Annotated in this window: 64 protein-coding genes and 1 tRNA gene (2 of these 65 running past the window's edge); 34 read left to right on the forward strand and 31 right to left on the reverse strand. The window is 68.9% G+C overall.

Going from position 1 to position 52929, the window contains the following annotated elements:
- Window positions 1-199 carry the 5' portion of a Fe-S cluster assembly sulfur transfer protein SufU gene (gene sufU / locus BM310_RS01105; protein WP_089803904.1) on the reverse strand. It extends 221 nt beyond the left edge of the window, so 199 of the gene's 420 nt are visible here — the first part of the coding sequence; it begins with the start codon at window positions 197-199; its stop codon lies off the left edge, out of view.
- 82 nt (window positions 200-281) lie between these two features.
- Window positions 282-875 carry a mechanosensitive ion channel domain-containing protein gene (locus BM310_RS01110; protein ID WP_089803905.1) on the reverse strand — a complete coding sequence of 198 codons (594 nt, stop codon included), beginning with the start codon at window positions 873-875 and terminating at the stop codon, window positions 282-284.
- A gap of 118 nt (window positions 876-993) precedes the next feature.
- On the opposite strand from BM310_RS01110, the gene BM310_RS01115 reads away from it, so the two are divergent.
- Window positions 994-1440 carry a universal stress protein gene (locus tag BM310_RS01115; protein ID WP_089803906.1) on the forward strand — a complete coding sequence of 149 codons (447 nt, stop codon included), beginning with the start codon at window positions 994-996 and terminating at the stop codon, window positions 1438-1440.
- A gap of 14 nt (window positions 1441-1454) precedes the next feature.
- Here BM310_RS01115 and BM310_RS01120 read toward each other — a convergent pair whose 3' ends face one another.
- Both BM310_RS01120 and sufS read right to left on the reverse strand, forming a co-directional pair.
- Entirely contained in the window at window positions 1455-2303 is an 849-nt protein-coding gene (locus BM310_RS01120) for a DUF7847 domain-containing protein (protein WP_089803907.1), read from the reverse strand.
- A 112-nt stretch (window positions 2304-2415) separates the two neighbouring features.
- Complete coding sequence (sufS, locus tag BM310_RS01125; RefSeq protein WP_245778455.1) at window positions 2416-3687, reverse strand: bifunctional cysteine desulfurase/selenocysteine lyase SufS; 1272 nt, start codon at window positions 3685-3687, stop codon at window positions 2416-2418.
- 276 nt (window positions 3688-3963) lie between these two features.
- Here sufS and BM310_RS01130 point away from each other — a divergent pair, with 276 nt between their 5' ends.
- On the forward strand, window positions 3964-4548 hold the full coding sequence (locus BM310_RS01130) for a YdeI/OmpD-associated family protein (protein ID WP_177232499.1): 585 nt from the start codon (window positions 3964-3966) through the stop codon (window positions 4546-4548).
- Between the two features lie 116 nt (window positions 4549-4664).
- On the opposite strand, the gene BM310_RS01135 is transcribed toward BM310_RS01130, so the two are convergent.
- The gene (locus BM310_RS01135; RefSeq protein WP_089803909.1) at window positions 4665-4967 is read right to left on the reverse strand and encodes a DUF424 domain-containing protein; all 303 of its coding nucleotides are present in this window, start codon (window positions 4965-4967) and stop codon (window positions 4665-4667) included.
- Window positions 4967-5713 (reverse strand): tetratricopeptide repeat protein, encoded by a 747-nt coding sequence (locus BM310_RS01140; protein WP_089803910.1) that lies wholly within the window; start codon window positions 5711-5713, stop codon window positions 4967-4969. The genes BM310_RS01135 and BM310_RS01140 overlap by 1 nt, the downstream gene beginning before the upstream one ends.
- Window positions 5714-5844: 131 nt before the next feature.
- On the opposite strand from BM310_RS01140, the gene thpR reads away from it, so the two are divergent.
- On the forward strand, window positions 5845-6405 hold the full coding sequence (gene thpR, locus BM310_RS01145) for an RNA 2',3'-cyclic phosphodiesterase (protein WP_089803911.1): 561 nt from the start codon (window positions 5845-5847) through the stop codon (window positions 6403-6405).
- Window positions 6406-6470: 65 nt separating this feature from the next.
- Here the strand turns inward: thpR and BM310_RS01150 are convergent, their stop codons facing one another.
- Complete coding sequence (locus BM310_RS01150) at window positions 6471-7409, reverse strand: DMT family transporter (protein WP_089803912.1); 939 nt, start codon at window positions 7407-7409, stop codon at window positions 6471-6473.
- A 190-nt stretch (window positions 7410-7599) separates the two neighbouring features.
- Here BM310_RS01150 and BM310_RS01155 point away from each other — a divergent pair, with 190 nt between their 5' ends.
- The 6 genes from BM310_RS01155 to ftsY all read left to right on the forward strand — a co-directional run bounded on the left by BM310_RS01155 (window position 7600) and on the right by ftsY (window position 10961).
- The gene (locus BM310_RS01155; protein WP_006055503.1) at window positions 7600-7752 is read left to right on the forward strand and encodes a 50S ribosomal protein L39e; all 153 of its coding nucleotides are present in this window, start codon (window positions 7600-7602) and stop codon (window positions 7750-7752) included.
- A gap of 3 nt (window positions 7753-7755) precedes the next feature.
- Window positions 7756-8034 (forward strand): 50S ribosomal protein L31e, encoded by a 279-nt coding sequence (locus tag BM310_RS01160; RefSeq protein WP_089803913.1) that lies wholly within the window; start codon window positions 7756-7758, stop codon window positions 8032-8034.
- 2 nt (window positions 8035-8036) lie between these two features.
- Window positions 8037-8702, forward strand: coding sequence for a translation initiation factor IF-6 (locus BM310_RS01165; RefSeq protein WP_089803914.1), 666 nt, complete (start codon window positions 8037-8039; stop codon window positions 8700-8702).
- A 133-nt stretch (window positions 8703-8835) separates the two neighbouring features.
- Window positions 8836-9012: a 50S ribosomal protein L18Ae gene (rpl18a, locus tag BM310_RS01170; RefSeq protein ID WP_089803915.1), complete on the forward strand. Its 177-nt coding sequence runs from the start codon at window positions 8836-8838 to the stop codon at window positions 9010-9012.
- The gene (gene pfdA / locus BM310_RS01175) at window positions 9012-9488 is read left to right on the forward strand and encodes a prefoldin subunit alpha (RefSeq protein WP_231751608.1); all 477 of its coding nucleotides are present in this window, start codon (window positions 9012-9014) and stop codon (window positions 9486-9488) included. The genes rpl18a and pfdA overlap by 1 nt, the downstream gene beginning before the upstream one ends.
- Window positions 9489-9518: 30 nt before the next feature.
- Window positions 9519-10961 (forward strand): signal recognition particle-docking protein FtsY, encoded by a 1443-nt coding sequence (ftsY, locus tag BM310_RS01180; protein ID WP_089803917.1) that lies wholly within the window; start codon window positions 9519-9521, stop codon window positions 10959-10961.
- Window positions 10962-11080: 119 nt separating this feature from the next.
- On the opposite strand, the gene BM310_RS01185 is transcribed toward ftsY, so the two are convergent.
- A complete protein-coding gene (locus BM310_RS01185; protein ID WP_089803918.1) occupies window positions 11081-11698 on the reverse strand; it encodes a LysE family translocator in 618 nt (205 codons plus the stop codon).
- Window positions 11699-11737: 39 nt separating this feature from the next.
- Complete coding sequence (locus BM310_RS01190; protein ID WP_089803919.1) at window positions 11738-12694, reverse strand: D-2-hydroxyacid dehydrogenase; 957 nt, start codon at window positions 12692-12694, stop codon at window positions 11738-11740.
- Between the two features lie 199 nt (window positions 12695-12893).
- Between BM310_RS01190 and BM310_RS01195 the strand changes: the two genes are divergently transcribed.
- Both BM310_RS01195 and BM310_RS01200 read left to right on the forward strand, forming a co-directional pair.
- Window positions 12894-14288: a signal recognition particle protein Srp54 gene (locus BM310_RS01195; protein WP_089803920.1), complete on the forward strand. Its 1395-nt coding sequence runs from the start codon at window positions 12894-12896 to the stop codon at window positions 14286-14288.
- Between the two features lie 245 nt (window positions 14289-14533).
- Window positions 14534-15502 (forward strand): AAA family ATPase, encoded by a 969-nt coding sequence (locus BM310_RS01200; protein WP_089803921.1) that lies wholly within the window; start codon window positions 14534-14536, stop codon window positions 15500-15502.
- A 45-nt stretch (window positions 15503-15547) separates the two neighbouring features.
- On the opposite strand, the gene BM310_RS01205 is transcribed toward BM310_RS01200, so the two are convergent.
- From BM310_RS01205 to BM310_RS01220, 4 genes are read right to left on the reverse strand one after another with little or no spacing between them, the layout of a single operon-like run.
- Window positions 15548-16267, reverse strand: coding sequence for a DUF7519 family protein (locus BM310_RS01205; RefSeq protein WP_143105086.1), 720 nt, complete (start codon window positions 16265-16267; stop codon window positions 15548-15550).
- Complete coding sequence (locus tag BM310_RS01210; RefSeq protein WP_089803923.1) at window positions 16264-17529, reverse strand: DUF58 domain-containing protein; 1266 nt, start codon at window positions 17527-17529, stop codon at window positions 16264-16266. Before BM310_RS01210 ends, BM310_RS01205 begins: the two co-directional genes overlap by 4 nt.
- Window positions 17526-18131 carry a DUF7269 family protein gene (locus tag BM310_RS01215; protein WP_089803924.1) on the reverse strand — a complete coding sequence of 202 codons (606 nt, stop codon included), beginning with the start codon at window positions 18129-18131 and terminating at the stop codon, window positions 17526-17528. The genes BM310_RS01210 and BM310_RS01215 overlap by 4 nt, the downstream gene beginning before the upstream one ends.
- Complete coding sequence (locus BM310_RS01220; protein WP_089803925.1) at window positions 18128-18964, reverse strand: DUF4129 domain-containing protein; 837 nt, start codon at window positions 18962-18964, stop codon at window positions 18128-18130. The genes BM310_RS01215 and BM310_RS01220 overlap by 4 nt, the downstream gene beginning before the upstream one ends.
- Before the next feature lie 296 nt (window positions 18965-19260).
- Between BM310_RS01220 and BM310_RS01225 the strand changes: the two genes are divergently transcribed.
- From BM310_RS01225 to BM310_RS01240, 4 genes are all read left to right on the forward strand, one after another.
- Window positions 19261-19842: a magnesium transporter gene (locus BM310_RS01225; RefSeq protein ID WP_089803926.1), complete on the forward strand. Its 582-nt coding sequence runs from the start codon at window positions 19261-19263 to the stop codon at window positions 19840-19842.
- On the forward strand, window positions 19843-20400 hold the full coding sequence (locus tag BM310_RS01230) for a magnesium transporter (protein WP_089803927.1): 558 nt from the start codon (window positions 19843-19845) through the stop codon (window positions 20398-20400).
- 61 nt (window positions 20401-20461) lie between these two features.
- A complete protein-coding gene (locus tag BM310_RS01235; protein ID WP_089803928.1) occupies window positions 20462-21538 on the forward strand; it encodes a nucleoside recognition protein in 1077 nt (358 codons plus the stop codon).
- Between the two features lie 117 nt (window positions 21539-21655).
- Window positions 21656-21871 (forward strand): hypothetical protein, encoded by a 216-nt coding sequence (locus tag BM310_RS01240; RefSeq protein WP_089803929.1) that lies wholly within the window; start codon window positions 21656-21658, stop codon window positions 21869-21871.
- Window positions 21872-21883: 12 nt separating this feature from the next.
- Here the strand turns inward: BM310_RS01240 and BM310_RS01245 are convergent, their stop codons facing one another.
- The 3 genes from BM310_RS01245 to BM310_RS01255 form a co-directional block, all read right to left on the reverse strand.
- The gene (locus tag BM310_RS01245) at window positions 21884-22303 is read right to left on the reverse strand and encodes an RNA-binding domain-containing protein (protein WP_089803930.1); all 420 of its coding nucleotides are present in this window, start codon (window positions 22301-22303) and stop codon (window positions 21884-21886) included.
- A complete protein-coding gene (locus BM310_RS01250) occupies window positions 22300-22899 on the reverse strand; it encodes an AAA family ATPase (protein WP_089803931.1) in 600 nt (199 codons plus the stop codon). The genes BM310_RS01245 and BM310_RS01250 overlap by 4 nt, the downstream gene beginning before the upstream one ends.
- Window positions 22900-23032: 133 nt before the next feature.
- Entirely contained in the window at window positions 23033-23482 is a 450-nt protein-coding gene (locus BM310_RS01255) for a universal stress protein (RefSeq protein ID WP_089803932.1), read from the reverse strand.
- Window positions 23483-23966: 484 nt separating this feature from the next.
- Between BM310_RS01255 and BM310_RS01260 the strand changes: the two genes are divergently transcribed.
- The 3 genes from BM310_RS01260 to BM310_RS01270 all read left to right on the forward strand — a co-directional run bounded on the left by BM310_RS01260 (window position 23967) and on the right by BM310_RS01270 (window position 25396).
- Window positions 23967-24344, forward strand: coding sequence for a YccF domain-containing protein (locus BM310_RS01260; protein ID WP_089803933.1), 378 nt, complete (start codon window positions 23967-23969; stop codon window positions 24342-24344).
- A gap of 50 nt (window positions 24345-24394) precedes the next feature.
- Window positions 24395-24468, forward strand: a tRNA-Arg gene (locus tag BM310_RS01265).
- A 604-nt stretch (window positions 24469-25072) separates the two neighbouring features.
- Window positions 25073-25396, forward strand: a complete 324-nt coding sequence (locus BM310_RS01270) for a hypothetical protein (RefSeq protein WP_143105087.1) — start codon at window positions 25073-25075, stop codon at window positions 25394-25396.
- 43 nt (window positions 25397-25439) lie between these two features.
- Here BM310_RS01270 and BM310_RS01275 read toward each other — a convergent pair whose 3' ends face one another.
- From BM310_RS01275 to rio1, 5 genes are all read right to left on the reverse strand, one after another.
- A complete protein-coding gene (locus BM310_RS01275; RefSeq protein ID WP_089803935.1) occupies window positions 25440-27134 on the reverse strand; it encodes a hypothetical protein in 1695 nt (564 codons plus the stop codon).
- A 352-nt stretch (window positions 27135-27486) separates the two neighbouring features.
- A complete protein-coding gene (locus BM310_RS01280; protein WP_089803936.1) occupies window positions 27487-27933 on the reverse strand; it encodes an ABC transporter ATP-binding protein/permease in 447 nt (148 codons plus the stop codon).
- A gap of 390 nt (window positions 27934-28323) precedes the next feature.
- On the reverse strand, window positions 28324-29973 hold the full coding sequence (thsA, locus tag BM310_RS01285) for a thermosome subunit alpha (RefSeq protein WP_089803937.1): 1650 nt from the start codon (window positions 29971-29973) through the stop codon (window positions 28324-28326).
- A gap of 237 nt (window positions 29974-30210) precedes the next feature.
- Window positions 30211-30753: a KH domain-containing protein gene (locus tag BM310_RS01290; RefSeq protein WP_089803938.1), complete on the reverse strand. Its 543-nt coding sequence runs from the start codon at window positions 30751-30753 to the stop codon at window positions 30211-30213.
- 86 nt (window positions 30754-30839) lie between these two features.
- Complete coding sequence (gene rio1 / locus BM310_RS01295; RefSeq protein ID WP_089803939.1) at window positions 30840-31763, reverse strand: serine/threonine-protein kinase Rio1; 924 nt, start codon at window positions 31761-31763, stop codon at window positions 30840-30842.
- Between the two features lie 144 nt (window positions 31764-31907).
- On the opposite strand from rio1, the gene BM310_RS01300 reads away from it, so the two are divergent.
- Window positions 31908-33551 (forward strand): ArnT family glycosyltransferase, encoded by a 1644-nt coding sequence (locus BM310_RS01300; protein WP_089803940.1) that lies wholly within the window; start codon window positions 31908-31910, stop codon window positions 33549-33551.
- Between the two features lie 37 nt (window positions 33552-33588).
- Here BM310_RS01300 and eif1A read toward each other — a convergent pair whose 3' ends face one another.
- On the reverse strand, window positions 33589-33879 hold the full coding sequence (gene eif1A, locus BM310_RS01305; protein WP_089803941.1) for a translation initiation factor eIF-1A: 291 nt from the start codon (window positions 33877-33879) through the stop codon (window positions 33589-33591).
- Between the two features lie 92 nt (window positions 33880-33971).
- Here eif1A and BM310_RS21625 point away from each other — a divergent pair, with 92 nt between their 5' ends.
- Window positions 33972-34151: a DUF7470 family protein gene (locus tag BM310_RS21625; RefSeq protein WP_089806920.1), complete on the forward strand. Its 180-nt coding sequence runs from the start codon at window positions 33972-33974 to the stop codon at window positions 34149-34151.
- 11 nt (window positions 34152-34162) lie between these two features.
- Here BM310_RS21625 and BM310_RS01315 read toward each other — a convergent pair whose 3' ends face one another.
- The 3 genes from BM310_RS01315 to BM310_RS01325 all read right to left on the reverse strand — a co-directional run bounded on the left by BM310_RS01315 (window position 34163) and on the right by BM310_RS01325 (window position 36566).
- A complete protein-coding gene (locus BM310_RS01315) occupies window positions 34163-34990 on the reverse strand; it encodes an alpha/beta hydrolase (protein ID WP_089803942.1) in 828 nt (275 codons plus the stop codon).
- A gap of 76 nt (window positions 34991-35066) precedes the next feature.
- The gene (locus BM310_RS01320; RefSeq protein WP_089803943.1) at window positions 35067-35498 is read right to left on the reverse strand and encodes a universal stress protein; all 432 of its coding nucleotides are present in this window, start codon (window positions 35496-35498) and stop codon (window positions 35067-35069) included.
- A 72-nt stretch (window positions 35499-35570) separates the two neighbouring features.
- Window positions 35571-36566, reverse strand: a complete 996-nt coding sequence (locus BM310_RS01325) for a tyrosine--tRNA ligase (RefSeq protein ID WP_089803944.1) — start codon at window positions 36564-36566, stop codon at window positions 35571-35573.
- 157 nt (window positions 36567-36723) lie between these two features.
- Between BM310_RS01325 and BM310_RS01330 the strand changes: the two genes are divergently transcribed.
- Window positions 36724-37023: a PLDc N-terminal domain-containing protein gene (locus tag BM310_RS01330; protein WP_089803945.1), complete on the forward strand. Its 300-nt coding sequence runs from the start codon at window positions 36724-36726 to the stop codon at window positions 37021-37023.
- Between the two features lie 2 nt (window positions 37024-37025).
- Here BM310_RS01330 and BM310_RS01335 read toward each other — a convergent pair whose 3' ends face one another.
- Complete coding sequence (locus BM310_RS01335) at window positions 37026-37478, reverse strand: hypothetical protein (protein ID WP_089803946.1); 453 nt, start codon at window positions 37476-37478, stop codon at window positions 37026-37028.
- Window positions 37479-37543: 65 nt separating this feature from the next.
- Window positions 37544-39523, reverse strand: a complete 1980-nt coding sequence (locus tag BM310_RS01340) for a DUF460 domain-containing protein (protein WP_089803947.1) — start codon at window positions 39521-39523, stop codon at window positions 37544-37546.
- A gap of 120 nt (window positions 39524-39643) precedes the next feature.
- Between BM310_RS01340 and BM310_RS01345 the strand changes: the two genes are divergently transcribed.
- Together BM310_RS01345 and BM310_RS01350 are read left to right on the forward strand one after the other, a co-directional pair.
- Window positions 39644-40630, forward strand: a complete 987-nt coding sequence (locus BM310_RS01345; protein WP_089803948.1) for a prohibitin family protein — start codon at window positions 39644-39646, stop codon at window positions 40628-40630.
- A 2-nt stretch (window positions 40631-40632) separates the two neighbouring features.
- A complete protein-coding gene (locus tag BM310_RS01350) occupies window positions 40633-41010 on the forward strand; it encodes a hypothetical protein (RefSeq protein WP_089803949.1) in 378 nt (125 codons plus the stop codon).
- A gap of 22 nt (window positions 41011-41032) precedes the next feature.
- Here the strand turns inward: BM310_RS01350 and BM310_RS01355 are convergent, their stop codons facing one another.
- Both BM310_RS01355 and rnz read right to left on the reverse strand, forming a co-directional pair.
- Window positions 41033-41905, reverse strand: a complete 873-nt coding sequence (locus tag BM310_RS01355; RefSeq protein ID WP_089803950.1) for a PhzF family phenazine biosynthesis protein — start codon at window positions 41903-41905, stop codon at window positions 41033-41035.
- Window positions 41906-42011: 106 nt separating this feature from the next.
- Entirely contained in the window at window positions 42012-42941 is a 930-nt protein-coding gene (gene rnz, locus BM310_RS01360) for a ribonuclease Z (protein WP_177232575.1), read from the reverse strand.
- Window positions 42942-43048: 107 nt separating this feature from the next.
- On the opposite strand from rnz, the gene BM310_RS01365 reads away from it, so the two are divergent.
- The 7 genes from BM310_RS01365 to BM310_RS01395 all read left to right on the forward strand — a co-directional run bounded on the left by BM310_RS01365 (window position 43049) and on the right by BM310_RS01395 (window position 48612).
- On the forward strand, window positions 43049-43534 hold the full coding sequence (locus BM310_RS01365) for an SHOCT domain-containing protein (protein WP_089803952.1): 486 nt from the start codon (window positions 43049-43051) through the stop codon (window positions 43532-43534).
- 33 nt (window positions 43535-43567) lie between these two features.
- Complete coding sequence (locus BM310_RS01370) at window positions 43568-44611, forward strand: AAA family ATPase (protein ID WP_089803953.1); 1044 nt, start codon at window positions 43568-43570, stop codon at window positions 44609-44611.
- Entirely contained in the window at window positions 44611-45216 is a 606-nt protein-coding gene (locus tag BM310_RS01375) for a protein sorting system archaetidylserine decarboxylase (RefSeq protein ID WP_089803954.1), read from the forward strand. Before BM310_RS01370 ends, BM310_RS01375 begins: the two co-directional genes overlap by 1 nt.
- A gap of 121 nt (window positions 45217-45337) precedes the next feature.
- Window positions 45338-46348: a hypothetical protein gene (locus tag BM310_RS01380; RefSeq protein ID WP_089803955.1), complete on the forward strand. Its 1011-nt coding sequence runs from the start codon at window positions 45338-45340 to the stop codon at window positions 46346-46348.
- Window positions 46345-47166: a mechanosensitive ion channel family protein gene (locus BM310_RS01385; RefSeq protein ID WP_245778412.1), complete on the forward strand. Its 822-nt coding sequence runs from the start codon at window positions 46345-46347 to the stop codon at window positions 47164-47166. Before BM310_RS01380 ends, BM310_RS01385 begins: the two co-directional genes overlap by 4 nt.
- A 214-nt stretch (window positions 47167-47380) precedes the next feature.
- Window positions 47381-47851 carry a hypothetical protein gene (locus BM310_RS01390; RefSeq protein WP_089803956.1) on the forward strand — a complete coding sequence of 157 codons (471 nt, stop codon included), beginning with the start codon at window positions 47381-47383 and terminating at the stop codon, window positions 47849-47851.
- 59 nt (window positions 47852-47910) lie between these two features.
- Entirely contained in the window at window positions 47911-48612 is a 702-nt protein-coding gene (locus BM310_RS01395; RefSeq protein WP_089803957.1) for a glycerophosphodiester phosphodiesterase, read from the forward strand.
- 30 nt (window positions 48613-48642) lie between these two features.
- Here the strand turns inward: BM310_RS01395 and BM310_RS01400 are convergent, their stop codons facing one another.
- Window positions 48643-49632: a methyltransferase domain-containing protein gene (locus BM310_RS01400; RefSeq protein ID WP_089803958.1), complete on the reverse strand. Its 990-nt coding sequence runs from the start codon at window positions 49630-49632 to the stop codon at window positions 48643-48645.
- A 153-nt stretch (window positions 49633-49785) separates the two neighbouring features.
- On the opposite strand from BM310_RS01400, the gene BM310_RS01405 reads away from it, so the two are divergent.
- The 4 genes from BM310_RS01405 (at window position 49786) to BM310_RS01420 (ending at window position 52325) form a co-directional block, all read left to right on the forward strand.
- Window positions 49786-50163 carry a hypothetical protein gene (locus tag BM310_RS01405; RefSeq protein ID WP_089803959.1) on the forward strand — a complete coding sequence of 126 codons (378 nt, stop codon included), beginning with the start codon at window positions 49786-49788 and terminating at the stop codon, window positions 50161-50163.
- A gap of 37 nt (window positions 50164-50200) precedes the next feature.
- A complete protein-coding gene (locus BM310_RS01410; RefSeq protein WP_089803960.1) occupies window positions 50201-50764 on the forward strand; it encodes a TATA-box-binding protein in 564 nt (187 codons plus the stop codon).
- 63 nt (window positions 50765-50827) lie between these two features.
- Window positions 50828-51211, forward strand: a complete 384-nt coding sequence (locus BM310_RS01415) for a DUF7473 family protein (RefSeq protein ID WP_089803961.1) — start codon at window positions 50828-50830, stop codon at window positions 51209-51211.
- 175 nt (window positions 51212-51386) lie between these two features.
- A complete protein-coding gene (locus tag BM310_RS01420; protein ID WP_089803962.1) occupies window positions 51387-52325 on the forward strand; it encodes a CPBP family intramembrane glutamic endopeptidase in 939 nt (312 codons plus the stop codon).
- Window positions 52326-52379: 54 nt separating this feature from the next.
- On the opposite strand, the gene hisG is transcribed toward BM310_RS01420, so the two are convergent.
- A protein-coding gene (gene hisG / locus BM310_RS01425) for an ATP phosphoribosyltransferase (RefSeq protein WP_089803963.1) crosses the window boundary here: on the reverse strand, window positions 52380-52929 show its 3' portion. 296 nt of this gene lie beyond the right edge of the window; only the last 550 of its 846 coding nucleotides appear in the window; its start codon lies beyond the right edge, outside the window; its stop codon occupies window positions 52380-52382.

The raw sequence follows: 52929 nt of genomic DNA on the forward strand, positions 1-52929 counted from the left end.
CGCAGCCGTCACCGGTGAAGGCGACGAACTCGATTGTCTCGCCGTCGTCGGCCAGTTTGACCTGCATCGTGATGGTGTCGCCGCAGGAGGGGTTCTCCCCGGTGTGGGCGAACGTGGGGTCCTCCATCTCGCCCTTGTTTCGGGGGTTCTTGTAGTGGTCCAGAATCTGCTGTCGATACATGTCCGAGCCCATACCCATAGTGGGCGTTGGTAGGCGAGTTCGTCCCATAAGGGTTCCGGGGCGTTCGAAAACCGCCGCGTCCCTCGGTTCCGGAACGGGGTCACGCGGCCGACGTCGACGCCGACTCCGCGCCGCCGTCGCCGTCCGCGCCAGCGCTCACCTGCCGCCACTTCTTCTCCACGTCGCGGTTCGCGACGACCACCACGTCGCCCGACTCGTCGCGGAAGCGGCTCTTCCGCAGGCCGATGGACTCGACGACGCCCGTCACGGGGTCGGCGACCACCCGGTCGCCCGGGTTGAAGTCCGGGTCGCGGAGCAGGTAGACGCCCGCCACCGTGTCGGCTATCATGTTCGACAGCGCGTAGGAGACGCCGAGGGCGACGAACCCCGTCGCGGTGCCGAGACTCGCCGCCACGTCACCCATGCCGACTATCTTGAAGAACGCCAGCGCGGCACCGAACCAGAGGAACACGCCCGCGGCGGTGACGCCGAGGTCGACGACGAGGTCCTGTTCGTCGGGGTACAGCGCGTCGAGCGACCCGCGGAGGACCCACAGCGCGACTCTGATGAGGACGTACGCGAGGGCGAGGAAGACGAGGCCCCCGAGCACGTTCGGGACCGCCTCCTGCAGGCCGCCGAGGAACTCCGCCGTCGTCTCGCGAACGACTCCGGCGATACCAGTCGTCTGGAGCATACCACCGACCGACGTATCAGCGGTGAATAACGATTGGGGTGGCGTGGAGGCGGTCCGACGAGTCGACCGCTATTTTCACACAGATGACATTAATAGCCGCCGGGACGTACCCGTCGGTATGCCTTCACACGTTCTGGTTCCGTACGACGGCTCGATGCTCGCGGAACAGGCGCTGCGGTACGTCTGCTCGGAGTTTCCGACGAGCGAGGTCACGGTCCTGTTCGTCGTGGACAGAGGGACCGACGAGACGGCGGCGGCCGGGTGGGGCGACCACCCCAGCGAGTGGGACCAGTGGCTCGAGGAACGGCGAGAGCACGCCGAGGAGTTGTTCGAGGAGGCGACGACGATAGCCGACGAGTACGACGTCACCGTCGAGACGGGCGTCGGCGTCGGCCCCCTCGTCGACACCATCGTCGGGGCGACCGACGAGTACGGCGCCGACCTGATCGTCGTCGGCGCACACGGTCGACCGTCGCTGGAAGCGCGCATCTTCGGGAGCGTCGCCAGCGGACTGGTCCGACGCTCGCCGGTCCCCGTCACCACGATTCGCAAACCGGTGACGTGAGTCCGCGCGGTCGACTACGCGACCGCACTCTGCAAGGACTCGGGTCCGTCCGCGTCACCCGGTCGGTCGAGCGACCGGTAGAACGCGACCGAGAACACCAGAAAGAGGCTCCCGAACAACGCCATGAGGACGTTGCCGGCGACTGCGAGTCCCGCCAGGAGCGACAGCGGGAGGTCCGGGAACGTCGCGGCGGGGAGGCGCTGTGCGGAGATGAGCGTCGAGGGGATGCTCGTGAGCAGTCCGAGGACGAGACCGACGATGAACACGACGACGGAGTACCCGAACACCGACAGCAGGTTCCGCCGGACGACGCCGACGCTCCGCTTGAAGCCGCCGAGCGCGCCCGCCCCGTCGAGGACGATGGCCTGCCCGTAGAACTGCACGAAGAACAGCGGCAGGAACCACAGCAGGACGAACGCGACGAGGACGACGGGCGCGACGATGCCGAACGTCGAGGGGTTCAGCGCCCCGCCGGACGCCAACGGCGCGAACACGCCCACGGAGACGACGGCGAACAGTATCGACGAGACGATGCCGAAGACGACCGCGCCGACCAACAGCAGGCCGTACGCGCCCAGCATCGACGTGTAGTGTCGCTTGCCCGCCGCGACGAACGTGCCGAGACTCGTCGTGCCGTCGAGCGCTTCGGCGGCCATCCCGAGCATGCCGGCGAAGACGAACGGGACGAGCACCAGCGACAGGACGACGGTGACGCCGCTTGCCGCGACGGCCGCCGTCGGGCCGAGGAGTTGCGCGAACTGTACCGGAAGTTGTGCCAACATGAAGGCGAGCACGACGCCGACGATGCTCGGATTTCGTCGGAGCGCGCCGCCTGCTGCCTGGAGGGCTCTGGCGACTGCCATACGACGCGGTTGTCCTGCCCCATAAAAATACGCGACACCCGTTGTCTGGGACAGTGACTCGCCCCCCAGATTTTTAACTGGGTTCGACGCGGCAGTCGAGGGACGGCCGGTCCTACGCGAACAACTGGCGGGCGTCGTCGACGGCGTCGACGAGTTCGTCTATCTCGTCGTACGTGTTGTAGATGTAGAACGACGCGCGAGTGGACGCGGAGACGCCGAGTTTGTCGTGCAGGGGTTGCGTGCAGTGGTCGCCGGCGCGGACGGCGACGGCGCGGTCGTTGAGGATGCTGGAGAGGTCGTGCGCGTGGACGCCGTCGAGGTTGAACGCGACCAGTCCGCCCCTGTCGTCGCCCGGCGGGCCGTAGATTTCGATGTCGTCGAACTCGGTCAGTCGGTCGTAGGCGTACTCGGCGAGGCGTTCCTCGTGTTCCTGGACGTTCTCCATCCCGACGTCGTCGAGGTAGTCGATGGCCGCGTGGAGGGCGATGCCCTGTTCGATGACGGGCGTGCCCGCCTCGAACTTCCACGGCAGGTCTTCCCACGTCGAGTCCTCGTAGGTGACGCGGCGAATCATCTCGCCGCCGTAGAGGTACGGCGACATCTCGTCGAGAATCTCTTCCTTCCCGTAGAGGACGCCGATGCCCGTCGGGCCGAGCATCTTGTGCCCCGAGAAGGCGAAGAAGTCGGCGTCGATGTCCTTCACGTCCACCGGGCGCGTCGGGACGGACTGCGCGCCGTCGACGAAGACGTACGCGCCCACCTCGTGGGCCATGTCGGCGAGTTCGGCGACGGGGTTGACGGTGCCGAGCGTGTTCGAGACGTGGACGACGGACACCATCTTCGCGTCCTCGTCTATCAGTTCCTTCGCGTGCTCCATGTCGAGGCGGCCCTCGTCGTCCACTCGGACGTACTCCACGGACGCGCCCGTCTTCTTGGCTATCTGCTGCCACGTGACAAGCGAGGCGTGGTGTTCCATCTCCGTGAGGACCACCGTGTCGCCGGGTTCGAGTTCCTCCAGACCCCACGCGTAGGCGACGAGGTTCATCGCCTCGGTGGTGTTCTTCGTGAACACGACCTCCTCGCGGCCGGCCGCCCCGACGAACTCCGCCACCCGGTCGTGGGCGTTCTCGTAGGCGACGGACGCCTCCTGACTCAGGTGGTGGATGCCGCGGTGGACGTTCGAGTTGTAGCCGTAGTAGTAGTCCACGATGGCGTCGACTACCTGTTTCGGCGTCTGACTGGTCGCCGCGTTGTCGAGGTAGACAAGCGGTAAGTCGTCGTCCTCGCCCTCGCCGGGTACCGTGAAGTCGCCGCCCACCTTCCGGTCGAGGATGGGGAAGTCCTCGCGGATGGCCGCGACGTCTATCGGGTACGATTCCTGCACTCCCATTGGGGGAACGTAGCAGTCCCAGCACTAACACGGCTTCGGTCTGTGCGACCCGGCGAAACCGAATTCGGTAACGTCCCGTCCGAATATTCACGAGAATCGGCGACGGTCACGGTCGGTGCTGGGCGGGAGAGCCTAAAAAAGCCCGTTGGGCTTCGTCGAACCAGCAGTCCGTGACCGGTTTGGGAGTTCGCGCCGAGTTCGGAGCGTGTATCGCTCGATTCCGTTCGAGCGTTCGGTCAGGGTTATCTCTTCTCGTGGCGAACTCCTACCGTGCACCCGATTTTCTTCGACTCGCGTGAGGAGTTTCGCGAGTGGGTAGCGGAGCACCACGACACGGCCGAGGAACTATGGGTCGGCTACTACAAGGTCGACGCCGAGCGGTCAGGAATCAGCTACGATGCGTCTGTCGAGGAGGCTCTCTGCTACGGTTGGATCGACGGCCTGATCAACGGCATCGACAGCACACGGTACAAACGGCGATTCACGCCGCGGAAGCCCGACAGCAAGTGGTCGAAGAAGAATACCGAGCGCGTCCAGAAGATGCTCGACGCCGGGAAGATGACGCCGGCCGGGATGGAACTCGTCGAGGCGGCCAAGGAGTCGGGTGAGTGGGCGAACGCCTACTGCCTATCCGACGACCACGAGATTCCCGACGCGTTGGCGACGGCGTTGAGAGCGAACGAGGCGGCTTGGAAGAACTTCCGGGCCCTCTCGAACACCGACCAGTACGCCTTCATATCGCTCGTCGAAGCAGCGAAGACCGAGGCGACGAAACGGAAGCGGATCGACCGAGCCGTCCAACTGGCGGAGCGAAACCTGCGGGCGTACGATGGAGATAACAAACGTCGCCTGTAGCCGAGTCCAACCGAACGCGGTTCCGGGGGAGGTCCGCGCTCTCTGTTCGATACGGTGTTCCGGTCGCTCGCTGAGCGTTCGACCGAGCCGTCTGTTAGTAGATTCAGAACCGCCCGCTACCGCATCCAGAGCAGTTGCGCGTGGCGCGTCTCGCCCACGTCGAGGACCGTCTCCTCGTCCACGATGCCGGCGTCCACGGCGACTTCGACCGCACGTTCGCCGACGATGTTCGCCACCGACGCGCGCGTGAGACTGTCGACGACGGCCTGCGGGCCCACGTCGTCGGCCTCCTCGCCGCCGTAGAACTCCTCGGTCACTTCGAGCGACACCGGACCGTCCTCGTACGTCTTCCCGAGGCAGTCGCGGTCACAGACGGAGACCAAGAGCCCCTCCGGCGTCTCTCGCTCTCGCAGTAGCATCACCGGTCCTCGACGAGTTCCTGTTCCTGCTGCTGCCGGAGTTCGTTGGCCTGCTGTTGGACCTGTTCGGCCTCGTCCTCGCGGCCGAGGTCCTCCAGCGCGCGCGCCTTCTCTTCGAGCACGTCCGCGCTGCGCATCCCGAGGCGGATGGCGTTGTCGAACGCGTTGACGGCGTCCTCGCTCAGGCCGCGTTCCTGCAGGAAGAAGCCGCGGTTGTACCACGCCTGCGCGAAGCGCGGGTCTATCTCGACGGCGCGTTCGGCGTGGTGAAGTGCCTCCTCGGTCTCGCCGAACTGCCAGAGGGCGTAGGCGAGGTTCGTCTCCGCCGAGGCGGCGTGTTCGGAGTCGTCGTCGATGCGGAGGGCCTCCTGATACGCGCCGATGGCCTCGTCGTACTCCTCCAGTTGGGCGTGCGCGGCGCCCTTGTTCACCCACGCCTCCTGCGCCGCCAACGAGTCCTCGTCGGCGAACTGCGCGGCGCGTTCGAACGTCTCGGTCGCCTCCTCGAACCGGTTTATCTGCATGTACGAGAGGCCGACGTCGACGAGTTGTTCGACGTCGACTTCGTCGGACGCGACGTTCCGTTCGTCGAGTTCGTCGGCGATGACCCGCGTGTCGACGGGGTCCACCTTCGCCGGGTCGACGTTCAGTTCCGGCGGGTCGAGCGAGAACTCGTCGTAGTCCTCGCTGAACCCCTGTCCCTCGGAGAAGCGGTGGGGCTTGTCTCGCTCGCCGTCTTCTGCCATGCGGACGGATTCGGTGTCGAGACGGTTAAGAACTGCGTCACGCGGCCGTCGTGCGGGCGAACTGCGCCCGGCGCGAACGAGTGACGGACGGCGACCGAACGTTGAATTCGCTGGGAAACCGACGTTCCGCCATGCGACTGTTCGTGAGCATCGACCTCCCCGACTCGCTCACCGACGCCGTCCGGTCGGCCCAAGAGCGCTTCGCCGACGCCGACGGCCTCCGGTTCACCGATCCCGCACAGGCGCACGTGACGATGAAGTTCCTCGGCGACACCGACGAGTCGCGCGTCCCCGACGTGCGAGACGCGGTGCGGGCGGCGATAGCCGACGCCGACGCGGCACCGTACGACGCCACCGTCGGCGGATTCGGCGTCTTCCCGTCGCCGGACTACATCAGCGTCGTCTGGGCGGGCGTCCGCGACGGCGCGGGCGCGGCGGAGACGACGGCCCTCGCCGAGGCCATCGAACGCGAGGCGGTCGAACGCGGCTTCGACGCGGAGTCGCACTCGTTCACGCCGCACGTGACCATCGCGCGGATGGACGACGCGCGCGGCAAGGACCTGGTGCGGCGCGTCGTCAGCGAGGCGGACCCGGACATCGGGACGTTCCGCGTCGAGGAGGTTCGCCTGAAGGAGAGCAGACTGACCGACGACGGCCCCCGGTACGAGACGGTCGAGCGGTATCCGCTGTAGAGCGACAGCGGCGTCCGCTGTAGACCGATAGCGGCGTCCGCCGCCGCGACGGCTGTCTGCCGCGCTCAGTCCGCGTCGCGCGCGGCGGCCCGCCCGCGGTCCTGCAACCGGACGAACTCCCGGCGCACGTCCTCGCGCTTGACGAGGAGGAAGCCGACGAAGATGACGCCGAACCCGCCGACGGTGGTGGCGTCGACGGCCGTCCCGCGGACCAGCCACCCGGCGACGGCGGCGAAGACGGGGATGACGTACTCCAGCAGGCTCGCCTCCATCGGCCCGACGTGGTCGAGCAGCCAGAAGTACATCCCGAACCCGCCCGCGCCGGCGACGACGGCGAGGTAGAAGAGCGCGGCGACGGCCTCGGGCGTCCACTCGGCGGCCGCGAACGACTCCCACGGGAGGGCGACGCTCGTGCCGTGGAGGACGAGAGCGCCGACGAGCATCATCCACGCCTGCGTCGAGAAGAAGGGGAGGTCCGACTCCGCGCCGTGCGTCAGCACCGCCCCGAGGGCGAACGCGACGGCGGAGGCGAGGACGAGGCCGACGCCCAGCAGGTCCGAACCGAGGAGGTTCGACGGATCCGGGTCGGCGATGACGACGACGCCGACGAAGCCGAGGAGGACGCCGACGGCGCCGACGGGCGAGAGGCGGTCCGCCGAGGCGGTCATGCGGGTGAGCGCCGGCGTGATGACCGGGATGAGGCCGAGGAGGACGGCGGCGACGGCGCTCCCGACGTACACCTGCCCGGAGAACAGGAAGGCGTGGTGGACCCCGATGTTGAGCGCGCCGCCGGTGAGGATGGGAAACCACTCGGCTCGGGAGGCGGGTCTGAGTCGGTCGCTCCGCAGGAGAGCGACGCCGAACAGGACGGCGGCGGCCACGTCGAATCGAACCGCGGCGAACAGCGCGGGCGGCAACGAGTCGAGCCCCACCTTCGTGACGACGAAAGCGGTGCCCCATATCGCAGAGAGAACGAGGAAGACGACGGTGGTCCGGTGACGCATCGCTCGCCTCGAAGCGACGAACCGCCCTGAATGGCTCGGTTCGCCCCCGCGTCGCGTCGGGCGTTCGAGCTCGGGTCCCACGCCGCCTTCGACGGCGTCAGGCCGCCGATATCGGGGGCGTGAGCGTCCGTGTCACCGGCGGAACCGAAGGAACAAGATTTTATGCCGGCCGAGGGTAGTTCCGGACACCATGAGCAAGAAGTCGAAGGCCAAGAAGAAGCGTCTGGCCAAACTGGAGCGTCAGAACAGTCGCGTCCCCGCGTGGGTCATGATGAAGACCGACATGGAAGTCACGCGAAACCCCAAGCGTCGCAACTGGCGGCGGAGTGACACGGACGAGTAAGCGATGAGTGCAAGCGACTTCGAGGAGCGCGTCATCACGGTGCCGCTCCGCGACGTGAAGGCCGTCCCCTCGTACGAGCGTGCGGGTCGCGCGATGAAGCTCATCCGCGAACACCTCGCACAGCACTTCTCGGTCGACGCCGAGGACGTCCGTCTCGACCCCGCCATCAACGAGGAAATCGGCGGCCGCGGCCGGCAGAACCCGCCGAGCAAGTTCCGCGTTCGCGCCGCTCGATTCGACGAAGAGGGCGAACAGGTCGTCGAAGCCGAACCGGCCGAATAACGGTGCTTCGCGCCTCCTTCGCTGGCTCGGCCTACGTCGGCGTCTTCGCCTGCGTGACCGACGACGTGCTCGTCGTCCGTCCGGACGCCGAGGACGACGTCGTCGACGCGATGACCGCGGAACTCGACGTGCCCGCGGTGAAGACAACCGTCGGCGGGTCCGGAACCGTCGGTGCCCTAGCGATGGGTAACGGCCACGGCATCCTCGTCTCCGCCCGCGCGACCGAGCGAGAGAAGGAGACCATCGAGGACGCCGCCGGCGTCCCCGTGAGCGAACTCCCCGGCCGCATCAACGCCGCCGGAAACGTCGTCCTCGCCAACGACACGGGCGCGTACGTCCACCCGGACCTCTCCGAGGACGCCCTCGCCGTCGTCGAGGACGCCCTCGGCGTCCCCGCCGAACGCGGTGACCTCGCGGACGTTCGGACCGTCGGCACCGCCGCCGTCGCGTCGAACGACGGGGTGCTCTGTCACCCCAAGTCCCGCGAACCCGAACTGGAAGCGCTCGAGGAACTGCTCGACGTGCGAGCCGACATCGGGACGGTCAACTACGGCGCACCGCTCGTCGGCTCCGGGCTGGTCGCCAACGAAGCCGGCTACGTCGTCGGCGAGGAGACGACCGGGCCGGAACTCGGCCGCGTCGAGGACACGCTGGGCTATCTCGACTGACGCCCGCCCGTCCTCACTCTCTTCCTCCACGCTCTCGTCTCCGAGTCGTCACCCCGGGCGTTCGATTCGTCGCTCCTGCGAACGCTACTCCGAGTAGGAAGATACTTCCCGCTCGCGGGCCGAGGATGCGGGTATGAGTCAATTTACGGTGAGCGGCCAGTTCCAGAGCCGCGACGGTTACAGCAAGTTCCAGACCGCCGTCGAGGCGCCGAACGAGAACGTCGCCCGCGAGCACGTCCTCTCGAACATCGGGAGCCAGCACGGGCTCAAGCGCACGCAGATCGAGATTTCGGAGGTGACGGCCGCATGATGGGCGGTATGGGCGGTGGCGGCGGCCAGCAGCAACTCCAGCAGCTCTCGCAGGAACTGCAGGCGATCGACGAGGAGATAACGGAGCTCGAAGGCGACGTCGATGACCTCGAGCAGGAGAAGAACGAGATAGACGAGGCCGTCGAAGCCATCGAGACGCTCGAGACGGGCTCGACCGTGCAGGTGCCCCTCGGCGGCGGCGCGTACCTCCGCGCCGAAGTCCAGGACATCGACGAGGTCATCGTCGACCTCGGCGGCAACTACGCCGCAGAGCAGGAGTCCGGCGACGCCATCGACGCCCTCCGCACGAAGCAGGACGCGCTCGACGAGCGCATCGCGGAGGTCGAGGGCGAGATTTCCGACCTCGAAGACGAGAGCTCGGAACTCGAACAGCAGGCACAGCAGATGCAGCAGCAGATGCAGCAACAGCAGATGCAGCAGATGCAGCAGATGCAGGGCGACGAAGACGGCGAGTAACGTCGGCGACCCACCTTTCCACGCTTTCACATGTTCGACGGACTGAAAAAGAAGCTCAACAGTTTCCGCGAAGACGTCGAGGACACCGCCGAGGAGAAGGCCGAAGCGCAGGCCGAGGCCGAGGAGGCCGCAGCGGACGAGGCTGCGGCCGACGCTCCCGAGAACGCCGAGGAGGCCGACGCGCCCACGGGGTCCGAGACGCACGACGCGGACGCCGAGACGGTGGCGACCGACGAACCGGCCGCCGGCACCCCGGACGCCGCCCACGGCGAGACCGAATCCGGTGAGACGACCGCCCAGATGCCGGGCGAAGACCCCGGCGGCGTCTCCCTCTCCGAGAGCGCAGACGAGACGCCCGCACGGACGGGCGACGCCGACACCGACGCGCGGACGCCGCCGGAGTCGGAGCCGGCGACGACGCCCGAACCGGAGTCGACGGACGCCGACGCGGTCGAACCCGCCGACGACGTCGTCGACGACGCCGCGACCGACGCCGACGACGAGGAGGAACCGCCGCGCGAGCGACTCGCCTCCGACGCCGCGAGCGAGGCCCTCGAAGCCGACGAGAAGCGGTCCGCCGGCGCGGGCCGACTCAAGCGCGCCGCGGCGTTCGCCACGGGGAAGATAATCATCGAGGAGGAGGACCTCGAAGACCCCCTGTGGGAACTGGAGATGGCGCTGCTCGAGAGCGACGTGGAGATGCACGTCGCAGAAGAGATTCTGGACACCATCCGCGAGAAGATGATCGGCGAGTCGCGCCGACAGGTCGAGACGATGGGCCAACTCGTTCAGGAGGCGCTTCACGACGCGCTCTACGACGTCATCAGCGTCGGCCAGTTCGACTTCGACCAGCGAATCGCGGAGGCTGACAAGCCCGTCACGCTCATCTTCACCGGCGTCAACGGCGTCGGGAAGACGACGAGCATCGCCAAGATGGCCCGTTACTTCGAGAAGCAGGGGCTCTCGGTCGTCCTCGCCAACGGCGACACCTACCGGGCGGGGGCGAACGAGCAGATTCGCAAGCACGCGGAGAACCTCGACACGAAGCTCATCTCGCACGAACAGGGCGGCGACCCGGCGGCGGTGCTCTACGACGGCGTCGAGTACGCCGAGGCGCACGACATCGACGTCGTCCTCGGCGACACCGCCGGCCGCCTACACACCTCCAACGACCTGATGGCGCAGTTGGAGAAGATAGACCGCGTGGTCGACCCGGACATGACGCTGTTCGTGGACGAGGCCGTCGCCGGACAGGACGCCGTCGAACGCGCGAAGAAGTTCAACGACGCCGCCGAGATAGACGGCGCCGTCCTCACGAAGGCGGACGCCGACTCCAACGGCGGTGCGGCCATCTCCATCGCCTACGTCACGGGCAAGCCCATCCTGTTCCTCGGCGTGGGGCAGGGCTACGACGACATCGAGAAGTTCGACCCCGAGCGAATGGTCGACCGCCTCCTCGGCGACGAGGAGTGACGGTCGCGCGACTGTTCTCGAACTCCCGACGACGACGGTTTCGCGCCCGCGACGCCGACGTTTTCGGACCGCGTTTATCGCTTCGCTGACCCCTTCGTTTCCACTCCAGCACCGGCTCCTCAGTCGACGGCGACGCCGACGCCGAGCGCGACCATCACGCTCCCGCCGAGCCAGCTCAACCCCGACGAGAAGCGCGAAGACGACAGTATTCGGCCGACTCGCCCGGACGCCACCGCGACGACGGTGAGGTACAGGGCGGTGAGCGCGGCGTACGTCGCGCCGAGGAGCAACATCCGCGCGTCCGCACCGGAACCGCTCCCCGCGAACCCCGGCAGGAAGGCGAGGAAGAACAGCGCGACTTTCGGATTGAGGGCGTTGACGAGGACGCCGCGGCGGAAACTCGCCTCGGCGTCCGTCTCTATCGCGGGGTCGAACTCGTCGTCGCGAACGGCGGAGACGCCGAGGTAGACGAGGTAGGCGGCGCCGGCGTACTTCACGAGGCGGTAGGCCGTCGGCGCGGCGCGCAGGAGGGCCGCGAGTCCCAGTGCCGCGGCGGCGGTGTGGACGAGGACGCCCGTCGAGATGCCCAGCGCCGACCGGACGCCCGCGCCGCGGCCCTGCATCCCGCGGGCGAGGACGTACATCGTGTCCGGCCCGGGGGTGAGGATGAGTGCGACGGCGGCCCCGCAGAACGCGAGGAACGTCGTCGTCGTCAGTCCGGCGAGTGCGCCCGTCATCGTCTCCGGTTCGCGCCCCGGCGGACTAAAAGGCCGCGCTCAGGGCGACACCTGATTCTCCAGTCCCGTCCACTCGCCCGTCTCCGCGACCCGTTCGACGTTGCGCGCGAGGACGTCCGCCCGTCGCGTCCAGTAGTGCGGCGTGTAGCCCGAGACGTGGGGCGTGATGAGGACGTTCTCGAAGTCCCACAGCGGGTGGTCGCGCGGGAGGGGTTCGGGGTCGGTCACGTCGAGTGCGGCGGCGCGGACGTAGCCGCGGCGAATCGCGCCGACGAGAGCGTCCGTGTCGACGACGCCGCCGCGGCCGACGTTCACCACCGCCGCGTCCGTCGGCAGCGAGTCCAACGCGTCGGCGTCTATCAGTTCCCTCGTCGTCTCGGTCAGGGGGCAGGCGAGGACGAGGTAGTCGGTCCGCACCAGCGCGGACTCTATCTCGTCGAACCCCACCACCTCGTCCGTCGGGCCGCCCTTCGACGGCGTGTAGCGCACGCCGACGGTGTCGACGCCGAACGGTTCCAAGCGCTCGACGACGGCCCGTCCGATGGCCCCGAGACCGACCACCGTGACGGTCGACCCCCGGAGTTCGCCGAACGCCTGGAACTGTCGCCACTCCCGCCGTTCCTGCCGGCGGATGCCTTCGTCGAGACTGCGCGCGAGGGTGAGCAGCCACCCCAGGACGTGTTCGGCGATGTTCGGCCCGTGGACGCCCGAGGCGTTCGTCACGGTGACCCCGCGTTCGCGGAGTCGGTCCAGCGGCAGGTGGTCGGTGCCGGCCGACCCGGCGGCGAACAGGCGCATCTCCGTGGCCGCCGCCAGCACGTCGTCCGGGAGGCGGATGCCCGTCACCACGTCGGCGTCGCCGGCGGCCGCTACCGTGCCGTCGGCCGTCCGTTCGTGGCGGACCGTGGCGTCCGGGAGACGCTCTCGCAGTGCGTCGGCGTACTCGGAGGCGGGGATGCCGTGCGCCGGGTCGTCGAGGACGAGGAGTTCGGTCATCGTCGGTATCCTCGGCCGGTCTCGGGATAGTGCTTTGCCCGCCGGCGGTTCTCGGCCGGTGCGTCCGGCGTTCTCGTTCGTTCGACACTCGGGCACGACACCCCCTCCTCGCTCGCGGGCGGACACGCGGCTTCGACGGTCCGGACTCGGAATAGCGACGGATAAAGCCTTTACACCGGCGGCGGCGTAGGGAGAGACAATGGTACTCGACAATCTCGGGAGTTCCCTCCGCGGCAGTCTCGACAAACTGCAGGGGAAGTCCCGCCTCGACGAGGAAGACGTCGAGGAGATCGTCCGCGAGATTCAACGCTCGCTCCTCTCTGCGGACGTGGACGTGAACCTCGTGATGGACCTCTCCTCGTCCATCGAGGAGCGCGCGCTGAACGAAGAACCGCCCGGCGGCACGTCCGCCCGCGACCACGTCCTCAAAATCGTCTACGAGGAACTGGTCGGCCTCATCGGCGAGTCGACGGAGATTCCGCTGGAACCGCAGACCATCCTGCTGGCCGGCCTGCAGGGGTCGGGCAAGACCACCACCGCCGCGAAGATGGCGTGGTGGTTCTCCACGAAGGGCCTGCGCGCGGCCGTCATCCAGACGGACACGTTCCGTCCGGGCGCGTACGATCAGGCCAAGCAGATGTGCGAACGCGCGGAGGTGGAGTTCTACGGCGACCCCGAGGAGGAGGACCCCGTCAAAATCGCTCGCGACGGACTGGAGGCCACCGAGGACGCCGACGTCCACATCGTCGACACCGCGGGTCGGCACGCCCTCGAAGACGCCCTCATCGACGAGATAGAGCAGATAGAGGGGGCGGTGAACCCCGACCGCTCGTTGCTCGTCCTCGACGCCGCCATCGGGCAGGGCGCGAAGGACCAGGCGCGCCAGTTCGACGACTCCATCGGCATCGACGGCGTCGTCATCACGAAGTTGGACGGGACGGCGAAGGGCGGCGGCGCCCTGACCGCGGTGAACGAGACGGACTCGTCCATCGGCTTCCTCGGCACCGGCGAGACGGTGCAGGACATCGAGCGCTTCGAACCCAACGGCTTCATCTCCCGCTTGCTGGGGATGGGCGACTTGAAGCAGTTGTCCGAACGGGTCGAACGCGCGATGGCCGAGACCCAAGAGGAGGACGACGACTGGGACCCCGAGGACATCATGAAGGGGTCGTTCACCCTCAAGGACATGCAGAAGCAGATGGAGGCGATGAACCGCATGGGTCCGCTGGATCAGGTTCTCGACATGATTCCGGGTCTCGGCGGCGGGTTCAAGGACCAACTGCCGGACGACGCGATGGACGTCACGCAGGACCGGATGCGGTCGTTCGACGTCATCATGGACTCGATGACAGAGGAGGAACTGGAGAACCCCCGCACCGTCGGCGCCTCGCGCGTCCGACGCATCGCCCGCGGGTCCGGCAAAGACGAGGAGACGGTGCAGGAACTCCTCGAACAGCACAAGATGATGGAGCGGACCATCAAGCAGTTCCAGGGGATGGGCGACGGCGACATGCAGCGGATGATGAAGAAGTTGCAGAATCAGGGCGGCGGTGGCGGCGGCGGACTCGGCGGCATGGGTCCGTTCGGCGACTGACTGCGCCGTCCGACCCGCTCGACCCGTCTCCCGCGTTTGACCCCGCTCGACCCGTCTCCCGCGTTTGACCCCGCTCGACCCGTCTCCCTCGACATTCTCACCGCGCTGACACGCCGCTCCGGGTAGGAGGACCTTAACCGGTCCTCGACGCCCGCTCAGGCCGGAAGCCGACCGAACCCGCGCTGGGGACACCTGTCAGTCTTACCCGCTCTCTACTAATCCGCGTCCCCGCGCACAGTCCGCACATGCACGTCGGAGACTGCGCCAGTCACTGTCGGGACGTTCTGGACGAAGTGGGCGACGCCGTCGTCGCCGACCGGTCGGTGTTGCGGACGATTCTCCTCGGCTACCTCTCCCGCGGGCACGTCCTCCTCGAGGACGTCCCCGGGACGGGCAAGACGCTCACCGCGCGGTCGTTCGCCACCGCACTCGGCCTCTCGGCCTCGCGCGTGCAGTTCACGCCGGACCTGCTCCCGGCGGACGTGACGGGCACGCACGTGTTCGACGAACGCTCGCGGGAGTTCGAGTTCCAGTCCGGTCCCATCTTCGCCAACGTCGTCCTCGCCGACGAGATAAACCGCGCCTCGCCGAAGACGCAGGCCGCGTTGCTGGAGGCGATGGAGGAGGGGCAGGTGACGGTGGACGGCGACACGTACCCGCTCCCGGACCCGTTCTTCGTCATCGCCACCCAGAACCCCGTCGAACAGGAGGGGACCTTCGAGTTGCCCGAGGCGCAGAAGGACCGCTTCGTCGTCAAGACGAGTCTCGGCTTCCCCGACGAGGCGGGCGAACTCGAACTCATCGACCGGCGCGCCGAACGCCACGAACAGTCGCCGACGGCGAGTCGGGTCTGCGACGACCGGACGGCGACGGACGTCCGCACCGCGCCCGAACGGGTCCACGTCGAACGCGACGTGCGGAAGTACGTCGTCAGCGTGGCCCGCGCGACGCGCGAGGACCACCGCGTCCGGGAGGGAGTCTCCCCGCGGGCGACGCAGCGACTGTTCGAGGCGGCGCGCGCACTCGCGGCCATCCAGGGGCGGGAGTTCGTGACGCCCGACGACGTGAACGCCGTCGCCAAGCCCGTCCTCGCGCACCGTCTCACGCTCACGCCCGACGCCCGCGTCGGACAGGTCGACCAGCGAGGCGTCCTCGAAGACGTCCTCGACGGACTCACGGTCCCGTCGGTGAACGCGCGCCGACGGGCGCAGTAGCGGTAGTAGTAGTGAACTGTTTTCGACGGCTCCGCGCCGTCAGGCTCAGCGGTTCGAGAGGGCGACCAGCACCGCGACGGTGCCGCAGAGCAACAGCAGCAGTCCGACGAGGGGCACGTCGGTGACGTTCAACTCCCGGACGGCGAGCGTCGCGCCGACGATTGCGCCGCCATAGAGCGCCGTCGCCGCCGTCCGCGTCACCTCGACGGGCCACGTCCGGCCGCGCACGCCGACCTGTTCGCCGAGCGAGACGGCCCGTTCCCCGGCGTCCCACGCCACGACGGCGGCGACCATCGCGCCGAGGAGGGGGAGCGCGCCGACGTCGGTCAGCACGCCGCCGAGGACGACGGCGACGGTGAGGACGGCCGCTCCCGCGGTGACGAGGCCGCGGGCGCGGTCCGACCGGACGGGGGCGACGCCCGCGCCGAGGACGCCGACGCCCGCGACGCCGGTGCCGGCGACGAGTCGCGTCGGGAGCGTCCCCGGCCCCGTGGCGACGACGAGGACGCCGCCCACGACGCCGCCGACGCCCGCGAGGAGGAGGAGTCCGGCGACGACGGCGTGTCCCCGTCGGCGGACGGCGGCCGCCGCGACGAGGAGGGCCACGCCGCCCAGTTCGGCCGCGAGAGCGAGTTCGAGCGACGCGGCGTCGGCGAGACTCCCCGGTCCCGCCCCGCCGGCGGTGGCGGCCGCGACGACGCCGACGGCCGCGAGGAGAGCGAGGACGCCACCCGGACGGGTCGGCTGTGCCACGTGTCGAGTCACGCGACCCCCTCCCGCGCGCGGAGGAGTTCGGGTCCGAGCGGGTCCGACGGCGACCAGTCCACGACGCGGACGCCCGCGCTCCGGAGGCGGCGGATTCGCGCCGTCCGTTCCACCGTCGCCAGTCGTCCGCCCCGCGTCGCCGTCGTCGTCACGTCCGGGCAGACGACGGTGACGGCCGTCCCCGAGCCCTCCAGTCGGAGCGCGAACGAGGTCACCGCCTCGTCCGAGAGCGGCGAGAACAGGACCACCTGCGTCCCGGGCGAGAGCCGTCGCCGCAACTGCTCCAGTTGGCCGTCCGCCTCCCAGTCGGTCCCGGGCGACGGCGGGAGCGTCGAGAACGCGGGGTGACTCCCCACGCGCCGGCGCGCCCGGGCGAGGTGGTCGTCGCCGGCCCCCGGCGGGAGCCAACACGGCTCCCGTCCGACCGCCGCGAGGCCGACCGGATTCCGGCTGTCGGCCAGCGAAGTCAGGAGTTGCGACAGACCCTCGCGCCCGCAGGCGACGGCGTTCGGTTCGTCCTCGCCGGCCGCGCGGTAGGCCGACGCCCGGGCGTCGAGGCAGAGCACCACCGAGGCGAGACGCTCCTCGCGGAACTCGACGGTGGTCAGTTCGCCCGTCTTCGCGCGCCGCTTCCAGTCGATGCGGGAGAGTGGGTCGCCCGTTCGGTACTCGCGGGTCTGGTGGAACTCGGTTCCGCTCCCGCCCTCGTCCGTCGGGACGGTTCCGCTCCCGCGCCGGGTCTGCCGACGCAGGGGCACCTCGGGAACCGACGCGGCGCACTCGACGGCGGTGTCGGCCCGGACCGTCGTCTCAACCTCCGTCGCGCCGGTCACGTCGCGCGCGAGGACCGTCGCCGGGTCGAACTGGTGGCGGCCGTGTTCGGCGCGGACGGCGTACGTGAACGCCGTCGTCCCGCCGGGCCGGAGGACCGCGGCGTGTCGCGGCGTCCCCGAACTCACGGTGAGCATCGGCGGGACGCCGTCCACGAGGCGAACGTCGGTCAGCGTCTCGTCGCCGACGTTGCGGACGCGGACGGTCACGTCGACGTCGTCGCCGGCCGCGGGGTCGGTTGGTTCGACCGACCGCTCCAGTTCCAGTTCGACCGACGGCGCGGACGACAGCCACGGATAGGCCGCGTAGCCGACGCCGACGGAACCGAGGAGGAGGACGAGCGAATCCTGCACGAGGAGACCGGCCGCGCAGGCGAACAGGGCGACGGCGACGACGCCGCGCCACCGCCGCGTCCGGCGAACGGTCGTCATCGCTCGCCCCCGTCGACGCCCTCGCGCCGGCAGAGTTCGTCCACCGCGCGCTTCGCGCCGCGTTCGAACCGCGACCCCGCGGAGAGCGTCCCGAGGACCCGTCTCGTGGCCGGGACGCGGACGCCGTCGGAGAGGAAGGCGGCCGCCGCCGCGTCGTCGGTCCACGACCCGGCGGTCACGCGCGCCTGCGCCTCCTCGCGGGAACAGCCGTCACGGTGCATCACCGACCGGACGGCCGCCCGGCGGACCCGTTCTCGGACGGCGTCTCGCTCTTCGGCGTCGCCGCGGAACGGGAGTCGCGACTCGCCTTCGACCGTCCGGTCGAACGCGACGCCGGGGTGCGGCGCGTCCTGCACCGTCTCGGGGTTCGGCGGCGTCGCCTGGTCGACGCCCCCGACGCCGCGCAGGCCGAGGACGGCGACGACGACGAGGAGGGAGACGGCGGCGACGCCCGCCGCGAGGAAGTAGTCGTTGCCGGCGGCCGCGACGAGTGCGGCGGCGTCGGGTCCGCTGCCGGGTTCGCCGCCCGCGACGAGGACGATGGCGGCGGCGAGGCCGAGGACGCCGACGACCGCGACGGCGACACGTCCGTGCCGGCTCATCGGTCGCCCCTCCCCGGGTCGACGCCCGCGAGGTCCAACTGCGACAGTCCGCGCTCCATCCGGCGTCGACGCGCCGCCGTCACCTCGCCGCCGCCGTATCTGACCTCCTCGAACACGCGCCGGAGGCGTTCGACGCCGTCGGGGTCGAGGCCGCTCTCCACCGCCGCCGCGGCGCACTCCGCGGTCGTCCGCCGCCACGGGTCGTCCACGTCGGCGGCCGCGAGTACCGACACCCACGCGCGTTCGACGGCGTTCCGCGGTTCGGGTTCGCGCGGCGCGGCCGCCCCCTCGCGCTCTGTGGCCGGCGTGGCGAGGAGTCGGACGATTCGGTCGCGGTGGCGGAAGAGAAGCACGGCCGCCGCGGCGAGGACGCCGAGGACGACGAGGGAGGGGAGCCACGTCGCGAGGAGGTCGAGTAGCTCGTCCAGCAGGCTCTCGTCCGTCGAGGTGCCGCCGCTCCCGTCGTCGGACGAGGACTCGCTCGCGCCCGACGACCGGTCGCCGTCCGACGGGTCCGCCCGCTGGTCGCGTCGCTCTCCGTCGGCCGGCCTCGACCGCCGACGGTCCTCCTCGCCCGCACCGGGGTTCGCGCGTGGCTCGCCGCCACCCTCGCCGGCGGCGGGCCGATTGCGCTCCGCTCCCTCGTCCGACCGGGTCATCGCGCGCTTCAGTTTCCCGGCGTCGTCGGGGCTGATGGGGACGGTTTCGTAGTCGAGGTCGACCGCTTCGTCGGGCGTCGTCTCGAACGTCGTTTCGAGCGTCGTCGAGGCGACGCCGACCGCAGCGATACAGGAGCAGACGACGAGGACAGTGGTGACTGTGTGCAGTTTCATCGTTCGGGGTGCCGGCCGGCCGGCCGACTGTACCGCGGCGGCGGACAGTCGCCGTGGCCCGGAGCCCGCCCCGCGGTTCGCGTCTGCCGTTCCCGACGCGCGGCCCGGATAAGGCGCTTGTGACGTTTGCAGCTGAAACGCGGCGGTTAGTGAGCCGTTAGGCGTGAAACCGTCTGAAACGGTGCGGGACGCGCCGAGGGGAGTGTCCGCCGTCGCTCGAACCACGGCGAACGGCGGCGCGGTTCGCCCCGAACTGACACGTCCGACTTTTTATCCCCGCGCTCGTCGCCCCGTGTATGAGTGTCCGCGACGCGGCCGTCGAGGCGTACCGAGAGGCGCTCCCGGCGCTCGTCGCCAGCCTCGTCGGCGGGCTTGTCGCGGGTGTCATCCTCGGCGGCATGCGCGCGGAACTGCGCGACGTGCCGGGTCTGCTCGTCCTCGTCCCCGCCCTCCTCGCCACCCGCGGGAACGTCTACGGCTCCCTCGGCGCGCGCATCGCCACCGCGCTCCATCAGGGGCTCATCGAACCCCGCGTCACGGCCGGTGACCGACGCCTGCGCGCCGCCGCCGCGGCCGCCCTCGGTAACGGGCTCCTCGCGTCCACGTTCGCCGCCGTCGCCGTCTTCGTCGTCCTCTCGGCCCTCGGGAGCCGGGTCGCGCCGCTCCCGGTCCTCGTCGGCGTCGCCGTCCTCGCGGGACTGCTCTCGGGCGTCGTCCTCGTCGCCGTCGTCGTCACCGTCGTCTTCGCGGGCTACCGCCGCGGGCGCAACCCCGACACGCTGGTCGGCCCCATCGTGACGACGACGGGCGACGTGTTCGGCGTGCTCTTCCTCCTCGTCGCCGTCCGCACCGTGCTCGCCATCCGGGGGGTGCTCTGAGTGCCCACCGAGTGGACCGTCCGCGCCATCACGCGGGCGATGCTCCCCATCCTCCTCCTCCTCACCCTCGTGGAACTCGGCAGCGGACTCGTCCTCGGCAGTTTCGAGGCGGAACTGCTGGAGTATCCGACGCTGCTCGCACTCGTCCCGGTCACCATCGGGACGGCCGGCAACCTCGGGAGCATCCTCGCCGCCCGCCTCTCCACCGCGTTCCACCTCGGGACGCTGTCGTTCGACCCGACCGACGAGGAACTCGTGGGGAACGCCGCCGCCACCGTCGCCCTCTCGGTCACCGTCTTCCCCGTCGTCGGCGCGGGCGCGTGGGGGCTCACCGGCCTCCTCGGCGGGACGAGACTACCGCTGCGGACCGTCCTCGCGGTGTCGCTCGCCTCCGGCGTCGTCCTCGCCGTCCTCGCCGTCGCCGTCACGCTGGCGGCGACGTACGCCGCCTACCGGTTCGAACTCGACCCCGACGACGTGGTCATCCCGCTCGTGACGAACTCCTGCGACGTGCTCGGCGTGGTGGTGCTGTTCGCGTCGGTGCAGGTGTTCGTCTGACCCCGCGCCGTTCGACGCGTCAACCGACGCCGATTAGGTCCGTCAGTCCTCACCCTCACTCGTGCAGTCGGTCGACTCTCTCGCCACGCTGTGGCCCGTCTTCGTCGAGGTGCTCCCCCGCGTCGCCCGCATCGCCGCCCTCGTCGCCGTCGGCGTCTTCGTCGCCAACCTCGCCGTCGGGTTCGGTCTCGTCGAGTACGTCGCCGGCCTCTCGAAGTACCTCACCCGGCCGGCGAACCTCCCGGACGAGGTGGGGACGGCCATCCTCACCACCGCCGCCTCCACGACGGCGGGATACGGCATGCTCGCGGAGTTCCGCGAGTCGGGGCGACTGGACGACGCCGCCACCCTCGTCGCCGTCACCATCAACACGTTCTTCGGCTTCGTCCAGCACATCTTCACGTTCTACGCGCCCGTCCTCATCCCCATCCTCGGCCTCCGCGTCGGCCTCATGTACGTCGGCGCGCGGGCGGCCATCTCGCTGGGCATCACGCTCACCGGCGTCCTCGCGGGCGCTGTGTTGCTCTCCGATGCGAACGTGAGTGGGCGAAGCGCCCCCGACGCCGCGGGCGACGCGGAGAACACGGTCGAAGCCGACGGCGGCGAGACGGACGACGGCACCGCGACCGGTTCCGCGGCGTTCGACGACGGCCCGGAGACGACGCGCGGCGTCGTCCGCGAGGCGGGCGAGAAGACGTGGCCGAAACTGAAGCGCCTCGTCCCCCGCCTCGCCGTCGTCTACTTCCTCGTCACCGCCCTCGTGGAGACGAACGCGGCCGTGTGGCTGCTCGAACGGACGACGGGCGTCCAGACGGTCACGGAGGTGACCGGGTCGATGACGGCCCTGCTCGGACTCCCGGGTGCGGCCGTCCCCGTCGTCGCGGTGTTCGCCTTCGACACCACCGTCGGCGCGGCGACCATCGCACCTCTCATTGGCGAGACGTTCACGCCGCGGACGGCGGTGGCGACGATGCTCGTCGGCGGCATCGTCTCGTTCGCCGTCTCGACGTTCAAGCGCTCCATCCCGTTCCAGTACGGCATCTGGGGGGCGCGCTTCGGGTCGAAAGTCGTCGCCGTCAACACCGCGCTGAAGGTGCTGTTCATCTCGCTCGCGTTGGTCGTGTTGCTCGCGCCGTGAGACGGCCCGCACCGTGAGACTGCCGCCGCGTCACTCCGCGTCGGCTGCCGCTCGCGACGCCGCGTACGCCCCGAAGCCGGGGGCGGCTCTTTGTCCGCCCCGACCGTATCGGGGCCTATGACGGACCAGCGACGGTGCCCCGATTGCGGTGTCGACATGGAGCGGATGGACGTACAGACGACGGACGGCTTCAAACTCCACCTCGTGACGAACGAACCGAAGCGGGGGCTACTCGGCGGCATCGGGATGAAAGAGACGCTCGCGCCGTCGGTGTACGTCTGCCCGGAGTGCGGACTCGTCCGCCTCTACGCGGACCGCGACGAGGCGGACTGAGACTCCGCCGCGCTACTCCCGTTCGTCGGGCTGAACCGGTTTCCCGTCCTCCGTCGGCGGCGCGACGTGGTCGACGAACGCCTCGACGCCCGGGCTGTCGACGGTGACGTGCACTTCGATGTCGCCGAGTTCGTCGGGGTTGCCGACGGCGAAGTTGACGACGCCCTTGAACGCCGCCTGCTTCTTCAGCGCGAACGAGAAGCCGTCCTCGTCGGCGCGCTTGGTGAACTCCCGGCGGGCGGTGTCGAGGATGGCCTGCTCGTGGAGTTTCTCGGAGAACTGTTCGAGCGAGTGCGTCTCGCCGACGATTCGGCCCGCCTCGCGCTCGAACTCCACGTTCGGGAAGATGTTGCGCACGGCGTCTTCGACCCTGTCCGTCACCTCCGTGTCGCGCACCGGGACGACGATGCGCGCTTCGGCGCTGTATATCATGCGTTGCCCTCCGCTTCGCGTTCGGTTTCCGGGTCGTCGGACTCGACGGCGTCGGGACCCTCCCGCAGGAGCGTCCGGATTCGCTCGCGGAACCGTTCGAGCGACTCCGTGTTCTCGACGACGACGTCCGCGCGGTCCATCACCTCGCCCATGCCGAAGCCGAGTTCGCGCTCCTCCCGTTCGCGCAACGCCTCGCGGTCCACGTCGCTGTCGTCGCGGCCGCGGTCCGACAGGCGTTCCGCGCGCAGGTCGAACGGGGCTTCGATGCTGACGAGGACGAACTCGTCGCCGTAGGCCTCCTCGAAGCGGTCGAGTTCGTACTCCGAGCGGAGGCCGTCCACCAGCACCACGTCGCTCGTCTCCAACTCCGTCTCGATGAGGGGGAGCGACCGCGCGGCGATGGCGTCCAGTCCCTCCTCATCGCGGAGCGCTTTGGCTATCTCGCCGTGGTGCTCCGCGGGGTCGAGGCCGCGCGACCGACACTCGGCGCGAATCACGTCGCCCATGGTCACGACCGGGACCCCCGCGTCCCGCGCGACGTCCGCGGCTTCGCCCTTCCCGCTTCCGGGGAGCCCGACGGTTCCGATGACCTTCATCGTCGCTCGCTTCTCGTCTGCCGGACTTAGGAGTGCCGTTCCACCTCTTTACTTCGTCCGGCGCGCCGAAAGCGCACCACTCCTCGTAACAATCTGGACCACAGGCGGTGAATCGAGAGCGATGGTTGCGAGGCTACTCGCTGACGTCGGTCTTTATCACCGTCGCTGCCCGCGTGGTCAACCGGAGGACCCGATCGGTGACGCTCCCGAGAAGGGCCCGGTACTCTGCGGGTCGGCGCTTCGTCCCGAGCACCAACAGGTCGACGTCGCTCTCGTCAGCGTACGTCACGATCTGTTCGGCGGGCTGGCCGTGCCGTAGAGCCTCGACGACTTCGACGCCGTGCTCGGCTGCTCTGGTACGGATATCCTCTATCGTGTCTTCACCCAGTTCTTCCAAGCCGTGCTCCGGACCTTCGGCTTCGTCGACGTACTCATCACCACTATACGACGTCACCACGTCCTCGTCGACGACGTAGAGCACGTGCAGTACGGCGTCGTGAGCTGCAGCTAATTCGATCGCGTGCGATTCGGCCTCCGCAGAGGCAATCGTTCCGTCGGTCGAGAGCAAGATTCGGTCGTACATTCGGCGGCATTTCGACGACGAAGGAGATAAAACCAGTTCTGGCTCTTACCGTCTGAGGAATGCATCCAGAAGACGGGCACGTCATCGGACCTGCTCGTCCGGGTTTCGTTCGTTTGGCTGGTTTCAAACGGAGGGGAACCGGGGCTCGGACGGATGTGAGCGCATCCTCTCGGAGCGTTCGAGCAGGGCCTGACCGACCGCCGGGCCCCCGGTGGCTTCGACCCGACCCGGCGCGTTCGTTGCCGCACCGACATCCCAACCACTGGGACCGACTCGCGCCCCGCCTCTTGCAAGACGGCGAAACCGTCGTCTCCGTCTGGTAGGACTCGTAGCGGTCGGTTCTCCACCTGCACGTAGCGAATCTCGCCGTCTCGTTCCAGTTCTTTTCGACGAGGAGAAATGGTGCTCCTGACTGCCGGAACTCTCTTCTCTACTCGCCGCTCCGTCCGACGACGCTTTACTCTCCGAGCGACTCGTTCCGCGTATGAGCGACCGTTCCCTCCTGGTCCGTGCGCTGTGGTTCGTGTTCGTCGGCTGGTGGGCGACGCCCATCGTCGTCAACGCCGCGTGGGCGCTGAACGCCACTATCGTTCTCCTCCCACTCGGTATCAAACTCATCAACCTCGTCCCGACGGTACTCTCGCTGAAGGAACCGCGCTCGCTGTCGGCGCCCGACTCCGGCCGCGGTCAGCGTTCTCTGCTCGTCCGCGCCGTCTACTTCGTGTTCGTCGGCTGGTGGCTCAGTTTCCTGTGGGCGAACGCCGCCGCGATACTGGCCGTCACCGTCGTCGGCCTGCCCGTCGCCTACTGGATGTTCAACCGTCTGCCGTTCGTCACGTCGCTGTACCGATTCGACGGCTGACGGGCCGAACCCACATCGCTTTTGAACTGCCGGGAAGTGAGTGCAATCGAGGGCGCGTAGCTCAGTTGGACAGAGCGTCGGACTTCTAATCCGATGGTCGCGGGTTCGAATCCCGTCGCGCTCGTTTTTCGCCGAGCGAAGCGAGGCGTGAAAACGATTACCGGCGGGATTCGAATCAGAGAGCGAACGGAGTGAGTGACCGTGGTTCGAATCCCGTCGCGCTCGCTTCGTTCGCGGGGGTCCCGTCGCGTTCTTATCTGTTTCCGCCGCCGAGCGAAGCGAGGCGTGAAAACGACTACCGGCGGGACTCGAATCAGAGAGCGAACGGAGTGAGCGACCGTGGTTCGAATCCCGTCCCGCTCGTTCGGCCTTCGGGAGAACTTCGTTCTTCCGTGCTCCCGTTCGCTCCGCTCACGGGAACTTCGGCCTCACTCGCGCGACGACCCCCCGCTCGCTTCGCTCGCGGGGGTCCGTCACTTCTCCTGCCGACGCCCACCATTCCATCGACGCGAGCAGCAGAACCGCGCTCCGCTTCGAGAGTCGTTGCATGGAACGGTCGACGACCAACTAGTGCAATTTTTGGTATTTCACAACTTCTTTACTATCTCTGCTCGTAACAGTTCGATATGGTAAATATCGATCATCAAGCGATAACTCATCTGACGAGTGGCTCGGTCGGTCGTCCCGTTATCGCGAGTGCGACGCTCTCTTTGGAGGACGGACGCCAGGTGCGAGGATTCGGAAAGTCGTATCTCACGTGGGGCCGCGCGGAGTCGAAGGCGCTCCAACAGGCGAAGTGGGCCGCCGAGGAAACGGGGTTATCGTACGAGGTGACGGAACTTTCGGTCGGAAATGGCCTCTCGATAACGTTCCTCGACACCGAGTACCGCGTCCGTGAGTCGAACTTCGACTTCCCGCCGTACAAGGTCGGACTGCGCGTCCACGCACCCAACCAGTCGTTCGACGTCGCCGGTACCTCCTTCTTCCGCCTCGGTCGAGCCTTCGGGGACGCCATCTCGACGGCCCAGTCTCGCCTATCGTCCCAGCCCTAGCGGCGGCATTGCGCCCTTCTCGAACCGTTCGCCGACCGCGTTCTCACTTTCGGAGTTCGTCGAGGACGCTCCGTTTGGCGATCCACTCGCCGACCTGCGAGAGCAACCAGACGGGTGTGAACACGATGGCCGTCCCGACGACCAAGAGTAACCGCGCCGCGGCTTTCGCCAGGTCGTAGAGCACCAACGCCGTGTTGACGGCCACCGCGAACGCGGAGACGAGTAAGGCGATTCCGAGCACGCCCCCGACCGGTTCGGGTAGCGACTCGGGCGACCCGACGGCGATGAAGACGCCCACGCTGACGAGGAAACAGACGGTGAACGCGCCCCAACTGATGGCGAGTCGTCTCATACCGCCGTCGGTACCGTACTGCGGGTCGTCTCGCCACGCGCTGAATCCCGTGACGACGACGTACGGCGACATGAGCACGAACGCGACGACGGCGGCGACGCCGACCGTCTCCACTTCGTTCGGACCACCGGTGAGGGGACCGTTCACTGCGGCGAACCCGACGCCGGTCGCGAGCGTCGACACGCCGACGGCCCACGGGAGAGCGTGGAAGTCGGAGAGTTCGACAGCGACGGGGAACGTTCCGAACGCGAACAACAGCGTCGACGCGGCGGCGACGACAGCGACGGCCCAGAACGCGGTTTCGCCGAGCGGGATGGCCGCGGTCTGTTCCGTGAGCGACGCCAGCAGAACCAGACAGACCGGGGGGAGCAGGAATCCGGGTGCACGCGTCCGTATCTCGTCGGGCGTCTCGACCCCGTGCATCGACGTGCGCATCTGTCCGGGGATTCGTTCGAGTATTCGCACGCCGTACTGTACCGCGTAGACGATGGAGGGGACGACGAGAATCAGCCCGAGTCCGACGTTCTCGGGGGAGTCGATGACGGACTGCGGGAGGCTCCATTGCGAGAAGACGTACAGGCCGAACACGACGGCGACGAAGATGACGAAGGTGACGTACAGGAGGACGAGCAACTCTCGGATTCCGCCCCACGCGGCGACCGTTCCGGTCGATATCTTCTCGGCGAGGTCCCGCCCTGCCGGCAGATAGCTCGGCGTACCGATAGACCCGCCGACGCTGTCGTAGGCCGCGAACCCGACGACGAGCAGTTCCGGTATCGGATACAGCAGCGACACCTCCGCCAGCAACACGCCGAGAGCGACAGCGACGAACGCGCCGCGGAACGTGAACTCGAAGAACGACAGTTCCGTCCGCATCCTCTTCGGGAGCACTACCATCGACTCGTCGTCGTAAGAGAGGACCCTCGTCGAGGACCCGACGTTCGGGAGAACGGTCGCCACGCCGAACAACGGGACCGTCATCCCGACGACGACGACGGCCGACTGCACGGAGAGGGGAAACGGGGTCGTTCCGACCGAGGGGATAAGCGAGACGATCGCCTTCTCCGTCACGATACCGACGAGGATGGCGGACACCGAGAGCGCGGTTCGTACGGGGAGGCCGGCGGCCCAGTCGCTGATTCGCGTCGGAAACAGATGTGGCGCGAAGTAGAACACGAGCGAGAACAGGAACAGCCACCCGATTCCCCACCCGATCGTTGCGAGGTCTAGCACGTGGCGGCTGACGATCAACATTCCCAGCGGAACGACGAGACTGTCGCCGATACCGACCAACTCAGCCACACCCCGAAAGAGGAGGTCCGTCACCGCGAGTCCGCCGATGCCACCGAGGAACAGCAATCGACTCTGTCCGGAACCTACTACCATGGCGTACTTTCTGTACATCTGTCTTGTTATATTTTAGTCGATACCGCTCCGGCCGACCGAGTGCTCCTGAGCGGCCCCGATGGCCGTGACCGCTCCTCGCCGTCACTGTCGTTGAATTCCCGCAAAGAGAGCGAGTCGATCGGCTACGGACGGGTGCTACACGGCGTCTGACGACCGTACAGTCGCGGTTTCAGAGCAGTTCGAGCGTCCGTCCGCAGTCCGGGCACTCCTCGTCCACGATGCTCACCGGCGTGTCGCAGTCCGGACAGAACTCTCGGTAGCAGGCGGGGTCGCCCATGTCGCCGTCTACGCGCCCCCGCCTGTTGTACGTTGTCGCCGGTGAGCCTCCGGCTCACTCGTCGGCCACGTCGGCCGTCTCGCGGAGCCAGTCCTGACCGAACTGCGCGCCGTAGAGGCGGGCGTACGTCCCGCGCCGCCGGACCAACGCCGCGTGCGTCCCCGCCTCGACGACGCCCCCGTCGGCGACGACGTAGATTCGGTCCGCGTCGTCGACGGTGGACGGCCGGTCCGTGACGACGACGAGTCGGCGGCGGCGCGCGAGGGCGGCGTACCGTTCCCGTTCGTCCTCCTGTCGCCCGTCGCTCCCGAGAGCGTTCCGGAGGACGCCGTCGGCGTCGAGGAGGCGGTGCGCGACGGCGGTCAGGGCGGCACCGTCCGTCGCGGTTCCGACGACGGCGACGAACGATTCGTCCGCGGCGGGCGGTTCGAGGCGGCGGGCCGTCGGTACCGCGCCGGACTTCCTCGCGTCCGTCGCCGACTCGCCGGCGTGCGGGTTCATGGCACGGCGGTACGCCGCGTCTGGTGATAAGTAGTCACGCCGATACCCGGCGCGGCGTTCGTTTCGGTGGGACTAACCCCGCGTTTCGGGTGGAACAGTCATCCTCCCGCCGTCGATGCGGACGAACATCCGATTCGGCAGTCGGGGAGTCAGGTCCGCCGTCGGCGCGGGCGTCCGGTAGTCGGTGCGTACCGCGAGACGCGTCGCTGTCGGGCGCGGCGTCGAAAGAATGTCGGGTTCGGCGTGAAGCCGACGGTTGCGCGACGATTCAGACGGGGGTCGTGGGGGCGTACGGGTCCGGCGTCCGAAGGGGCTCGCGGGTCACGTTCGTTCCCCGCTCGCCTGTCGAGGCGGGTTTCCGCTCCCGTCGGTCGCGTTTTCCCGCCTCGCTTACATCGCGCCGCCCATACCGCCCATGCCGCCCATGCCGCCCATGCCGCCGCCGCCCGGGGGCATGTCGTCGCCTTCGTCGTCGTCGCCCGTCTGGCCACCGGAGAGGTCGCCAGCGGCGATGACGTCGTCGATGCGGAGAATCATGACGGCCGCTTCCGTCGCGCTCTCGATAGCCTGCGTCTTCACGCGGAGGGGTTCGACGACGCCCTCCTCTTCCATGTCGATGACCTCGCCCGTGTAGGCGTCGAGGCCGGCACCGAACTCGCCGCCGTCGTGGCGGGCGCGGAGGTCGACCAGCGAGTCGATGGGGTCGAGACCGGCGTTCTCGGCGAGGGTGCGCGGGATGACGTCGAGTGCCTCGGCGAACGCCTCGACGGCGAGCTGCTCGCGGCCGCCGACGGAGTCGGCGAACTCGCGGAGCTGCAGGGAGAGTTCGGTCTCGGGCGCGCCGCCGCCGGGGAGGACCTTCCCGTCTTCGAGCGTCGTGCGGACGACGCCGAGGGAGTCCTCGATGGCGCGTTCGACCTCGTCGACGACGTGGTCGGTACCGCCGCGGAGGATGAGCGTGACGGACTTGGCGTCCTCGACGTCCTCGACGAAGATGCGCTGGTCGCCGCCGATGTCCTTCTCGGCGACGGAGCCGGCAAAGCCGAGGTCGGACTCCTCGATGTCGTCGAGCGAGCCGACGACGCTGCCGCCCGTCGCGCGGGCGAGGCGCTTGAGGTCCGACGACTTCGCGCGGCGGACCGCGAGGATGCCTTCCTTGGCGAGGTAGTGCTGGGCCATGTCGTCGATGCCGTCACCGACGAACACGACGTCGGCGCCGACGTCGGCGAGCTGGTCGACCATCTCCTTCAGCTGCTTCTCCTCCTGGTCGAGGAACTGCTGAAGCTGGTCGGGGTCGGTGACGTTGACTTCGGCGTCGATTTCGGTCTCGCGAACTTCGAGGGCGCCGTCGAACAGGGCGACGTTGGCGTCCTCGACCATGTAGGGCATGTTCTCGTGGACGCGCTCTTTGTCCACGATGACGCCCTCGACGAGTTCGGAGTTGTCGATGGAACCGCCGACGACCTTCTCGACGGAGACGTTGTCCGTGTCGATGCCCTCGTCGTCCGCGACGGCCAGCACGGCGTCGACGACGAGTTCCGCGAGGAGGTCCTTCGCGGACTCGGCGCCCTTGCCCGTCATCGCCGTCGAGGCGATCTTCACGAGCGTCTCGCGGTCGTCGGGGGAGACGTCGATGGCGTCGTCTTCGAGGACCTCTTTGGCCTTCTCGGCGGCCTGACGGAAGCCCTGTGCGATGGTGGTGGCGTGGACGTCCTGCTCGATGAGTTCCTCGGCCTGGTCGAGGAGTTCACCGGCGATGACGACGGCCGTCGTCGTTCCGTCTCCGACCTCGTCCTCCTGTGTCTCGGAGACTTCGACGATCATGTTGGCCGCGGGGTGGTCGATGTCCATCTCCTTGAGGATCGTTACGCCGTCGTTGGTGACGACGACCTCGCCGGAGTTGTCGACCAGCATCTTGTCCATGCCCTTCGGACCCAGCGTGGTCCGGACGGCTTCGGCCACGGCCTTCCCGGCCGTGATGTTCATCGACTGCGCGTCCTTCCCCTGCGTGCGCTGGGAATCTTCACCCAGAATAATCATGGGCTGACCCTGCTGCATTCGCTGAGACATATTCGCTCCGATGGTTGTTTGCGATTCTATAAAAAAGTTTCCCATGCGGTTGGCCAAACCGGCACACGGGGCGGCTCTACGCGTGTTAGACGTTGGCATGAAACCGCCCCTATATATACGTAACCGGTCGTCCCGACGCCGACTCGGTCCGTCCGCCGAACCAGTCGCTCCCGGTCGTTCGGAGCGGTCAGAGAGAGAAGAATCCGTTCAGTCGGAGGGCTGGACGTCGAAGTCTCGCGTCAGTTCGTTGTGCTTGCGTTCGAGGAACGAGTAGACCGCACCGTGGGGGGCGCCGTCGAGAATCATCCCGACGGCGCGACGGACGGCCTCGACTTCCTCCGGTTGGCCGATGATGCCGAGCGTCGTCCCGCGGATGACGACTTCGGCGCCCGACAGTTCCTCCATCAGTTCCCGCGTCCGGCCGTTCTCGCCGATGAGTCGGCCCTTCTGTCGCTGGAGGTCGTTCTTGTTCCGCGTGTGCTCTTGCAGGTCGACGAGTTCGAACGTCCGCATGTCGTCGTCGAGAAGCGAGAGCGCGGCTTCGGGCGTGAAACCGCGGCCGACGGCGCGGACGATGTCGGGGGCGAGCATCCCGGTCACCGGGTCGCCCACCTCGTCGATGGCGACGGCGCCCGTCTCGGAGTCGATGTCCAGGCGAACTTCGGCCCGACGCTCTATCTCGCGCATCGTCTCGCCGCCCTCGCCGATGAGGACGCCGATACGGTCCTGCGGGACCTTCACGTGTTGCATATACCACTCGCTATCCGGCGGAACGGTTTAAGAGTTTGTCCGGCGGTTCGGGGAGTGTGGACGCGTCTCGTGGCGGTCTGGGTGTGTCACTCGTCCGTCGGTTCCGCGTCCGTCCCGGCGTCCCGTTCGTCCACGTCCGGGTCCCCCGTCGGGTCGGCGTCCACGTCGGTGACGAACTCGTACAGGTCGTCGGCCGAGGTATCGGTTCCCTGCCGCGAGAAGAACTTCGCGACGTTGCGGCAGTCCCGTCGGAGGAACTCGCCCGCGTTCGGGTGGTGGACGGTGACGGCCTGTCCGAGGTCGATTATCACGAGTTCGCCGTCGTGGATTATCATGTTGTACTCGGAGAGGTCGCCGTGGACCAGACCGGCCGAGTGGAGTCGTCGCATGTACTCCCGGACGACTTCGTACGCCGTCTCGGGGTTCTCGACGTTCACCTCCGCGAGACGACGCGCCCGGTCCTCGACCAACCCCACCAGTTCCATCACGAGGACGTTCCGCTCGACGGCGATGGGTTCGGGCACGCGGACGCCCGCCCGGCGGGCGCGTTCGAGGTTGGCGAACTCCTTCTGCGTCCACGCGAGGACGACCCGCTTCTTGTCGTTACCGATGCCCTCGAAGCGCGGGTCCCCCTCGAGGTAGTCGCGCATGTGCCGGAAGTTCGACGCGTTGATGCGGTATATCTTGACCGCGACGTCGGTGTCGTCCTGACCGAGCGCTTCGTACACGTTCGCCTCCTTCCCCGTCGAGATGGGGCCACCGAACGCGTCGATGTGGCCGTCCTGAACGAGTTTGTAGATGGCGGCGAACGTCGCGTCGTCGAACACCGACTGCTCGACTTTGAACTGGTCGGCGTCCTTCAACCGCTTTCTGAACTCGTCGAACTTTCGGTCGCGCTTTCTGGCGATGCGGTCCGCCTCGGTGTCCGTGACGTCTATCGACTCCCACTCGTCACCGGGCGTGTCCGCCTCCTCCGGCGCGACGAGGCCGAACTCTTCGCTCTCGGTCATCTCTCGGAACCTACGAGCGGCCGACGGAAAAGCGTCACAGGTCGAGCCCCGGTGATTCGGCCGCGTCGGCCGCGATTAAGTTCTCCGTTACACGGGCCGTATCCGCGGTATAACCAAGGCGGCGACACCGAACGGTACGAAGCGATGAACTCCTCTCGGTCCCGTCCGGGCGACTCCTCGGCGTCCGTCCGGTCGCTCCTCGGGTCCGGCCTCGGCATCGCCCTCCTCGTGGCCGGACTCGCGGTCTGGTACGCGACGAACCTCTCCGGCAGTTTCCACGTGGACGAGACGCTGTACGCGCAGTCCGGACTCGCCGTCTTCCGGGGGAACCCGTACACCAACCCCACGCACGCGTTCGCGCCGACGGCGAAGTACTTCGTCGGCCTCGGACAGGTGCTGTTCGGCCGGACGACCGTCGGCGCCCGCGCCTTCGTCGTCGGCTTCGGACTCGCCGCGGTGTACCTCACCTACCGACTGGCGACGACGCTCCGCGGTCCGGTCGTCGGACTCGTCGCGGCGTTCCTCCTCGGCACCTCCTACCCGTTCGCCACGCAGTCGGTGGTCGCGATGCTCGACGTCCCCCTCGCCTGCTTCGTCGTCGTCCTCACCGTCGTGACGCTCCGGTGGCACCGGACGCGCGACCGCGCGTGGCTCCCGTTCGTCGGCGTGTTCGCCGTGGCCGCGGCGACGACGAAGGCGTACGGCTTCCTCTACGTGCTCCCGCACGTCTGCTTTCTCGGCGTCGTCCTCGCCCGCCGGTACGGCGTCCGGTCGCTTCACCGACGCGCGTCGCCGTTCGTCGGCGGGTCCATCGTCGCCCTCGGCCTCGTCTACCTCCCCCTCGTCCTCTTTCGACACCCGCCGGCCCCCGCGGAGTACACCGCCGGCGTCCCCTTCGCGTCGGCGATTCTGGACCTCCCCGTCGTCGGTAACTTCGCCTACGTGTTCGGCGCCGCCCTCGTGAAGAACCTCGTCCACACCGGCGACGGACACGCCGTCGTCGTCGCCGGCTCCGTCCACCAGTACCCGCCCGTCTGGTCGTACCTCTACTGGCTCGGCACGGAGGGCGGGACGCTCCTCCTCGGCGCGTTCCTCCTCGCCGTCGCCGCCGCCGCTTTCCGAGCGACCGCCGAGCGAGACGCTCGATGGGCGCTCCTCGGGGCGGCCATCGTCGTTCCGTTCGTCGCGCTCAGCCTGCTGACGGTCAAATTCCCGCGCTACGTCCTCCCGCTGTACCCGCTCGTCTTCGCCGCCGGCGTCGTCGCCGCCCGGGACGGACTGGTCGTCGCCCGCCGACGGCTCAGAGTCAACGGCGTCCGCGTCTCCCGGTCGCAGGCCGCCGCCGCGGTGGCCGTCCTGCTCGTCGTCGCCCTCCTCGCGCCGCCGTCCGCCGCCCTCCGGTCGGCGACGCAGCCCATCGGCACCGACTCGGGCTACGACGACGCGGCCGACTACGTCGCCGAGATGGCCGCCGACGACCCCGACGAGACGGTGACGGTGCTCACCTACAGCGGCACGATTCGAATCCCGTTCGCGTACTACCTCGGCGACGCCGAGAACGTGGAGGTACACAACTTCCAACTGAACGACGGGGTCAGCGAGCGCCAGTACGCCGAGTACCGGCGCATGATAGAAGACGACGAGATAGACGTCGTCGTCACCCGGTCCATCCAACCGCGTCTGGACGAGTCGTTCCACGAGACGGTGACGGCGCACGGCGAACGCGTGGTGTCGGTGCCGCAGGTGCCGGGGGAGAACCGGGTCGTGGTCTACCGACTGGAGGAGTGAGTGACGAGCGAGCGCACCGTCGGCGAGAACAGTCGATTCAGGCGATGTGACCTTCTTCGCGGAGCTGGTCGGCCTCGGACTTCTCGTAGCGCCACGTCACGTCGGCCTTCTCGTCCTGCCAGTCCCACGGTTCGACGAGGACCACGTCGTCCTCGCGAATCCAGATTCGCTTCTGCATCCGGCCCGGAATCCGCGCGGTCCGCTCGACGCCGTCCGCACAGCGAACCTTGATTCGGTTCGCACCGAGCATGTTCGTCACGACGGCGAACACCTCGTCGTCGTCGGGCATTCGGAGGTCGCGTCGCCCCGCGTTCTCGTCGTCGCTCATGGGGCCGTGTTCGTTCCCGCGTCGTTTAAAACCGCCGTTCAGTTTCTTCGCCAGAGCGGTACGCTTAGGTGAGTGTCGGGGCGAGCGACGGTATGTTCGACAAACTCGGTGCGAAAGGTATCGCCGGTGTCGTCTGCCTCCTCGTCGGCATCGCCGTCGTCGCCTACCAGGCTCCCATCGTCGCCGCCGGCATGGCCCTCGTCGTCGCCGGACTGGGTCTCGTCGCCTCCGGCCTCGTCCAGTCGGCGCTGGGCGCGTTCGGGATGGTCTGAGGGGCGACCCCTCACAGCACGTCTCGTAGCCACGCGAACACCGCGTCTCGAAGGTCCGGGTACCAGTACGACGAGTGCAGGTAGACGTGGTCCGCTCCGGGGTCGGTCCGGAGTTTCACCCTCGCGCCCGCCTCCGCCAGCGACGCCGCCAGCGTCTCCGAGGATTCGACGGAGACGACGCCGTCCGCCTCGCCGTGCAGGAGGAACGTCGGCGGCGCGTCCCCGGAGACGTGCGTGAGGGGGGAGGCGGCGGCGTACCGGTCGGGGTGGTCGTCGGGCCCGCCGCCGAGGAGCGCTCGGACCTCCGCCGTCTCGTCCGCCCGCAGGTCGTACGCGCCGCTGACTCCGACGGCGGCGTCGACGGCGGGCGCGGGCCCTCCCCCGCCGAACGCGCCGTCCGGTGCCAGCGCGGCCAACAGCGAGAGGTGCGCACCCGCGGAGTGGCCGACGACGGCCACCCGGTCCCCGTCGCCGCCGAACGTCTCCGCGTTCGCTCGGACCCACGACAGACACCGTCGAACGTCGCGTATCTGCGCGGGGAACGTCGCCTCGTCGCTCGGTCGGTACTCGACTTCGACGGCGACGAACTCCTCGCTGACGTCGTCGTCGGCCGTTTCTCGGGAGTTCGCGGAGGCGCCTCCCGCGGCGTCCAGCGCCCACCGGGCGAACTGCCCGCGCGCGCCGGACTCCCACCCGCCGCCGTAGACGAAGACGACCACGGGCGCGCCCGAGACGCCCGCGCTCCGGTAGGTGTCCACCCGGAGGCGGTCGGTCACCTCGCGGCCGCGTTCGACCCGTATCTCGCCGGTCCGTCCGCCGTCGTCGCTCGCGTCGGTCACGACTCACCCGGCGTTCCGGCGGACCGAGAATCTTCTCCCGCGGGCGTCGGGGGGCGACCCGCCGCCCCCTCTCCGCTCACCTGATGACCGTCACCGGGACGCTCGCCTTGTCGACGACGCTCTTCGCGACGCTCCCGACGACGAGTTCCCGTTCCTCGGACAGCCCTCGGTGGCCGACGTATATCGCGTCGGCGTCCGCCTCGTCGGCGTACTCGACGACGGCGTCGGCAGGCGCCCCGGTCAGCAGACGCGTCTCGACGGGCGGACCCCCGCCCGTCGCTTCGGCGACGTCGGCCGTCAGTTCTTGCGCCTCCCGGAGCGCCTCCTCCCCCATTTTCACCGCCTTGTCGCCGCCGGGGAGGACGATTTCGCCGCCGACCAACTCCGTCTCGGGCGTCAGGACGTGGACGATTTCCAGCGTGGCGTCGAGCGCTATCGCGTGCTTCGCGGCGTATCTGACGGCCGCGTCGGCCTCCGCCGACCCGTCCGTCGCGACGAGGAATCTCATATCCGTCAGTCCGACCGCCGTCCGGAAAAACAGCACCGCAGGTTCTCAGCCGGTGAGACCGTTCGATACCGCTCAGGACCGCTGCTGTCGAATCTGCTCGCGGCCGGGGGCGACGAGTTCGTTCAGGTAGTCCGCGAGCGCTCCCTTGGCGTCGGCGGGGTGGAGTTCGCCCGAGTCGAGGTCCGCGGCCAGCGACTCGTAGTCGTCGTACGTCAGGTCGCCGCCGTACTGTTCGGGGCGTTCGACCACGACGTCGCCGAACCGGGGGAAGACGTGGTACTCGAATATCTGCAGCACGGGGTTCTCCCGTTCCTCGCCGTCGTCGGTGGGGTCGGGGGTTCGCGACGGCGGGCAGTACGCCTTGTTCACCTTCTCGCGCAGTTCCTCTTCGCTGTCCTCCATCGAGATGGAGACGCCCGCCGAGGAGGACATCTTGCCGACGCCCGTCGAGAGGTCGGCGATGAGGGGGGTGTGCAGGCACGTCGGCGCGTCCGCGTCGATGCTCGGCAGGGTGTCGCGGGCGAGCATGTGGACCTTCCGCTGTTCCATCCCGCCGATGGCGAGGTCCACGTCGAGGTAGACGATGTCCAGCGCCTGCATCAGCGGGTAGACGGCCTGCGCGACGGTGACGGTGTCGCCGCTCTTTATCTCGGCCATCGCGCGTTCGGCCCGCGACAGCGACGTCTCCAGTTCGAGGGCGTGCAGGTCCAGCGCGTACGCTTCGTCCAACTGGAACTCCGAGCCGAGGACGAACTCCGTCTGGTCCTCCGCCAACCCGTAGGCGACGAACTGCTCCTGCATCCGCGTCGCCGTCTCGCGAATCTCCTCGAACGTCCCCTTCCCGTTGAGGTAGGCGTGGACGTCCGCGAGGAGGACGACTACCTCGAAGCCGGCCTCCTGTAACTCGATGAGTTTGTTGGCCGTCAGCATGTGGCCGATGTGGAGGACGCCCGACGGTTCGTAGCCGACGTAGGCCCGCTTTCCGTCGGGGTCGTCGGCTAACGAACGTACCTCGTCCTCCGTGACCACCTCGGCGGCGTTCCGGGTGATCAGGTCGTACGCGTCCATACGTGTTCGTGTCCGGGGGGGAGGATATGACTTCTGGAACGACTCTTCGACGCTCGCGTCCGCGTCCCCGGGAGACGGTCCGCCAGCGGCGACCCCTCCGCCGAACTCCGGGCGGGTAAAGAAACGCTCATGCCCGTTCCACCGCTAGCGACGACCGATGGCAACGCGTTCACCGCTCGTTATCCTCGCGGGACTCGTCCTCGTCGCGTTCGTCCCACTCGCGGTCATGTGGGTGACCGTCGCCGGGTGGGGCGGACTGGGCTACCTGCTCGGGTTCGCCGTCTACTTCCTCGTCTTCCACGTCCTCGTCCCGGCGCGAGTGTACGTCCACGCCCGGGACCGCGGCAGCAACTCGAAACTCGCGTGGACCGCGCTCGCGTTCGTCCTCCCGATTCTCGGCGCGGCGCTCTACTTCCTCGTCGGGATGGCGTTCGACCGGGCCGAACCGGCCGGCTGAGACTACGCCACCAGCGACAGCACCGTCGTCGCGAGGCCGTACGTCACCCCCGTCGAGAGGAGGAGCACCGCGCCGCCGAGTCCGACCCCCCGCTGCGACTCACGCTCTGAGACCGACTGGTAGCCCCGGGCGAGGAGGGAGACGGCCGCGAACAGGGCGAGTGCGCCGCCGCTGACGAACACGAGCGCGTCTCGCTGCCCGGCCGAGACGAGCCGTATCGCGTCCGCCCACCGGAGACCGAACTGAACCGCCGCGAACGACATCCCGCCGACGGCGGCCGAGAGTAAGAGGTTGGGGAGCCACTCCGGCGTCGGCCCGACCGAGAGCGCGTCGCGAACGCGGCCGGCGGCGGCGAACGGGAGGGTGAACAGGCCGGCGACGAGGCCGACGGCGCCGCCGAAGGCGACTGCGACGACGGCGGCGAACGCGACGCCGCCGGGTGGAGAGAAGGGCATAGCGCAGGGTTGCTGTCGGTCGGCTTGAACGTTCGGGAGAGACGAGTGGGCGCGCCGCCGTCGCGTCAGCGACTCTCGCTCCGCGTCTCGGCGCGGTGTTCGGAGATGATGCGGTCGACCATCTGCGACTGCTGTTCCTTCCGGCGGTCCGCCGCGCGGCGCTCCCAGTCGTCGATGAGTTCGGCCACGTCGGACTCGCGGGCGACGGCGAGTTCGTCTATCTCCTGCATCGTCACGCCGTCGGCCGGGCCGACCGGAATCTCGTGGTCGAACAGCACCGCGTCGGCGGCGTCGGAGAGGCCACCGGAGCGGATGACCGCCCGGGGGTCCGTCTCCGCGAGTCGCTCGGCCGTCGACCGCCCGGCACCGGAGGCGTCGCGGAGGTACACCACGTCGCCCGCGGCGAGTCCGTACGCCTCGTCGGCGCGTTCGATGGCGTCCTTCGTGAACTGCTCGACCACCTTCACGGGGACGAGGTTCTTGTTGGTGTTCACGTCGGCGAAGTTCGAGTGGTCCAGCTTCCAGAGGCGCTTCAGGCGCTCTATCTTCTCCGCGAGTTCCTCGTTCTCCTCGCGGACGGACGCCAGTTCGCGTTCGAGCCGACCGTTGTCGCGTTCGAGACGCTGCACCTCCCGTCGCTCTCTGGCCTCGCGCCGTTCCTCCCGCTTGGCCTCAGACAGTTCCTCCTTGTACTCCTCGATGGTCTCGTCTTTCTCCTCGATGGTCGCTTCGAGGCTCTCGGTGTGCGATTCGAGGCGCTCGACGCGGCGTTCCAGCCGGCGAATCTTCTTCTCCTCGTCGGTCAGTTCCCGCTCCTCGTGCGTCGACTCCTCGTTGTCGTCGCCGCCGTCGTCGCCGGTCATCTCGCGGAGGACCGCCTCGACGGACTCGTCGCCGGCGACGACGCGGGCGATGACCTCGCCGCGTTCGATGTTCGGCGGCACCTTCCGCGAGATGCGCTGGAACTGGTCCTCGTGGTCGTCGAAGGCGAACAGGGCGGCGGCCAGCGCGTCCCGTTCGTGGTCGTTCTCGTAGCCCGCGTCGCGCGTCCGGTGGAGCTTCTCGTCCACCGGGAGGTCCGACTCGGGCACCCACGCCGCGGCGTCGAAGCTCCGGCGGAACTTCTCGACTGTCTCGGGCATCGGCTCCACGTCGGCGGCGACGATGACCGGGCGCCCGCGTTCGATGAGCCACTCGATGACGTCGGCGGTGTCGGCGGTGCGCGTCGAGTGGACGTCGAGTTTGTTGCCGTCGAGGTCGACGACGGCCGTCGCGGTGGTCGTGCCGGGGTCGATGCCGACGATGACGTGGTCGCGGCGCTTCACGAGCGGTTCGAACTCGATGCCGTCGCGGCGTTCCCGCTCGATTTCGACGCGCGTGTCCCCGGCGCGGCCGGTGGAGACGGGGATGTCGTCGGGCCGCCCCTCGACGGTGAACACCGCGTTCGAGTAGCCGCCGTACTTCTCTGTCGGGTCCACCTCGTACTCCAGGCCGGCCTGCTTCAGTCGGTCCGCTATCTCCCGGCTCCGACGCTTGACGGAGCCGTGGATGCGGCGGGTGTAGCGGTCCTGACTCCACCCGCCCTTCCCGGTCGAACGTCCCCGCGACACCTTCACCGTCGTCGTGTCGGTGAACGCTGACACCTCGTAGCCGACGTTGACCGCCGCGAGTCGCGCCGCCGCCTCGGCCTCCTTCATCGGCTTCTTGCCGTAGGGGACGCCGTGGCGCGAGGCCACCCGCGACAGGGGTTCCGGTCGCTCGGCGCCGGTCACCTGCACCAGTTTCGTCTCGGTCGGGAGGGCGCGGAGGAAGTGGACGAGTTCGTCCTTGTCCGCCGCCAACTCGTACATGTTGTCCGTGGCGAGGATGGCCGGACGCTCTCGCTCGACGAGTCGTCGCAACTTCCGGTGCGAGACCACGTCGCGGTCGATGTTCTCGCCGTCGAACGCGACGACGGCGTAGGAGGGTGAGTCGCCGCGCACGTCTCCGCTCTGGATGTCCACGCCGAAGACGAGGGAGTCGAGCGCGCTCGTCCGGTCGTTCACACGAGCGTTTGGTGGCGTATGGATATGAATCCCACGCCGGGGGCGAATCGACCGACAGGTTCGATTCACCGTCCCCTCGTGCTACGAAACTAACAAATCCTCCCCCGCCTAACTCCGCCCGTGAGCGCAGACATCTCCCCGCCCTCCGCGTCGCCGAAGTCGCTCGCGCGGATGGCACTCACCGCCGGTATCGCCCTCCTCCTCATCGCCGCTCCGGTCGCGGGTCTCCTCGCGTGGGAACCCGTCGAAGAGGGGAACGTCAAAGTCGTGAAGAAGTGGGGCGCGACGACGGGTGAAGTGTTCCAGCCCGGCGCGCACTTCGTCAACCCCGTCTCGCAGTCCACCGCCTCCCTCTCCGTCCGCCCGCAGTCGTACACGATGTCCTCGCAGTCGGGCGAAGGGGCCGAAGGCCAACGCGACGACGCCATCACGGTCCTCACCGAGGACGGCCTCCGCACCGACATCGACGTGACCGTCCGGTACCGCATCGACGCCGGCAACGCCGTCAAGTTCTACACCGACTACCGGACGCTCCCGACGGCCGAAGAGCGCCTGATTCGCCCCTCCATCCGGTCGGTGCTCCGCACCGAGGCGGGTCGGCTGCCCGTCACGGAGATATACACGGGCGAGGGACAGACCCGACTGAAGCAGGCCGCCGAAGAGCAGTTGTCCACCGAGTTCGCCGAAGCGGGCCTCATCCTCGAAGCCGTCCAGATTCGCAACGTCGAACTCCCCGCGCAGTACGCGCAGGCCGTCGAGCAGAAGGAGATAACCGAACAGCGTCGCCAGCAGAAGCAGGACGAACTCGCCGTCGAGAAACTGGAGGCCGACCGGAAGCGCATCGCCGCGCAGGGTGAGGCCGACGCCAACCGCATCCTCTCGAACTCGCTGGACCAGCGCATCCTGACGCAGAAGTACATCGAGAAACTCGACCGGACGGACACGGTGTACATCCCCGTCGGCGGCGACGGCTACCCGCAGTTCGTCCGCTCGATAGAGCCGGGGTCGAACGCCGGCAACGTCTCGAACGTCACCGTCGACACGTCCGGGGCGGCGTCGTCGGGCGTCGGCGGGAACTCGTCGACGAACGGCACCGCGGACGCCTGACCGTGCGCCTCCGGACCGAACTGCTCGTCGCAGTCGCCGTGTTCGTCGCCCTCGGCGCACTCGCCCGCACGCCCGCGGGTCGGTTCGTCCTCCCACTCGTGAGTCTCGCCGTCCTCGGCGGGATGGCGTACCTGCTGACGCGGGACCCCGCCTACGCGCGGACGACGGTGGGTGCCCGGACGCGACTGCTCGACTCGCGCGAGGACGGCGCGGACGATGGCCGCGACGGCGGCGTCGCTCCCGGCCGCGCCGCCTGCATCGACTGCGGCGCGCCCGCGACGACGACGCGCCGGTTCGTCCGCGAGTTCGTCGTCCTCGGCGTCCCCCTCGTCCTCCTCGACGACGGGACGAACCGCTACTGCGACGACTGCTTACCCTGAGGCTCCCGAATCCGGCGGCGTCTCACAGCAGCGCCCCCTCCGCGACGAACGCCACCTCGCCGCCGACGCGGACGGCAACCTCGTCGCCGTCCTCTGCTTCGAGGTGGAGCACCGACGGCCGGCCCATCTCGTACCCCTGTTCGACCGAGACGGCCACCTCGTCGTCGCCGAAGTAGCGGTACCGAGCGAGGTAGCCCGCCAGACAGCCGTTGGCGCTCCCCGTGGCCGGGTCCTCGGGGACGCTGTGCCCGGGCGAGAACATCCGCGCGGCGAGGTGGTGGTCCTCGGACCGGGGGTCCGCGCAGAACGGGAAGACGTTCTCGACGCCCGTCCGGTCCAGCAGACTGTCGTACGCCGCGCGGTCGACTGACACCCGTTCGAGGGCGTCGCGGTCGGTCAACGGCACCAGCACGGCGGGCAACCCCGTCGAGACGACCTGCACGGGCCACTCGCGGTCCACGTCGGCGTCGTCCAGTCCGAGGACGCGCGCGAGGCGGCCGTGGTCGAGTTCGTCGCCGAACTCGGGGGCGTTCTGCGTCATCCAGTACGCCTCGTCGTCGCCCGCGCCGCGGACCTCCACGGGTATCTCGCCGACCGGGAGGTCCAAGACCACGTCGTCGCCGGCGTCGAACCGCTCTCTGAGGACGGCGGCCGTCCCCAGCGTCGGGTGTCCGGCGAACGGAATCTCCGCCTCCGGCGTGAAGATGCGGACGGGCCACGCGCCGTCCTCGGAGTCGCCCTCGACGAACGTCGTCTCCGAGTAGTTCATCTCCTGCGCTATCGCCTGCATCTCCTCGTCCGTGAGCGACGCGGCGTCCTCGACGACGGCGAGTTGGTTCCCGGCGTAGCGCCGTTCGGCGAACACGTCCACGAGGTGGAACGGATTCCGCGGCATGGGGCCGACTGCGTCGCCGTCGGAGAAAAGGCTACGGAAGGAATGTCACGTGCTACCGTACGATGGTGATGGGGAGTCGCCGCCGTCGGTCGCGCGTCGCCGACGCCTACTCGTCGGCGTCGGGGTACGGCAGGTCGAGTTTCTGGCCGTCCTGCGGGACGAACGCCTCGCCGTCGAACGCCGCCCGCGCCTCGCGTTCGATGGGCGAGGCGTCGCCGGCGTACCGCGAGGAGATGTGGGTGAGCGCGAGGCGTCGCGCGCCGGCGCGGGTGGCGATTTCGGCCGCCTCCGCACCCGTCGAGTGGCCGGTCTGTCGCGCCCGGTCGGCCCTGCTCTCGTCGAACGTCGCGTCGTGAATCAGGAGGTCCGGTTCGTCCGTCACCCCGACCGTCGCGTCGACGGGACGGGTGTCGCCGGTGTAGACGAGTCGCCGGCCGGGTCGGGGGTCGCCGACGACCTGTTCGGGGCGGACGACGGTGCCGTCGTCCAGTTCGACCGCCTCGCCCTCGTGCAGGCGGCCGAAGTCGGGGCCGACGGGGACGCCGAGTTCCTCCGCTCGCTCCCGGTCGAACCGCCCCGGTCTGTCGTCCTCGACCAGCGCGTACCCCATCGACCGGACGTTCCGGTGTTCGGTCTCGAACGTCCGGACCTCGTAGTCGTCGCCGTCGAGGGCGACGGTCCCCGGCTTGACCTCGTGGACGTTGACGGGGTACCCCGGCCGGTAGCCGCCGGCGTTCACGAGGCTCTGGAGGTGTCGCTTCGACCCCGGCGGCGCGTGGATGGCTATCGGTTCCTCGCGGTCGTTGAAGTCCCACGTCTGAATCAGGCCGGGGATGCCGAGGACGTGGTCGCCGTGGAGGTGCGTGACGAACAGGTGCGAGACGCCGAATCCGGTCCCGAAGCGCATCATCTGTCGCTGCGTCCCCTCGCCGCAGTCGAACAGCAGTCGCTCGCCGTCGCGGTTCACGAGCAGTGCACTCGGGCCTCGTTCGGTCGTCGGCACCGCCCCGCCGGTCCCGAGGAACGTCACGCGCATCGACATGCTTCGACTGAATGGCGGCGGCGGTAAACCCGTGTCGAATCGGTCGGGGGTAGTCCGCCGATAGCACGCACTCTTTTGCGGTTCGGGAGTGAGTCGTACGTATGAGCGACGGACGTCGACGCAGCGACGGAGACGCCCGCGGGCGGGACGCGCCGTGGGACAGTGACTGGTGGGACGACGGGAGCGGCGACTGGGCCGGAATCGCCTCGCTCCTCGTCCTCGGCCTCGGACTGGGCTCGCTGTTCGGCCTCCTCCCCATCGGGCCGTTCTGGGCCATCTTCGCCATCGGCTTCGCCGTGGTCGTCCCCCTCGTCGCCGTCCTCGAAGACCGCCTGCGCGACTCGTCGGCGGCGGAGGTCCCGCCGGAGTCGGAGGTGCGCCGCCGCGCCGACGAGGCGGCCGCGGACGACGACTCCGTGGCCGACGCCCTCGACCGACTCCGGGACCGCTACGCCCGCGGCGAACTCTCGGACGAACAGTTCGAGCACAAACTCGAAGTGCTGCTGGAGACGGAGACGCCCGAGGACGCCCGCGAACGGACCGGCCGACGGCGGCGCGAACGGGAGTCACCCGAGACGGAGACGTAGGGTTTCTTACGCTCGGGATGCTACCCGAGTCCGATGGACGCGCCCCTGTGGACGGAGACGCACGCGCCCTCGCTCTCGGACCTTCCACAGTCGGAGGTCCGCGACCGACTGGGCCGGACCGTGGACGAACCGATGAACCTCGTACTGCAGGGGCCGCCGGGCGTCGGCAAGACGGCCGCCGTCCGCGCACTCGCCCGCGAGTCGCACGAGGACCCCGACAACGACCTCGTCGAGATAAACGTCGCCGACTTCTTCTCGCGGACGAAGAAGCAGATTCGCACCGACCCCCGCTTCGAGCAGTTCCTGACGGGCCGGAGCCGGATGGCAAAGCGCGACATGATCAGCCGCGTGTTGAAGGAGTCTGCGGGCTACGCCCCCGTCTCCGGCGACTACAAGACCATCCTCTTGGACAACGCCGAGCACATCCGCGAGGACTTTCAGCAGGCTCTCCGCCGCGTGATGGAGAAGCACCACCGCACGACCCAGTTCGTCATCACGACGCGCCAGCCGACGAAGCTCATCCCGCCGATTCGCTCCCGGTGCTTCCCCGTCCCCGTCCGGGCCCCCTCCACGGAGGAGACGGAGGCGATTCTGGCCGACATCGCCGAGAGCGAGGACGTCGCGTCCGAGGAGATGGCGCTGAACATCGTCGCCTCGAAGGCGAACGGCGACCTCAGGGAGGCCATCCTCGCCGCCCAAAGCGCCGCCGTCGAGGGCGACGGCGAGATAACGATGGCGTCGGCGCAGGCGGCCCTCTCTGAGGTCGGTCACGACGAGACGCTGAAGGAGGTTCTGGAGACGGCGCGCGCGGGCGAGATACGCGACGCCCGGAAGACGCTCACCACTCTCCTCGACGACGAGGGGTTCGAGGGGCAGGAACTGCTGCGGGACCTCCTCGGCATCGCGGACAGATACCCCGAGGAGTTCGGCGAGGCGGACGTCGTTCGCCTCCACCGCCTCGCCGGGTCGGTCGACCTGGACCTCGCGTCCGGCCTCGACGACCGACTCCACCTGACGCACCTCCTGTCGGCGTGGGCGACCGGACAGCACGAACTGGACGGGGAGCGACTGGCCTGATGCGCTACGCGCCCGGCGTCCGGCGGTTCGCGCTCCCGGCGTTCCTCGCGGCGGCCGTCTCGGCCGTCGTCGCACCGCCCTTCGCCCTCGTCTGCCTCCTCGTCGGCGGGTTCGTCCTGTGGTTCTTCCGCGACCCGGACCGCCGTCCGTCGGCGCGGGGCGTCCTCTCGCCCGCCGACGGCCGCGTCTCCGTCGTCCGCGAGGAGGGCGAACAGGTCCGCGTCGGCGTGTTCATGAACGTCACCGACGTGCACGTCAACCGCGCGCCGTTCGACGCGACGGTCGAACGCGTCACCCACCGCCCCGGGGCGCACCGGCCGGCGTTCTCGAAGGAGTCCGAGCGGAACGAACGCGTGGACGTGGACCTCTCGACGCCCGAGGGCCCGGCGGAACTGTCGCTCATCGCGGGCGCGTTCGCCCGCCGCATCCACCCCTATCTGCGGGAGGGGGACGAACTCCGCCGCGGCGAACGCGTCGGCCACATCGACTTCGGCAGTCGCGCGGACGTGCTCTTGCCGCCTTGCTACGACCGCGACGACCTCCTCGTCGAGGAGGGTGACACGCTCCGGGCGGGCGAGTCCGTCGTCGCGCGGCGCGAGGCGTGACGCCGCCGGCCGGACGCGCACGCCCCGTGGACGACGTCGTCCGCGCTCCAGATGCGCCTGCTCCCCAGTTGCTATTACGCCCGCCGTCGAACGTCGAGTCGTATGCGCGGGGGACGGCGCGATGGCTGAGGGTCGGGTGACCGAGAGCGCCGCCGACGGCTCCGATTCCGACGGGGGCGTCGACGTCGCCGCGCTTCTCGGTGGCGACGACGAAACGTTCGACGGCGCCCTGTCCGACCGCACCGGTCCCGTCGCCGTCGTCGGCGACCCCTTTGCGGGTCGAGAGACGGTTCTCGACGCCGCGGCCGAGCGACTGGACGCCGTTCGGATTCGCCTCCGACCGGACGACGACGCCGCCGACCGACTGACGGCGCTGGGCGACGGCCCGGTCGTCGTCGACGGTTGCCAGCACCTCTACCGGCGGGCCGTCGGCGGCTTCGACCTGCTCGACCGATTCTTGAACTGGCTGGTGGGACGCGACGCCCCGGTTGTGACCGGCTGGAACCGCTACGCGTGGACGTACCTCGACTCGACGCAGGGGGTCGGACGGGAGTTCCCCGTCACCGTCGAACTCCGTCCGCTCGGCGCGAGCGAACTGGCGGACGCCATCCTCCGCCGATACGAGGACACGGCTCGATTCCTCGCGGACGACGCCGAACGAGGGAGTGTGGTCTCGATTCGCCGTCGTCCGGTCGAGTGGCGCGGAATCTCCGGGTCGATACCGTACCCCGTCGTGAACATCCCCGGCGTTGGCACCCCCGGCAGAGACGGAGACCTCGACCCGAAAGACGTGGTGTTCGAACGCCTCGCGGCAGTCTCGAACGGGAACGTCGGCGTCGCGGCCGGTATCTGGGAGCGCCAACGCGGCGACGAACTCCGGCCGAGCGACGTCGTCGCGGCCGGAGCAGACCTGACGCTCGACCGAGACGAGGCGTTCTGCCTCCGAATCGTCCTCGCGAAGGAGTCCGTCTCCCGAGCCGAACTGGCCGAAATCGTCGGTGACGGGCTCGACCGCGTGCTGGGGCGACTCGTCCGTGACGAACTCGTCACCGTCGAAGCCGACCGGGTCAACCTCGCCCCGGCGGCAGTTCCCTCCGTCGTCGCCGCGACCGAACGGGAGCGGATACTGTGACGCTCCTCCAGACCGGGGCCGAGGGGTTTCAGGTCTCGCCCAGTGTGCTCGTCAACGCTGCGGTGGTGCTGGTGGTCGCGTATCTGTTCGGGCGGTTCCTGACGTCCGTCCTCTCGGAACTCGCCGAGCGCTCTCCGCGGCGCCGTATCACGATCAAGCTGTTCATCCCGATAACGAAGTTCCTCGTCTACGGCGCGGCGACGTACCTCGTGTTCGGTCCGCTCCTCCGACTGTCCTCGGCCCAACTGCTGGCCGTCTCCGGCCTGCTCGGGGCGGCGCTCGGATTCGGACTGCGGGACCTGTTCGCGGGCGTCGTCGGCGGGTTGCTCCTCGTCACCGAACGGCCGTATCAGGTCGGCGACAAGGTCGAAATCGACGGCGACTACGGGGAGGTGACCGGTATCGGACTCTGGGCGACGACGCTGACGACGCCCGACGACACCGTGGTTCGGGTGACGAACGCGAGTCTGTTCACATCGAACGTGGCGAACGCGAACGACGGGAACCCCGAGATGATGGTCGTCGTGGACGTCGCAGTCGCCCCCGGTGCCGACATCGACCGCGCGACGGGCATCGTCGAAGACGCCCTCGTGACCTCGCGGTACGTCTACGTCGACGACGACCACCCGGTCGTCGTCCTCGTCGAGGACGAGACCTACTACCGGACGATTCGCGGTAAGGCCTACGTCGCGGACCTGCGCGACGAGTTCGCCTTCGCCTCCGACGTGACCGAGCGAACCCTCGCGGCGTTCGAAGCGCAGGGAATCGAGACGCCGACGTTTCCGGGTGTGGGCGTCGTCGACGACGGCGACGGTTGACGTGCCGTCGCACCTCTCTGCCGGAACCCCCGCGTCACACTCCGGGAACCGGACAGGCGCGCACACGCCAGCACAGACGTGACTGGTCGGAAACGGGCCATAGAGGTCACGTTTCGATTCGCCCGGTGGCCGCGTCGTCGTCGCCTCTCACCGCTCTACAGCGCGAGGTGGAGACGAAGTGACGTTTAACCCATCCGACCGACAAGCACACCTCGTGTCCAGTCCCTCCAACTGGTGGTACGGCGTCCTCGCGTTCCCCCTCGTCGCCGTCACCGCCCTCCTGACGCGGTTCGCCACGCGCCGATTCATCACCGTCTCCGCGGCCGACGGTGACCCGAACGTCGCCGTCGCCCTCGCCTCGTTCGTCCTGTCGGTCCTCGCGCAGTGGGTCGGCGTCTTCGTCGCTCTCGTCGTCCTCGTCTGCCTCGTCCTCGACGTGCGGGCACTCCGCCGTGTCGGCGACGGTGGCGAGGGCGGCACAGACGACGGCGACGGCACCGGAGACGGCGACGGCACCGACGACGGCACCGGAGACGACGGCGGATGGTCGCCCACGTGGGCGTGGACTCTCGCGGGCGTCGCGCACCTCGTCGGTGCGCTGTTCGCCCCCGCCCTCGCCGTCTCGGTGCCGTCGCTCTCGTACTACGTCTACCGGCGGTACGAGGGCGGGACGCGGGCCGTCTGACGGTGCCGACGACGGGCCCGCCGTAGCTTTTCTCCCGGTCGCTCCCGTGGTCGTGGCCGATGCAGGTCATCGCCCATCGCGGGTTCGGAGAGTGCTACCCGGAGAACACGGTGTTCGCGGTAGAGGAAGCGAGTCGAGACGCCGACGCCGTCGAGATCGACGTGCGACGGTGCGGGTCGGGGGAACTGGTCGCGAGCCACTTCGAGCGGCTTCGCTGGGTGACCGACGCGTCCGGCCGCGTCGACCAGCACTCGGCCGACTCGCTGGCGTCGCTGTCCGTCGCCGGGTCGGAGTGCGGCATCCCCACGCTCGACGAGGCGCTGGCGGCCGTCCCTCCGTCGGTGTCGGTGGAACTCGACCTGAAGGAACCCGGCCTCGTGGCGGACGCCCTCAACGCGACGGACGCGGTGGACAACCAGACCGTGTTCACCTCGTTCTACTCGGACACGCTGTGGGAGGCCCGGTCGGCCTCGGACGCGGCCGAACTGACGTACAACTTCGACGTGCGACTCGACAGGAACCTCCACACGGCCGGGTTGCTCGACTGCGACCGGGTGAACGTCCACTGGGCGCTCTGTCTCGGCACCGACGTGGTCGAACGGGCGAACGCTCGCGGGATGGACGTCTACGCGTGGCCGGTCACGTCGCGCCCCGCCGCCGCGGCGGTCGGTGCGGCGGGCGTCGACGGCGTCCTCGCGACTCGACCGGGGACGCAGTCGTGGGGACGGCGCGCGCGCAGACTCCGCGACGCCGTCGTGTGACCCCGGCGTCGAAACCGTCGCCGCGCCGGCTCAGGCGCGCGAGAGGACGTGGACGTGGCGGTCCAGCGAGCGATGCACGCGGCGTTCGAACCGCGCGTCCACCGCCCACCCGGCGTCTTCGGCCTCGTCCGCCCACGGTCGGTCGGCGACGAGGACGGCCGCGGGCGCGACTCGGGCCGCCTCGGCGAGTGCGCCGCCCACCAGGTCGGCGAGTTCGTGTCGAGCTATCTTCGACTGCCGGCCGTAGGGCGCGTCGAACACCACCGCGTCGGCGGTGTCGTCGCGGAGGGGGAGGGCGGTGGCGTCGCCGCGGACCACGTCCCACTCGGCGTCGGGGAGGTACGCCCCGAGATTCTCGCGGGCGCCGCGGGACATCTTCCACTGCGCGTCGTTGCCGACGGCGCGGGCGCCGACCAGACCGGCCTCGATGAGGATGCCGCCGGTGCCGCACATCGGGTCGACCACCGTCGCGTCCGGCAGGGCGGGGCCGGCGGCGAGGTTGACGTACGCCCGAGCGTCGAGGGGGTTCATGCTCCCCGGTTGGAAGAACGGCCGGTCGGTCGGCGCGCGAGTGCCGAAGTCGCGGACGCTCGCGGCCGCCTCCCAGCCGAGGAGGCAGGTGCCGTCCGAGAAACAGGCGCGCAGGACGTGGTCGGGGTCGTCGAGGTCGACCTCGAAGCCGCGGTCGACGAGGACGCCGCCGAGGGCGCGTTCGGCGGCCGACGCGCTCACACCCGACGAGGAGCGGACGTCGCGTCCGCGGACCGCGACGCTCCCCGTCCGGTCGACCGAGGCGGCCCGGAGGAGGGCGACGGCGCTCTCCACGTCGGCGTCGGTCCGCCCGACGAGTTCGGAGACGCGGTGGGTGTACGCGAGCGTCGGCACGCGACCGAGGCGGACGCCGCGGGCCGTCGCCAGACCGGGCGCGACGCGTTCGACGGCCGTCGCGGCGGCGCGTTCGGCTTCGAGGGCGGCGAGGGATTCGTCGTCCGCCTCGCCGGCCAGTTCGAGGCAGTACACGCTCGGAGCGAGTCCATCCGCGCGTATCAGCGTGTCGATGCGGCCGGTCGGTGGGTTCCCTCGCGGTCGTTCGGCCCCGTCACGCTCGACCGGTTCACCCGGCAGAGCCGTCCGAACCGACAGTATAAGTCGCCGGCCGGTCACTCCCCGACGATGGCCGACCCCGTCCCGTTCGTTTCGCTCCCCGCCGCGGTTCCCCTCCTCGACGCCGTCCTCTGGGTCGTCGCGTTCGCCTTCTACGGCCTCGGCGACTACGCCACCACCGTCGCGGCGACGACGCGCCCCGGCGCGCGCGAGCGAAACCCGGTCCTGCGCCGCCTGTTCGACGGGCTCCCCCTCCCGCCGGCGGTGACGTTCGCCGCCGCGAAACTCCTCGCGTTCGCGTTCTTCGTCGTCGGCTACCGCTCCGTCGACCCGTCGCCGCTCCGTCCGTTGATTCCGGGCGTCGTCGCCGCCATCGGCGTCCTCGTCACCGTCCAGAACCTCCGAGTGCTCGGTCGCGACCGTTCCTCCCGTCAGCGACTGCACTAACCTTTTTCAACCTTAAATACGTCGTTTAAGTCGTCGCATGACCGACCCCAAGGACACTATCAACATAGAGAACGTCGTCGCCTCGACCGGTATCGGTCAGGAACTCGACCTCCAAAGCGTGGCGATGGACCTCGAGGGTGCGGACTACGACCCCGAGCAGTTTCCCGGACTCGTCTACCGGACGCAAGATCCGAAATCTGCGGCGCTCATCTTCCGCTCCGGAAAAATCGTCTGCACCGGCGCGAAATCGACCGACGACGTGCACGAGAGCCTCGAACTCGTCTTCGAGAAACTCCGCGCGCTCCAGATTCCCGTCGAGGACGACCCCGAGATAACGGTCCAGAACATCGTCACCTCGGCGGACCTCGGCCGCAATCTGAACCTCAACGCCATCGCCATCGGCCTCGGGCTGGAGAACATCGAGTACGAGCCCGAGCAGTTCCCCGGGTTGGTCTACCGCCTCGACGAACCGGACGTCGTCGCGCTGCTGTTCGGGTCGGGCAAACTCGTCATCACGGGCGGCAAACACCCCTCGGACGCCGAGCAGGCCGTGGACGAAATCGTCTCGCGATTGAGCGACCTCGGCCTGTACGACGGGTAACGTGTCTCCGCTTTTCGACCGCAAACGCACGCGCCTAAGTCGTCGGCGTCTCTCAGTTCGACCATGTCGCTAGCCACCACGCCGTTGCAGTCGGCGGCGACGGGGAGCCCCCTCGCCGTCGCGGGAACGTTCGCCTCGTTGGCGTTGTTCCTCTCCATCACCGCGCACGTCGCCGCGAGAAACGTCCTCGGCGACGTGCCGGTCAAGTACGCCTTCGTCGTCGGTCCCATCCCGGCGGCCGTCGCCGTCGTCTTCACCGCGTTCGAGTTGAACTCCTTCGTCGCCATCTTCCTCGCCGTCGGCCTCGACGGCGTCGCCGTGAAGTACCTCTACGGGCAGTCGAACCGCCTCTCGGCGTACGTCACGTTCGTCCACGTCGTCGTCTCCATCATCCTCGGCGCCGTCCTGTTCGGCCTCCTGTTGCTCCTGAGTTCGGCGCCCGGGTAGCCGGAAACGCCCGCCGCGTTCGGTCGGCGCGTTCCGCCGGCGCGTTCCTCGCGGCGGCCGTCTCGGCCCTCGTCGCGCCGCCGTCCGGCCTCGCCGGGCGCACACGACCCGCCGCAGTCCGCACCGGTGGCCGCAGTCGCCCACTTTCTTTGCGCCGTCGACTCGAACGACTGTCATGAAGCTCCGCGAACTCGTCTGGAACGGCTCGGAACGCCGCCCGCGCGCCCCCGTTCGCCTGACCCTCGCCGTCGTCGCGCTGGTTCTCGTCGTCGTGGCCGTCGGCGTCGTCTTCAGCGTCTTCAGCGCCGCGCTGACGCTGTCGAGCGGCCTCGCCGCCTCGTTCGTCTCCATCCTCCTGCCGGGTGTTCTGGCCGTCGTCCTCGGCGTCGTCGTCGACCGTCGCCGCGTGTCGGACCTCGGACTCGGCTTCGACCGGGACTGGTGGCTGGACCTCGGCTTCGGCCTGTTCCTCGGCGCCGCTCTCATGACCGTCATCTTCCTCCTCGCCCTCGCCGTCGGTTGGGTTCGCGTCGACGGGACGTTCACCGGTGGCTCTCGGGGCTTCCTCGCCGGGTTCGCGCTCCTGACGCTCCAGTTTCTCGCCGTCGGCTTCGCCGAGGAGATACTCCTGCGGGGCTACCTCCTGACGAACGTCGCCGAGGGGTTGGCCGGCTACACCTCACGCGCCGTCGCCGCGGGCGTCGCCGTCCTCGTCTCCTCCGTCGTCTTCGGCGCCGCGCACCTTCTGAACCCGAACGCGACGCTCGTGAGTACGGCCGGCATCTCGCTGGCGGGTATCTTCCTCGCCGTCGGCTACGTGTTGACGGACGAACTCGCCATTCCTGTCGGTCTGCACGTCACGTGGAACCTGTTTCAGGGCGGCGTGTACGGCTTCCCCGTCAGCGGACTCGGCATCGGCGCGAACGTCGTCGACACCGCGGAGACGGGGCCGGACCTGTTCACCGGCGGCGCGTTCGGCCCCGAGGCGGGTCTGCTCGGCGTCCTCGGAACCGTCCTCGGAACCGCCCTCGTCGTCGCCTACGTCCGGTGGCGGTACGGCGAAGCGCGACTCGCGCCCGGCCTGTTCGAACCGGACCTGCGCTGGCGCGACTGAGTCGGTTCGCGACCGGACGAACGGGTACTCGACGGGCCGTCACTCGCGGGACGGCTACTCGACGAGTCGCTCGATTTCGGTGACGAGGATGCCCGACGCGCCCACCTGTTTCAGGTCGTTCACCACCTCGAACACGAGGCGTTCGTCCACGACGGCGTGGACGGCGACCATGTCGTCGCCCGCCACGTCCATCACCGTCGGGCCGCCCAGTCCCGGCAGCACCTCGCGCACGTCGTCCAGACTGTCGCGGGGCGCGTTCATCATCACGTAGCGCTTGTCCTCGGCGGCGATGACCGACTGGAACGCCGTCACCAACTGCTTCACCTTGGGGTCGTCGACCACGTCGGGTCGGGCGAACAGACGCACCGAGGAGGCGAGCACCTCGTCGACGACGGCGAGGCGGTTCACGCGGAGCGTCGTCCCCGTGGAGGTGATGTCGATGATGGCGTCGGCCATCTCGACGTGCGGGGTGAGTTCCGTCGCGCCCGTCACCTCGACGACGTCGGCTTCGACGCCCTTCTCCGCGAAGTAGTTCCGCGCGATGGTGGGGAACTCCGTCGCCACCGTCTTGCCGGCCACGTCCTCGACAGACGTGATGTCGCCG

Source organism: Halogeometricum rufum (genome assembly GCF_900112175.1).
GTDB lineage: Archaea > Halobacteriota > Halobacteria > Halobacteriales > Haloferacaceae > Halogeometricum > Halogeometricum rufum.

What these genes read in the sequence shown, in the direction of transcription:
- BM310_RS01275 (WP_089803935.1), bottom strand. Translation starts at nt 27,134, where the DNA reads ATGGTAGTAGGTTCCGGACAGAGTCGATTGCTGTTCCTCGGTGGCATC.
- BM310_RS01300 (WP_089803940.1), top strand. Translation starts at nt 31,908, where the DNA reads ATGAACTCCTCTCGGTCCCGTCCGGGCGACTCCTCGGCGTCCGTCCGG.
- BM310_RS01250 (WP_089803931.1), bottom strand. Translation starts at nt 22,899, where the DNA reads ATGAAGGTCATCGGAACCGTCGGGCTCCCCGGAAGCGGGAAGGGCGAA.
- BM310_RS01380 (WP_089803955.1), top strand. Translation starts at nt 45,338, where the DNA reads ATGGCTGAGGGTCGGGTGACCGAGAGCGCCGCCGACGGCTCCGATTCC.
- BM310_RS01370 (WP_089803953.1), top strand. Translation starts at nt 43,568, where the DNA reads ATGGACGCGCCCCTGTGGACGGAGACGCACGCGCCCTCGCTCTCGGAC.
- BM310_RS01245 (WP_089803930.1), bottom strand. Translation starts at nt 22,303, where the DNA reads ATGATATACAGCGCCGAAGCGCGCATCGTCGTCCCGGTGCGCGACACG.
- BM310_RS01410 (WP_089803960.1), top strand. Translation starts at nt 50,201, where the DNA reads ATGACCGACCCCAAGGACACTATCAACATAGAGAACGTCGTCGCCTCG.
- BM310_RS01140 (WP_089803910.1), bottom strand. Translation starts at nt 5,713, where the DNA reads ATGGCAGAAGACGGCGAGCGAGACAAGCCCCACCGCTTCTCCGAGGGA.
- BM310_RS01120 (WP_089803907.1), bottom strand. Translation starts at nt 2,303, where the DNA reads ATGGCAGTCGCCAGAGCCCTCCAGGCAGCAGGCGGCGCGCTCCGACGA.
- BM310_RS01115 (WP_089803906.1), top strand. Translation starts at nt 994, where the DNA reads ATGCCTTCACACGTTCTGGTTCCGTACGACGGCTCGATGCTCGCGGAA.
- BM310_RS01330 (WP_089803945.1), top strand. Translation starts at nt 36,724, where the DNA reads ATGGCAACGCGTTCACCGCTCGTTATCCTCGCGGGACTCGTCCTCGTC.
- BM310_RS21625 (WP_089806920.1), top strand. Translation starts at nt 33,972, where the DNA reads ATGTTCGACAAACTCGGTGCGAAAGGTATCGCCGGTGTCGTCTGCCTC.
- rnz (WP_177232575.1), bottom strand. Translation starts at nt 42,941, where the DNA reads ATGCGCGTGACGTTCCTCGGGACCGGCGGGGCGGTGCCGACGACCGAA.
- BM310_RS01225 (WP_089803926.1), top strand. Translation starts at nt 19,261, where the DNA reads ATGAGTGTCCGCGACGCGGCCGTCGAGGCGTACCGAGAGGCGCTCCCG.
- BM310_RS01320 (WP_089803943.1), bottom strand. Translation starts at nt 35,498, where the DNA reads ATGAGATTCCTCGTCGCGACGGACGGGTCGGCGGAGGCCGACGCGGCC.
- BM310_RS01190 (WP_089803919.1), bottom strand. Translation starts at nt 12,694, where the DNA reads ATGACCGAACTCCTCGTCCTCGACGACCCGGCGCACGGCATCCCCGCC.
- BM310_RS01200 (WP_089803921.1), top strand. Translation starts at nt 14,534, where the DNA reads ATGCACGTCGGAGACTGCGCCAGTCACTGTCGGGACGTTCTGGACGAA.
- BM310_RS01420 (WP_089803962.1), top strand. Translation starts at nt 51,387, where the DNA reads ATGAAGCTCCGCGAACTCGTCTGGAACGGCTCGGAACGCCGCCCGCGC.
- BM310_RS01405 (WP_089803959.1), top strand. Translation starts at nt 49,786, where the DNA reads ATGGCCGACCCCGTCCCGTTCGTTTCGCTCCCCGCCGCGGTTCCCCTC.
- BM310_RS01135 (WP_089803909.1), bottom strand. Translation starts at nt 4,967, where the DNA reads ATGCTACTGCGAGAGCGAGAGACGCCGGAGGGGCTCTTGGTCTCCGTC.
- BM310_RS01220 (WP_089803925.1), bottom strand. Translation starts at nt 18,964, where the DNA reads ATGAAACTGCACACAGTCACCACTGTCCTCGTCGTCTGCTCCTGTATC.
- eif1A (WP_089803941.1), bottom strand. Translation starts at nt 33,879, where the DNA reads ATGAGCGACGACGAGAACGCGGGGCGACGCGACCTCCGAATGCCCGAC.
- rio1 (WP_089803939.1), bottom strand. Translation starts at nt 31,763, where the DNA reads ATGACCGAGAGCGAAGAGTTCGGCCTCGTCGCGCCGGAGGAGGCGGAC.
- BM310_RS01355 (WP_089803950.1), bottom strand. Translation starts at nt 41,905, where the DNA reads ATGCCGCGGAATCCGTTCCACCTCGTGGACGTGTTCGCCGAACGGCGC.
- BM310_RS01210 (WP_089803923.1), bottom strand. Translation starts at nt 17,529, where the DNA reads ATGACGACCGTTCGCCGGACGCGGCGGTGGCGCGGCGTCGTCGCCGTC.
- BM310_RS01185 (WP_089803918.1), bottom strand. Translation starts at nt 11,698, where the DNA reads ATGACGGGCGCACTCGCCGGACTGACGACGACGACGTTCCTCGCGTTC.
- BM310_RS01325 (WP_089803944.1), bottom strand. Translation starts at nt 36,566, where the DNA reads ATGGACGCGTACGACCTGATCACCCGGAACGCCGCCGAGGTGGTCACG.
- thpR (WP_089803911.1), top strand. Translation starts at nt 5,845, where the DNA reads ATGCGACTGTTCGTGAGCATCGACCTCCCCGACTCGCTCACCGACGCC.
- BM310_RS01375 (WP_089803954.1), top strand. Translation starts at nt 44,611, where the DNA reads ATGCGCTACGCGCCCGGCGTCCGGCGGTTCGCGCTCCCGGCGTTCCTC.
- ftsY (WP_089803917.1), top strand. Translation starts at nt 9,519, where the DNA reads ATGTTCGACGGACTGAAAAAGAAGCTCAACAGTTTCCGCGAAGACGTC.
- BM310_RS01215 (WP_089803924.1), bottom strand. Translation starts at nt 18,131, where the DNA reads ATGAGCCGGCACGGACGTGTCGCCGTCGCGGTCGTCGGCGTCCTCGGC.
- BM310_RS01155 (WP_006055503.1), top strand. Translation starts at nt 7,600, where the DNA reads ATGAGCAAGAAGTCGAAGGCCAAGAAGAAGCGTCTGGCCAAACTGGAG.
- BM310_RS01415 (WP_089803961.1), top strand. Translation starts at nt 50,828, where the DNA reads ATGTCGCTAGCCACCACGCCGTTGCAGTCGGCGGCGACGGGGAGCCCC.
- BM310_RS01150 (WP_089803912.1), bottom strand. Translation starts at nt 7,409, where the DNA reads ATGCGTCACCGGACCACCGTCGTCTTCCTCGTTCTCTCTGCGATATGG.
- BM310_RS01160 (WP_089803913.1), top strand. Translation starts at nt 7,756, where the DNA reads ATGAGTGCAAGCGACTTCGAGGAGCGCGTCATCACGGTGCCGCTCCGC.
- BM310_RS01365 (WP_089803952.1), top strand. Translation starts at nt 43,049, where the DNA reads ATGAGCGACGGACGTCGACGCAGCGACGGAGACGCCCGCGGGCGGGAC.
- BM310_RS01195 (WP_089803920.1), top strand. Translation starts at nt 12,894, where the DNA reads ATGGTACTCGACAATCTCGGGAGTTCCCTCCGCGGCAGTCTCGACAAA.
- BM310_RS01255 (WP_089803932.1), bottom strand. Translation starts at nt 23,482, where the DNA reads ATGTACGACCGAATCTTGCTCTCGACCGACGGAACGATTGCCTCTGCG.
- BM310_RS01290 (WP_089803938.1), bottom strand. Translation starts at nt 30,753, where the DNA reads ATGCAACACGTGAAGGTCCCGCAGGACCGTATCGGCGTCCTCATCGGC.
- BM310_RS01110 (WP_089803905.1), bottom strand. Translation starts at nt 875, where the DNA reads ATGCTCCAGACGACTGGTATCGCCGGAGTCGTTCGCGAGACGACGGCG.
- BM310_RS01260 (WP_089803933.1), top strand. Translation starts at nt 23,967, where the DNA reads ATGAGCGACCGTTCCCTCCTGGTCCGTGCGCTGTGGTTCGTGTTCGTC.
- BM310_RS01335 (WP_089803946.1), bottom strand. Translation starts at nt 37,478, where the DNA reads ATGCCCTTCTCTCCACCCGGCGGCGTCGCGTTCGCCGCCGTCGTCGCA.
- BM310_RS01395 (WP_089803957.1), top strand. Translation starts at nt 47,911, where the DNA reads ATGCAGGTCATCGCCCATCGCGGGTTCGGAGAGTGCTACCCGGAGAAC.
- BM310_RS01240 (WP_089803929.1), top strand. Translation starts at nt 21,656, where the DNA reads ATGACGGACCAGCGACGGTGCCCCGATTGCGGTGTCGACATGGAGCGG.
- thsA (WP_089803937.1), bottom strand. Translation starts at nt 29,973, where the DNA reads ATGATTATTCTGGGTGAAGATTCCCAGCGCACGCAGGGGAAGGACGCG.
- pfdA (WP_231751608.1), top strand. Translation starts at nt 9,012, where the DNA reads ATGGGCGGTATGGGCGGTGGCGGCGGCCAGCAGCAACTCCAGCAGCTC.
- BM310_RS01280 (WP_089803936.1), bottom strand. Translation starts at nt 27,933, where the DNA reads ATGAACCCGCACGCCGGCGAGTCGGCGACGGACGCGAGGAAGTCCGGC.
- rpl18a (WP_089803915.1), top strand. Translation starts at nt 8,836, where the DNA reads ATGAGTCAATTTACGGTGAGCGGCCAGTTCCAGAGCCGCGACGGTTAC.